Source organism: Legionella bozemanae (assembly GCF_900450575.1).
Lineage (GTDB): Bacteria > Pseudomonadota > Gammaproteobacteria > Legionellales > Legionellaceae > Legionella > Legionella bozemanae.
Window position 1 is genome coordinate 463014 of the sequence record NZ_UGGY01000001.1, and the last position, 57671, is coordinate 520684.

Consider the following 57671-nt stretch of genomic DNA (forward strand, 5'->3'; position numbering starts at 1 on the left):
CATCCGTTTTCTTTTAAAAATTTAATTTGCTCTAGCGTTTCTACACCTTCTGCCAGACAATCAATATTCATCCGATGTGCCAAGGCAATGGTGTTACTTACGATATTTCTGCTATCAATACTGACTTCAATATCTTGAATAAACGTTCTATCAATTTTTATTTTATTGATTTTAAATAATTTTAGGTTACCAAACTCTGAATAACCAGTACCAAAATCATCTATGGCGAGTGCAATACCCATCTCTGTAAATTTATTAATAATTGGAATGGCTTCATTGTGAAATGCATTAGATTCTGTCAGTTCCAACTCGAGGTACTTGGGAGATAATTTTACTTTATTTAAAATGTTCCTAATGCGCTCAACGAGATCGTGCTGTACCAATTGCTTTGCTGATAAATTAACTGATATGGTTAATTTAAATCCTATGCCCCGCCATTTCTTCAATTGTTTGCAGGCAGTGCTTAATACCCATTCTCCAATAGGAAGAATCATTCCATTTGCTTCTGCCAAAGGAATAAATTCCATTGGCGAAACTAATCCAAACACTGGACTTTGCCAGCGTATTAAAGCTTCTGCACCACAAACGGTTCCAGTTCTTAAATCAATGAAGGGTTGGTAATTTAAGATTAGTTCATTATTTTCAATCGCTCGATAGAGTTGATTTTCAATATTTAATTGTCTGGAAGCATCTGCAGTAATTACGGTATTAAAAATGCGTACACTATTCCCACCGCGCTCGGTCGCAAGTGTCCGCGCAGCCTCTGCATGCGTAATCAATGTATCCACATCCCTGCCATCAGTCGGAAATACACTGATACCAATGCTTGCGGTTAAATTCAATTCTTGTTGGGAAACATAGACGGGATTTTCTAATACCATAAATAAATCTTCGGTACAGTCTTCTATTTCCGACATATTACTAATGGGATCAATTAAAATAACAAATACATCTTTGCGTAATAATGAAACGAAATATTTTTTATTTTTTACTGCAAGTTGTGCAAAACGTTGCGCAATACGATGGATAACCGTAGCGGATGCTTGATGACCGATACTGTCATTAATTTTCATCATATTGTTTAATGAAAAACAGGCAATGGCGAACTTTTGATGACTTTTAATAGCTCGTTCAGTTACATTATGAATGTGATCATAAAGAAAACGTTCATTAGGTAAATCAGTTAATAAATCATGGGTTGCCTGATAGGTCACCAATTTCAATGATTTTTCTAATTCTTCCGTGCGTTCTTTGACTCGTCGTTCCAAAGAAGCATTCATATGTTTCAGTTTATGGCTAAGTAACGCATTTTCATATCCCAAACGAAATACTTTTAAAATGATTCTGTTTCCAACAAAGCAAGCAAAAAGCATAAATAGGCCGAGCACCAAAAATGAGGCAGCAATGGATATACTGAGATAGCTGACCTCAGAACCAATTGAATCAATGATTAAATATAGATGATACAAAAGTGTAGGGGTGAGTAAACAAACAATACTCGCAATTCCCATCGTTAAATCAATTGCAGTTGAGAAGGAAAAACAAATTAACACAGCAGATAAAAAGATGATGGTAGTCATTTGTTGATTAACCCCATCGTTCATAAATAAAATGCCAATACTGCTCCATATCAAACAGATTAAAATGACAATATAGAGAAAGCCTTTTCGGCATTTAAATATTTCTGCGCGGGTTATACGTCTATATTCAAAACGCAGTGCCCATACGAGATTGAGCAAATTTGCAAGCACCAAGAGGATATACCAGGAAATGATTAATATTGGGCGTGTCGACCTATAGATCGCAAGAACATACAGAAAAGCGCCAAGTATATTGGCAAAAGCACCAAGTTTTACCATGCTATGAAATGACTTGGCTGTTTCAAACTCAATCTTGTGATCAATCTCATGTTGTTCGCTGGAGGTAAGCTGCGGTTCTTCGATAAACTTATGTCCATTGCCGGGCTTTGACATATAAGCTCCTTGCCCTATCGTAGCGCGATAGAGTCATTCCCACTTTTTATATTATAGTATAAGTAGCGTTTGCTTTAGTAATTATAAAGACTCATTTTGTTAAAATATAAATCATTGCCTCCAGAACACGTCCATTTTGTATGCGTGCTGGAATTTTTTCTTGCTTTACTATCTTAAATTGATTTTGTTCTGCTAATTTTTGGATGTAATCCGGATGATGGCTGAAACGAGCACTTGTTTCAAGCGACCAGAAGGTTGTTGCACTGATTTCAATGGTAAAAATAAAATAGCCTCCAAGCTTTAGATGTTGATGAATGGTGTAAAATAACGTATCAAGCTCGCCAAAATAGGGAAAAACATCGGCGGCAATGATCAGGTCATAAGAGGCTTTATTTTGCTGAAGAAATTGATTGATTTCAGCTTCTACCAAATTATCATAAATTCCTTTTTCTTTGGCTTGGGCCAGCATTTTTCCTGAAATGTCTACTCCGATTAAACGGTTACTTCGCTCCCGAAGGACAATACCCGTGAGACCGGTTCCACATCCTAAATCTAAAGTATGAGTATTTGTTGGCAATTCCAATTGGTGGATTACACGCGCTACATGCTGGGGAATAGAATACTGCAGCGTGCTCTTCATATGTTGGTCATAATAAAGTGCATAGTTATTAAATAAATTATGTGCGTATTCTGGAGTGGTTGTTGCCTGTTCATCCCCAGTAAGAGCACGGAGCATATGCGCGCTAATCGTATCTTGGGGATTAATATCCAGAGCACGTTTTAAGTATTCCTTAGCTTTGTCCCTTTGTTCTAACTTAAGATAAATTGCCGCCAAATTATTTAAAGAGGATGTATGAGCGCTCTCGAGCTCAAGGATATGATCAAAAAGAATAATGGCTTCATTCAAATGACCTAAAGCCATTTGGGCTACGCCGGAATTGTATAAATATTCAATATTATCAGGTTCTTTTTGAAGTAATACGTCATAATGCATGAGCGCATTCTCAAAGCGATCATGATGCATGAATGTAGCTGCCAAGTTATTACGCGCTTCGATATTTTCATTATCCAAGGCTAATGCCTTGCTGAAATAATCGATTGCCAATTGGTTTTGTTGTCTTTTTAAAGCAATGACGCCCAGATTGGAAAGCGCTTCTATTTGCTTGCTGTCTTGTTCCAAAACATTTTGAAATGCTTTTTCTGCTTCAACAAGAGCGTTTTTTTCCAGATGCAATACACCGAGATAGAAAAGGGCTTCAGTATGAAATGGATTTAAGGATACTACGTTATTAAATTGGATTTTGGCGGCTTCCAATTGATTATTTTGCAGCAATAATAAGCCTAAATTAAAATGTGCCGCACTAAAATCAGGTTCAGCATGAACTGCTCGCGTATAATGTAACAGTGCTTGGGCATAGTTATTTTGCAATGCATAGACCGTTGCCAGGTTATTATGAGCCTGGGCATAATTCGGTTGCAGTTTAATGGCTTGCTGGTAATATTCAATTGCCTTATCCAGTTGATGTGACTTTTTATAGGCATTTGCAAGGTTATTCAGCAGACCCGCATTATCAGGGCTTAAAGAGAGTGCTTGTAATAAATAGAGAATTGCATTATCCATATCACCTAATTGAGCATAAGTGAGTCCTAAAAAGTGCAACGTGTTCAGATGCTTGGGCTCTTGAGACAAGATTTGTTCATAGAGGCTAATGGCTTGTGGCAACTGACCTTCATACTGGAATTTATATGCTTGCGCAAAGAGTGCATCTGTATCCATCATCAATTCTTAATTAGAGCGCGCAGTTGCTTTAATGCTTGTGCGCGGTGACTGATATTATTTTTAATTTTAGCAGGTAATTGTGCTACCGTGCATTGAAAGTTAGGGATATAAAATATGGGATCATAACCAAATCCACCTTCGCCAACAGGGAGGTTATGAATTATCCCTTTGCATCTACCTGTTGCAATAATTGGCATAGGATCTTTTGCATGGTGTACCAAGGCAATCGCGCAATAAAACCAAGCTTCTCGTTGAGGTGAGGGTACATGGGCCATTTTTTCTAATAATAAATGGATGTTTTCTGCATCGGTTGCATTGTTACCCGCATAACGAGCAGAATAAATACCCGGCTCGCCATTTAAAGCAGGTACTACTAAACCTGAATCATCGGCTAATGCGGGTTTTCCTGCATGTAAACTGGCGTGGCGTGCTTTGATGAGTGCATTTTCAATGAAACTTAAACCATCTTCTATTGCATCTGAAATTCCTAAACTGGTTTGTGGAATGCATTCAATTGGAGATAACAAATCACGCAACTCTTTGATTTTACTGGAATTGCTGGTAGCAAGAATAATTTCTTTCATAATTTAGGCCACAAAAAAATAGATAAAATGTAACGTGCAGCGCAGCGGTATTGCCACCATTAAATTAAGAATTATGTCATTCCCGCGAAGGCGAGAATCCATTCATCAATTGGTACCTCACCTTGTTTGGTGGATGGATCCCTGCCTTCGCAGGGATAACAATTTATCTCGACTTAATGGGAGGGCAGTGTAGCGAAACCCAGGATATTAGTGCTGCACTATTGCACTTCCAACAGATTTTTTTAACTATGTTATTAAAAGAATCCAGTTTAACGTGAGCGCTTAAAAATAGAAATTAAATTTTGTTGTGACATAGCATTACCTACTAAACGTTATACTGCGTTACAGACTCTCTCGGCTGCAGTCATGTATTATAGATACACTCCATCGCTTATCACTTGCGCCTTATCTAAAGTTTTGTAGGTAACGCTATATATTTAAAAATCTTAATAGAGAACAAAATTTACTTTTTTTGAACACTTTATTGTCCAAAAAATAAACCAAATAAATAGCGTTATTACAGTACTTGGGCTAAAATATGGTTTTTGGCCGGAGCATGATGATGCCCATTACACATCTTTTATTAGCTCTTTTAGTTGTTGTGATTTGGGGGATAAATTTTCTTTTTGTTTCCTTCGGACTGGAAGAAATTTCGCCTTTGTTACTCTGCGCCTTACGTTTTTTACTGGCAAGCATTCCAGCCATTTTTTTTATTAAACTTCCTCAATCTTCATTCAGAGCGATTGTCCTCTATGGTTTTGTAATGTTTGCATTGCAATTTGCTTTTCTTTTTATTGGCATGAATGTTGGTATGCCTGCTGGAATGGCTTCGTTGCTCATGCAAACACAAGTATTTTTCAGTATGTTTTTTGCGGTGGTTTTCTTGGGTGAGCAGCCTAATACGGGGCAGATTCTTGGTGCACTCGTCGCTTTTGCTGGCATTGGGTTGGTTGCTATGCATTTTGATAGTGATATCTCTTTAGCGGGTTTTGTCTTCATTCTTGCTGCTGCAGCAACTTGGGGACTGGGGAATTTGATCACCAAGAGAATTAAAGGAAGTAATACCAACATGATGGCAATGATTGCATGGGGAAGTTTTGTTGCATGTATCCCGATGTTCCTTCTTTCTTTAATGTTTGAAGGCCCTTCGAGTTTTGTTTATACCTATGAGCATATAAGTTGGCGTGGGACATTATCGTTGTTTTATATTGTTTTTGCTTCAACTTGGATAGGTTATGGGGTTTGGAACTGGCTCATTGCCCGATATCCAGTAGGCGTAGTTGCCCCATTTACTTTATTGGTTCCCATTGTTGCTATCCTGAGTTCTGTTTTAGTTTTGGGTGAGCCCTTTCAACAATGGAAGCTTGCTGCAGGATTATTAGTAATTGGTGGTTTGTGTATCAATGTATTGGGTGCGCGTTTTTTTGCAGTGAAAGAGCAGTCAGAAGTTGCCCTAAATGAATAAAGCCTGGGTGAAGCGTCGTAGCGGAACCCCGGATCTCCTATTTGATATATTGAATTTCCCGGGTTCCGCTACGCTTCACCCAAGCTACGTTTTTATAGCAAAAATGAGATATCATATGCCATTGTTACTATAATACTGGCGCTTAATTGTGAGTAACTCAAAAACCATAATATTATGTGCAGATGATTTTGGCTTGAATTCCGGAATTTCAGAAGGGATTTTAAAATTAGCGCGTATGGGACGTTTGTCCGCTGTGAGTTGTATGGTGAATATGCCCGGTTTTATTCCTTATGCCAAAGAACTACTCATCTTAAAAAAAAATAAACCAATCAAAATTGGGTTACACTTTAATCTTACAGAAGGTAATTTAGTATCTATTCCAGAAAAATCGTGTTTTTCTTTACATGAATTGCTGATTAAAACGCATATGCGCTCGATAAAATTATCTTTCATTGGAAAAGAGTTTTTGGCACAACTGGACCTGTTTACGGACATCATGGAACAACTTCCCGATTTTATTGATGGCCACCAGCATGTCCATCAATTTCCTATAATACGGAATGTCATTTTGGATCTCTATGCACAAAGATTGAAAAGTCATGGAACTTCTATTCGTTCCACTTGGCCTTCCATTGATTTGCCTCAATCTCGGTTGAAAGCAAAAATATTGAGTCTTACAGGAGGTAAAGCTTTACTGAAGCAACTCATCAAATTGGGCATCCCTCACAATCGTTACTTCTCAGGTATTTATGATTTTGCCCCAGCAGCAAACTATAGAGAATTATTCAGGAAATGGATGAGTGTAACCAGGGAGAATACTCTAATTATGTGTCATCCGGGGACAAGTTCCAATAGTACAGATCCTATCGCACATGCGCGTCTTAAGGAATTTAATTATTTTTTAAGTGACGAATTTTTAAAGGATTGCGATGAGTTTCATGTTCATTTAGAGCAGCATGAGAATTTATTATAAGACAATTTCAGGTTAAATTTACCTGCTTGTTTTTTTTATGTATTATCTTTCTAGGGTTATCAGACCCTGGGGCAATGGTATTTGAATAAAAAGGAAAAAGCCTTGAAAGACTTTTTTTGGATCTCTTTTGGTGCGATCTTTGGCGCAAATTTGCGTTATCTCGTGAGCCGTTTTTTCGCTAAGTATTTATCGGCAGATATTCCTTTTGGGACATTCATTGTTAATGTGACCGGAAGCTTTATTATGGGGTTTTTTCTTGCCTGGACTTTAGAGCGAGTGGAGGTTGATCCACGATGGCGCTTGTTTATTGCCGTTGGGTTTTGCGGAGCTTACACAACATTTTCAACGTACAGTTACGAAACTTACATGCTTTTGGAACAAAGTGATTATGGGCTTGCTGCACTAAATTTTATTTGTAATAATCTTTTTTCACTATTGGCAGTTATTGCGGGTATCGTACTCGCTCGGGCAATTTGATATGAATCATGTAAAAGTTTCTATCTATATTAATGAATCGGACAAATGGCAGCATCGTCCCTTGCACATTGAGCTATTAGATATGCTTGATAAAAATGAAATTGCAGGGGGCACTGTCTTGCGTGCTGTTGCTGGATTTACATTTAAAAGCCCTGTTGTATCTGCCTCATTGGTGGATATAGGTAGTAAGCTTCCCTTAGTTGTGCAATTCATTGATACAGCAGAAAAGATAGATTCTATATTACCGAAAGTGAAGGAAATGGTCGGAAAGCGCCTTATTATTCGTGAGCCTGTAGAAGTAGTTAGTGGGATTTATCCTGACTCTTATTAACATCTATTTTCTAGCATGACCCAACATTTGTATGTCAATGCAGAAAGATATGCCTGTGCGTGTATGAAATTCAGCTCTAATTTTTAGCTGAAACTCCCAGATTGATTTATTTCTTGTCAAAATTTGTTGTAAAAATCTATTTATACACTATAATAATCTATAAATAGAGGATTTTACCATGAATCATTTGCATTTGGCATCTTTAACATCTCAAGATTTAAGTGAAGACGTTCTAAAACGTAACACCCAGAATGTAATTGCACTTTTAAAGCATTGGCAATTAAAAAATGAAGAAGAGTGTGAGCTTTTAGGTGGAATAAGCCCTGCACAACTTGCCAAATTTAAAAGAGGAACCGCACATATATCTGGCAGAGATACGATCGAACGGGTAGGTAATCTTTTAGGGATTCATAAAAATCTGAGAATTCTCTATCCGTACAATCGAGAAATAGTCTATCAATGGATAAAAGGGAGAAATCAAAAACTCCATAATCTTCGTCCATTAGATATTATGTTGGAGCAAGGTTATATTGGAATTGCTCAAATAAGGCGACTTACTGATTTTATGCGAGGTCAGTAAACGTGTCATTATTTGATGCTGTCAGAGAATATTCACAAGATATTTTTAGAAATATAAGAGGCATTAAGGTATCCCAGGATTTATTCGATGATCTCAGTGATGATCCGGTAAATTGGGAAGCGGCCAATATCATAGAAAGCCATACTCATCCTGTACTAACCAATCAATCGTTAATTCAACGGGCATTTGATTACAGCAAAAATGATTTTATTGATTATCCATTTGAAAAGATAACGAGCTCACGTTACAGCGATGGTGCAATTGCTTGCTGGTATGGATCAGAAACGTTGAAAACGACAATTTATGAAACAAGATATCACTTTATTCAGGAAATCAAAGATTCCTGGGAGATTTTTCAAACCCAAGATACAGTCATTATCGATAGACGGGTTGCGAAAGTTTATTGCCAAGGATTAGGGCTTGATTTGACAGGAAAAAAAGAAGAGTTTCCCTGGCTCGTTGATCCGGATAATTATACGCAATGCCAAGAAACAGGAAGAAGAGTAGCCCATGAAGGGCATCCCTTATTGATTGTTCCATCTGCTCGCGATCCAGAGGGAATTAATCTCGTTGTTTTTAATCCCGCATTACTTTCTAATCCCAGGGAGCATTGCAAGTTACAATATATCTTCGACATAAAAAAGAAGAAAATTCAATGTCTTAGAGGGAAGGAAATCATCCTGGAACAAAGTGACATGAATATTTAAAGAGAAATCCTGAATTTTGTTTGAACGGCTTTATTTGGCGCATCTTGAACGAAAAATCCTCTGGAAAATACTCACATAGCCATCTATGCTCCATTGTCCAAGAGAGTTTTTTATTCAATTCGCACTCAAATCAGACCATTTTCTCATGAGAGGTTAAGCATTATTTTAACGACATGCCCAAAATCTTGATATGATGAAGCTATAAACTGAAACAAACCCCAAAACAAGAAATAAAGCAAATAAATAATTTAGATTAGTGTAACGTAAAAGCACGAAATAAAGCATTTCGTTAATGATTCCTGCGGAAGCTGCTACCAGGAAAAAATGAGGGAAGCTCAAATTTTTTTCATCATGCAGTTGCGAAAAGGTTAAATATTTATGTCCTAAAAAACTGACATTAAAGGCAATTAAAAAGGCAAAAACATTCGCTACGAGTGCCTGGACATGCATAAATTTCACTAAATTAAACACAGTAAAAAGATGAATGAATGCGGCAGCGCCACCAATACCCACAAAATAAATCAGTCTATGCCTTAATTTAAGTTGTGCTGTCATCAAAACTGGCTTCCTCATCAATAACGTAATGAGGCCTGTGTTTCACCTCATCAAAGACCCGCCCTATATATTCCCCCACTACGCCCAAGGCGAAGAGTTGCAAACCGCCAAAAAAGGTAATCGTGGTGACTATGGTTGCCCAACCGGGTGTTTCGATACCGAAAATCAAGGTACTTATTATAATCCAAATACCGTAAAGGATCGCCAGGGTTGCAACACCAATTCCACCAATAGCAATCATACGTAATGGAAATGCGGTAAAAGAGGTAATCCCGGTAATTGCTAAATCCAAAAGTGAGTAAAAATTCCATTGTGAAGTACCTGTTTTACGAGGTTGGACTTCAAAAGGAACAGCAATTTGTTTAAATCCAACCCAGCTATATAAGCCCTTCATGAAACGATTCCTTTCGGGCAATTTTTGGAGTGCTTGCACAATCTTGCGATCTAAAAGCCTAAAATCCCCTGCATTTGCAGGGATATTAATGCGATTTATTCGCGAAGTAAGTTGATAAAATGCTTTGGCACAAGTCCTTTTTAACCAGGATTCATCAGAACGGTTTTGTCGAACTGCATAAACCATATCATATCCCTCTTCCCATTTGGCCATAAATTGGTTCAAGAGTTCTAGGGGGTGTTGGAAGTCGGCATCCAGAAGAATCACTGCATCACCTTGGGCATGGTCAAGTCCAGCACTTATGGCATTTTCCTTGCCAAAATTTCGACTAAAACGAATGCAACGAAGGGCAAATTGAGTTCTCAATTGCTGAATAATTACCGGTGTATTATCCTGGCTGCCATCATCTACAATAAGTATTTCATATGCATAGCCAAGATTTTTTATTGTATCAATCAATGCAGCAATAAATTCGGCAATTCCTGCTTCTTCATTATAAACTGGGACAACGTAGGAAACACGTTTTGTATGATTTACTGGTTTGGACATATCTGGTTTAATAATTTTGGTATTATGGCTACTGTAAATAAATGCTTATATATTAACTTGAATCGTAAGTTCTCGTAAGTAGATTTAATTTTTTTCTTTTTAGGGAATTATTAAGCTGATACTATGTACCCTATTTTTGCTTCCAGCTCTACGGACAAAGCATGAGGTATATTGATTTTGAAGTATTATGGAAAAATCAGAAGGGATCGATTTTTCTGGATGAAAAAATTGCTAAATTTTTATTTAAGCAAAAAGAAGGGGTGAATTTCTTATCCTCATTGCCTAGTGGTTCTGTTTCAGGAAAATCATCCAAATTAAGTATCTTTAACAGCTCTCCTCAATTTATCTTTAGCCATCAATTAGTCCTATCAGGTAAAAATCAGTGGCATATTATTGATAATGCCCACAAAGGCAAAGGTGGCTTTGGTGCGGTTAACGAATCAAAATATAAAATAGTCGTGACTCGTGAGGCAAAAAATAAACCTTATCAAGCCCGATTAATCCCTGTGAACGATGTAGTCAAAATACAAAAAACTTCCAAGGATACGCCATATCCTGAATTATTGAAGCGGACGGCAAAAGAAGCGTTAAGACAAAAAAAACACGGGGTAAATGTTGTTGGCGTAGTTGGAACCGGAGATATGGTTATTACTATCCTTGAGGATTGTGGTACCAGCCTTGATAAGCTATTACCTTTTACACCCAGCTGCAATTATTCGTTTCAGTTCCGCTTGCAAGTCGCAGCACGCATAGCGAGTGAGATGCTTTTGTTACAACAAAAGGGAGTGGTACATCGGGATCTTAAGCCGGCAAATATTTGTTATAAAAAGCTAAGCAATGGGCAATTTCTTATAATTTTTATTGATTTTGGTTTGGCTGAAGATATTGATTCAAAAAATAATCTAAAAGCTTCAGGAACACTGGCTTATATGGCTCCGGAAGTCATTTTGGGGAAAGGCAGCACTTATCAATCGGATATGTATGCATTAGCAGCAATATTTGGTGAAATCTTTGGTGCACGGCATCTTCTAAAATATAAGGAATTAGCAGTAAACCTAGCTGATTTAGCTCAGGCCTCCTATTGTTTTGATGGTTTATTTACAGGTTATGATGTATCTCACATCGATCCTTATCTTTTAGAAGATATAAAGATTTTGCTCAATTGTTTACAAAGTGAAAACCCTGAAAAACGTCCAACGATTGATCAAATCAATAAATTTCTTATAACTTTGCCCTCCAGGATGGATGCATATAAAAATTTTAATGAGCAATGGGCGGTTATGGCTAAGAAATTTGCAGAATTTGAAGCCTATCATCAACAAATGAAATTATTAAAATCAAAACATGATTTATTCCCATTTAGAAACAAACTGTTACATGTTCCTAATCCAGTAAGCCATGTATTTAATGGAAGGATGCTCCACAAAAGAGAGGAAATTTATAAAGAAATTTCAACGTTTGCTTTACCTTTATCTCATTACGAATTATCAAAACGATTAATTCAAGAAAATCGTAGGGCAGATTTTGAAAATGAAGACAATCCTTATCCGAATTTGGAAAAAGTAATTCGAATGCTAGAGCAGGAAAATTTGCAATTTAAAAACGCAATACACAGTTTTAACGAATACGTCAATGTGATTATAGATGGCAAACAGTTAACAAAAAAATTTATTACTACAAACAGCACTGGGATGAGAAAAATTGCCGGTATTTTAAGTTCTACACTATCTCCCTTGGAACAGTTGGAACAATTACAGCAAATTGGTCAAGCAAAGACAACAGCGGGATTTTTTTACTTTTTCAGCCACTCCAAGTTTTTTGGTAGAGGTCGACATGAGAATATGGAGAAACTTTATCAGAAACTCGCTCGGCTTGATCCCCAAAAAGAGCAAACGGAATATTTGGCGAAAACTCAAATGGATGAGATCACCCAGTTTATTCAGAACACAACGAAGTTTACGCATTAAAACCTGGATATCGTGGCGAAACCCGGTTTCGTTTCGCTGCACTAAGGCTGCATTATTTATATCCATAAGGGTTTTCGTTTTTCGCAAATCGCTTTTGAGGGAGCTATGTTTGGCAGCGAGAGATAATCACCATGGTCCAAACTACAAGTGCATTAATAATCGTAATAAAAACGGCAGCTGAGCCGAGATCTTTTGCTTTTCTAGTCAGAGGATTCCAGTCGCGGCTTATCCGATTCAATGTGGTTTCTATCGCTGAATTCAATAATTCAGCAATTAAGACTATGAATAATGTGCTAATTAATAAAGCGCGCTCAACATAAGTTTTCCCTATAAAAAAAGCAAGAGGCAATGCAATGATGCCGGCCAATAACTCAAGACGAAAAGCAAATTCGTCTTGAAAGGCCGCTTTTAATCCATAAAGAGAATAACGAGTGGCTTCTTTTAATTTAAGAATTGTTTTAACTATGAATTTAGGCATTTGAGTAATCCTACAACTTATTTTGCTAAGGTCTGTTTCCATTTCTACTAGCTCGGCCAGAACATTTGGTGCAAGCTAGCGAAATGTAAAATAGACCCTAGTTTGTCTGAGATTGCTGTACTTTTCAAATAGATATTCCATAATAGACTTCTTCGAAACTCGCTGCATCGGCAAATTGCTTCGCCGATACAGTGCTCGAATCCTCATGTGACTGCGTGTACACTCAGATTCTGCGCTTCATTTCTCCTTGCACTTAGCTCACTGCAGCGAGTTTCGAAAGAAGTCTAATCAAATCGAACAGGAACGTACTGATGTCAGTTTTCTATGAGGTTCAGTGTCATTATCTTAGATTTAGGGGTTGGGTATGGAGGAACATTTTTACACAAGTTTAGTCGACTTACTGGAAAAAAAGGCAGAGAAAAATCCGGATTTCCCACTCTATACCTTCATAAATAAAAAAATACAGGAAAGTAAGAGTCTGACTTATCGTGAGTTGGCAGACCAAGCAAAGAAAATAGCAAGTGTTCTTTGCGACGTAACACAGCCTGGCGATCGGGTATTAATTATTTATCCTCCTGGCCTTGATTTTATTGCGGCCTTTTTTGGTTGTTTGTATGCAGGGGTTATTGCTGTACCTTCATATTCTCCTACTACTACCGATTGGGCAAAAAAATTCCAACATATTATTAAAAATTCAGATGCATGTGTTGTTCTGACCACAAAAGAGCTTGCACAACAAATCAAAAAATACAAAGAGTATGAACAGTTAAGATGCATCATCACAGAAGATTGGGTCAATGCAATTGAGACATGGAGCCATTTTGCGTTTAAGGAAGATCATATTGCTTTGTTACAATACACCTCTGGTTCAACTGGAAAACCCAAAGGAGTGATGATTAGCCATGGTAATTTGTTGCATAATTTATTTGTAATAGGAAAAGCAAACAGCCTTACTGCCGAAGACATTAGTGTTTCTTGGTTGCCTCATTATCATGATATGGGACTTATTGGTGGGATATTACAACCTGTTTTCAGTACGATTCCTGTAAAGTTGATGTCACCATTAACCTTTTTGCAGCGCCCGGCAATTTGGTTGGAAACAATGACATATTATCGAGCTACAGCAACGGTTGCTCCTAATTTTGCTTATGATTTATGTGCCAGTAAAGTCACTGAAGAAGAAAAAAGCCGATTGGATTTAAGCAGCTTGCAATGTGCAATGAGCGGGTCAGAACCTATTCGCAAAGCAACCATTGAGCGTTTTCTTCAACGTTTTGCAAGCTGCGGTTTTTCACCTGAGGCTTTTTATCCTTGTTATGGACTTGCTGAATCGACATTAATGGTTACAGGAGGACGTCGCAAACAAGGAATAGACAGTCAATGGGTAGATAAGAAAACACTGAATCAGAACAAAGTCCTTTATTGTGATGAAACGCATCCTGATGCCCACAGTTTGATTAATTGCGGACAGCCCGTTGATGGTTGTTTTCTTGCCATTGTGAATCCGCAGACGTTGCAGGAGTGTCCAGAACGGGTGGTTGGCGAAATATGGGTAGCAAGTAAAAGTGTTGCCCAGGGTTATTGGCAATTACCCAAGGACTCAAAGCATTATTTCGATGCACGCATCGCCCATAAAGAACATTCTTTTTTACGCACCGGGGACATGGGGTATCTGGATCAAGGGGCGCTTTATGTCACGGGACGTCTCAAAGATCTGATTATTATTCGTGGATGTAATTATTACCCACACGATTTGGAAGATACCATCCATACATGCCATCCCTACTTGCGTGAGCATGGTTGTGCCATTTTTTCAGTAGAAGAAAATGACTCGGAATTATTAGTTATTGTGCAAGAAATTAAAAAGCAAGTTCAGGGGCTGAACTTAGAAGAAATCATCAGAACCCTACGGGGCAATTTGCGGCAAATGCATGGGATTGAGGCAGATGTTGTGGTACTTGTTGAGCCTAAATCAGTTCCTAAAACAAGCAGCGGAAAAACACAGCGCTTATTATGTAAGAAAAAATATCTGGAAGGTGGCCTAGGTATTATCTGTATCGATAAGCTCGTAAAAAAGGAGGCAGAGGAACCTGTAAAAACCCTGAATTCCGAATCTTCAAATATTGCCCAGATGCTCAAGCCCATTTTTAATGAAGATCTTGCGGTTTTAGATAAAGAAAAAAAGTTAAGCGAAGTGGGTTTAAATTCAGTGCAGCTGGGGGAATTACACTATGTGCTGTCGACATGCGCTGACAAAGATATATCGATTGAATTTCTGCTCAGGGATCCAAGCCTAGGCGAAATTATGGATTTATTTTCAGGAAAATCGGAGCAACAAAAACAGTGTGATCATTTCCTGATTGATTTGGTTGCTGAGTTTAATCAATATAAAAATATGACACCTTATATTACCTCTTTGCCCAAAGCGATGCCAGAACATGTATTATTGACTGGAGCTACAGGCTTTTTAGGAGCTTATTTACTGCGTGAGCTTTTAATTAATACGAGCTGGTATATTACATGTCTTGTTCAGGCCAGTTCACCCGCGGCAGGACGAAGCAGAGTGATGCAAAATATGGAGCACTATGGTGTGTGGAATCCGGTTTTTCATGATCGCATTAAAATCGTTTTAGGCAATTTGGAAAAAAACAATTTAGGTCTCGCTAAACAAGACTGGTACTATTTGGCAGATACTGTTGATCTTATTTTTCATGGAGCTGCCGTCCTTAATTTTATTTATCCTTATCAAAAACTGGCAGCAAGCAATGTGTTTGGTACGAAACAACTCATCGAGTTAGCCGGGTACAGGCGGCTGAAAGCGCTGCATTATATTTCAACGGTAGGCTATTTTATGTCTGCTGATTTAGCAGATGATGCAGTAATCAGTGAACAAACTGAGCTTACACCCGAAGACGGGATTTATGGTGGTTATAATCAAACAAAATGGTTGGCTGAACGATTGGTATTTCATGCGCGCACCTATAATATTCCAACAGTGATTTACAGGCCGAGCTTGATTACAGGGGAAAGTCAAACTGGATATTGGAACCAGGAAGATGTGGTATGCCGTGTCCTCAAAGGATGTGTTGAACTGGGCGCCCGCCCATTATTGAATGTAGATTTTAATTTTGTTCCAGTGGATTATGTCGCCAAGGCAATCGCCCGATTTGCTTTGGAAAGACCCTATCAGTCCGATACGTATCATTTAATAAATCCGCAGGAAGTCGATGTCGATAAATTATTTGGATACGTTAAGGCCAAAGGTTTTAAGATAGAAGATGTCCCCTATCCTGATTGGGAAAAAATGATTAAGGAGAAAAGTCAATTTGATCTGAATCATCCATTTTCTCCATTACGGCCTTTCTTTACGGAAAAGGTCTTACATAAGGACCGTTCATTATTTGATTTATATCTTCACAACAATCAGGCGAAAATTGATTGCACCTATACAAAAACCCAGTTAGGCAATCATGAAATTTATTGTGAAAAAATAGATGAAACGGTATTCAATAAATACCTTAATTATCTGATTCAATGTGGATATTTAACCCAAGCCACTGAAGACACAACGAGTTAAGAAGTTCTGTGTGCTATATTTTTACAGGAGGAGGTTAATTAGGAAAAAATATGCCACGCATTCAACACATTACATCATTGCCTAATGATAAGGGGATGGATGTGTGTAAACTTGTAAAAGAACATCACTTTGGTTTGTATGAAACCATAGGTTTGCGCCCGAGCCAAGAGGATGCGGCCTTTGCATGTTGGTATGCACGCGATCATTTTAAATACCTTACCCCTCAAGAAATTGGTCGTCGTTTGTGGACGAGTTATCACCTGATTAATATTTTAGGACGCAATGTGATGTATGGAGGTACTACCGCATCAACGACTGTATATGATGGCCATGGCGCGTTGATCACTGCAACTTTAGCAGACTCCATTTCTTTTGCAGTGATTTTCGACACGCAGGGGGAGATAGCAGGTGTAATGCGTTTAAATAATATTATTCATCATCCCAATGTAGAGCTAGAGCGTATTCAAAGAGCTGGAGGGGTAGTTTTTTTTGATCGCATCGATGGTCAATTGGCGGTATCCAGGGCAATAGGAGATTTTGATTATAATGCCGAGGTAGTTTGTGCTGATGCAAGTATCGATATCAATTACCTTGATGAAATTTATGAACATATAGGTATCTCCAAAGAAAACGTAGGAAAAGTGCAATTGATTACGACATGTGATGGTTTTACCGAGCCTTTAGCGTTTCAGACTAAAAAAGAGCATGAGCAATGGCTTTTAAATTGTTTAAGGGAAATACCCTCAGCAAGAACGCTAGAGGAACAGCTATTAGCAAAAATGCTTGCTAATAAAGCGCTTGAATGGGGATCTCGAGACAATATTTCAATTGCCGTACAAACACTTTCTCTGTCTTTACCTTTTTTGATAGGGATTTATGATGGTCATGGAGGAAAAGAAGCTTCACGCTACACTGCGGAGAATATAGGCGCTGTTTTTGACTATCAGTGCTCCTTAACTCAAGAGGCCTATGCACAGCAATCGTTGAGCGCAGAGAAAAACTTCACGATATATTATCGCGATAATAAGGATCGAGAATGGTATGAACCTTTAGCTGATGCCGCTAAAAAAGAAAGAGAGTCTGAGCTTTCCAAATCTGGAGGTGTGCGCTCACAATTGCAATTATTGATGGAGCAAGCGGAAGAATATCTCACTTCAGCGAAAGGAAAAGGAATGGATAAGAACGCTGCTGCAAATTTAGAAACAGCTGTACACCATTTTTATGGTGTGATGAACGCGCTATGTAACTTCTATACTGATTTGACTCTAAGCAAAGAAGAGTTTGGTGAATGTGTAAACTACATCCTCCGCTCCGATGCAACGTATCAATTCGTCCCTGTGCGGTATTCATTTTTGTCATTAAATTTCGAAGAATGTAAGGAACATGCAGAAATAATTAAAAAGAATAATTTGTTAATGCAAATAATAATGGACTTAACCGTGTAGTTGGCTCCATTCTGGAGCAGTGAACCAATCCAGAGCCCCTAGTAAGTTAAAGCGAAAATGTCCGGAGGCATATTACTTACACACCCAAATATCTTTTTGAGTGATTTATGTAAGTTCAATATAAAAAATAAGATGATACTATAAAAGGCCTATATGCTCATTGCCTTGCAGTGGTTCTGGTTTTTTCTCTTGTTGCTCCGAGCGCAGAATAGCAAAAAGCGTGACACAGGCACAAATCAATAGGTAAAGAGCCGGTGCTTCAGATAATTTCAATGCCTGGATGAGTTGTGTAAAAGCAAGTGGTGCCGCACCACCAAATAAAGCAATACCAAGACTATAGCTAAATCCAACTCCACAATAACGTAAATGGGCTGGAAATGATTCACTGATAAGAACCACATAGCTGCCATTGATCATTGCTCCAAATAAAGCAAAACATAAGGTGAAAACCCAGACAAAAGATTCGCCAAAATGGTTCAGCCCATAAAAAAGCGGGTAACACGATAAAATCAAAAGTGTGGCACCGAAGATAAGTAATTTTTTACGGTTACACCGATCAGACAAGCTGCCAAAGACTGCAGTGAGTACTGCAAAGCTTAAAAAGCTTACTAAATTAATTAAATAAGTATGCGTTACCTTAAGCTTCACTATAGAGGTAAGATAGGCAGGCAAATACAAAAAAAGTGAAATAATGCTGGACGAAACGGCAGTAAATAAAAAAGCATGGAATAATTTTTCCCATGATAAGGTCCACAGTCCCCAAAATGGCTGATGATGCAATTTTTCTTCTTTTACCATAGTTAGGAAAACAGGAGTTTCAATCGACTGCTTGCGAATTATATAGCTAATAATCCCTAAGCCAAATCCAATTATAAAAGGAATACGCCAACCCCAAGCCATCATTTGCTCTTGGTCCAAGAGCGATGTAAGAATAAATCCTACTAATGCTCCTAGGCTATTGCCAAGGGTAATGCACATGAATACAAGACCAATAGCAAACCCGCGCTTTTCTCGGGGAACGTGTTCTATCGTAAATACGGCAGCTCCAGGAATTTCTCCGCCAACAGAGAATCCTTGCATCAATCGTAGCAAAATTAGGACGACGGGGGCAGTCATCCCAATGGATTGATAACCAGGTAAACATCCCATAAGCAAAGTTGCGGTTGCCATCATAAAAACGGCAAGTGAAAAGGCGGATTTTCGGCCAAATTTATCGCCTAAGTGGCCAAAAAATACACCACCTATAGGCCGTGCTAAATACCCAAGCGCAAAGACTGCAAAAGTATTAATTAACCCAATAAGCGCATTGGTGTTTGCGAAAAAATTTTGACTAATGTAAGGTGCAAAGAGGGCGTAAATCGTAAAGTCATAAAATTCTAATGCACCGCCTAAGGCAGTAAGTGTCACAATTTTATATTGCTCTTTATTCATGATTTATTCTTTTCGCAAGTAACTCTGTCATCCTTCGTAGGCGGGGAGCCACTTTTAAATTGGCAATGTGGTCCATCATGAATGGATTCCTGCTTTCGCAGGAATGACAACATCCGCTTTTCTGTTCTCTTGATAGCCATTGGGCTATTATGTTGCATTGATTTTGACCTATAGGAATTTTTTTTACAAGAGAGCGTTATAAATTAACACCATAAATTTTTTTTGAACCCAGGTGCTACTAAATGAGTAAAGATTTACGATGGGGTGTGGATTTCCGGGACTTGAATGGCCCGGAATTGATGGTTATCGTATTTGCAGGGATTTAGTGTCGACTACTGACTCATCAGTACGCTCTGTAAAGGATTGAAATATACTTAATCGATGTGATTTACCAAAAGAAATTGGTGGTAAAATCTGATTTTTCTGGCTTTCAACTAAGGTCATGGCATTTTGGACGAGCAGTTTAAACCCTTCACCACAATCATCTTTATTCAATTCTGAGGCATAATTATCAATAAAAAATTGAGCTATTATGCTTGCGGAGTCGCCTTTTAGGCCTAAGATACCGTTTTCAATGAGTTCTGAGGTAGCACATTTATTTAAAATGGACCGTAAATGATCGAAATTAATATTCACATGGTGGTTTAAACTTGCAAATGTCTCTATTTCAATCTGGTTGAGAAACTTAATTGTCAATCCTCCTCGCCCAACACCTAAAAATGGTTCAATTTTTCCTAATTTAGGAATGAAATCTACATTCCAGACAGCGCGTTCATTACTGGACTTAATATAGAGCAGAGTGAGCCCCAATATATGTCTGGAGAATTCAGTTAGAGGGACTGAGCCAGGCTCTTTATTCTCAAATCTTAAAAAAGATTTCTCAATAAGACCGAGAAAGAACTCTATTTCAGGATTGTTTACTACTTGCGTCACAGATAAAAAAAGCTCATTTAAAAAAATTTCTCCATCTTTTCTATTTATTGCCGGAAGTGTTTGTAATAATTCACGCATTACTTTTAAATGCCACATAATTAGCCACCATAAGATTAGTTTGCGCAAAAAATAACAAAAATAGATTAAGAGAATATTAATTGAGCCTGTTAAAATTGGATAATTGAAATATACAATGTGCAACACGAACATTACATTCTGCAGGAGAGATATTTTTTTTGCAATAATGACTTTCATTTAAGCATCTGGAGTTTTTTTGAACTAATATGATACTAAGCGAGTACTGATTTACGGTGCTTCATCATGGACATAAAGGATCATTGGGACCACAATGCGCGAATGCCGTTACTTTTCATAGGTCATGGTTGCCCTATGAATGCAATTCAAACCAATAAATTTACATTGAGCTTGCAGGCATTAGGTAACAAAATTCCGCAACCCAAAGCGATCGTATGCATTTCAGCACACTGGCTAACGACAGGCACTTGGGTTACTCATATGCTAAGTCCCAGAACTATTCACGATTTTTATTGCTTTCCCAAAAAATTGTTTAAGGTAGTATATCCAGCCCCAGGATCTCCTGAAACGGCAGAGCTGATTAAAACCCTTGTTACTGAGACCTCAATCAATCTGGATGATGAGCAATGGGGATTAGATCATGGAACTTGGTCTGTGATGCGCCATATATATCCTCGGGCGAATATCCCTATTGTTCAGCTCAGTATTGATATAGAAAAACCCGAAGAGTTCCATTATCAAATGGGACAGCAGTTATACTTGCTGCGAGAACGAGATATTCTCATTGTCAGTAGCGGTAATTTAGTACATAACCTTTCCAAGGTTAGTTGGGAATGCAAATCAAAACCCTATGATTGGGCAATTGAATTCGACGAATGGATCAAAGAAAAACTAATACGTAGAGATTTTGTCGCATTGATTAACCATTATGGCAATACTCTTGCAGGAAAACTGAGTGTTCCTACTTGTGATCATTATTATCCCTTGCTTTATATTTTAGGTGCTGCACGAAGTGAAGACGAACTTGTTTTTATTTATGAAGGGATTGAGAATAGTTCTGTTTCAATGCGCACATTTTTTTTGGGTATGAATTTAAATAAACAATAATACTTAACTTTTTGATCTAATTAGCAAATAATCCTGGAAAAAGCAGTTGAAAGCATGGCGAGCAAACTAAAGGTGCTGAGAGATGTTGGATTTTTAAATTTTTTTGTGAAAACAGCAGTCGCTGCTACGTGAGCGAAAAAATTTAAAAAATCCGGCAGATTCAGTATCTTTAGCTTGCGCAGTAGGTTTTCCCCGCTTTTTCTAGGATAATAAAATAAACCGAATTAAAAGGAATTGTAAATGCAATCTCAAATGGATAAACCTCATATTCAATTAGCCATCATGTCACGCTGGTATGTCGTTTCACGAGCATTACATGCCGTAGCTAAATTAGGCGTAGCAAATCATCTGTCCTCTGGGCCTAAAAGGATTGATGAATTGGCGAAGGTTACAGAAAGTAAGCCGGAATTACTGGATAGAATATTAAAGTTTCTCAGTAGTTATGACTTATTTAATTACAACAATGGTTTTTATTCGTTGACTGAATTATCCAAGCCGCTGTGTGACGATGACCCTCATTCCATGCGCGATGTGTTATGTATGGTTGATGATGCTTGGTGGCAAGCTTTTTCCCAGCTGGATGTGAGTCTTAATACCGGAACGCCTGCATTTGAAATACAACATGGCGATGATTTTTTTAGTTTTCTAAGTAAAAATGAAGAGAAACAGCAGAATTTTGATAGAGGAATGGCCAAGCTATCTTCTTATGATGACGCGGCGATTAGCAATGCATTCAACTTCTCTGAATTTTCCAGTTTCGTTGATATGGGCGGGGGACGCGGAGGATTGGCGACAGCAATTACTAAGCAATATCCCGGATTAAAAGCTATTCTTTTTGATACCCCGGCAGTTATTGGTCAATTGGATCCTAATAAGTTCTCCAATAAAGTCACTCTTCAAGAAGGAGATTTTTTTGCGACAATCCCATCAGCAGATGCCTACATTTTTAAAGGCGTTTTGCACGATTTTAATGATGAAATGATGCATAAAATATTAAAGAACTGTGCCCAGCAAATGTCTAAAAATACAACTTTATTTATTGCCGAACAAGTAATGCCAGATGATGATAAACCACATCCCAATAAAACGATGGATATTGTGATGATGGTTTTATTAGGAGGCAGACAACGCACCTTATCTGAATGGCAAAAATCAATTGAACCTGCAGGATTTACTTTTAAAAACAGTTATCCAACAAATAGCTTATTTACTTTAATGGAATTTCAACCTAAGAAATAAGGTGGAGTAGGGCAGTGAAACTCCATTTATGAACGGGTAATCCTGTTTGGAAGATGGTAATTTATCGCGTTAAACTGAACTTTAGGTTTTTTTACAGAGGATTTTATGACCACTATTTTAATCTACTCATGCTATTCCTCGCTTTGCTCGTGAGGTATTGTTAGTTTTTTTTGAGTCATTATTCAATAAATAGTGCACTACGTCCCGCGGACAAGCCCTAAGAGAACCACGTAAAATTTGAATGTCATTTATGTTTTTTAATGAAATATACTCAACGCGATACGTAGGGGGTTAAATTTCGCGTGGATCGCTCAAGGACAAGCCGCGGGACTCAAGTTTCCCTGGGCTGCGTCAAGCTATGCTAATCATGATGTAACACAGAGCAAAAAATATTTTGCGGATCATAGAGTTCTTTTAGTTTCAGCCAATCCGTATAGCGTTCTTCGAAATGATTTTGCCAAAATTTTATATCCGACGAGTCTCCCAGATATCCAGAAAGATAACGCTTGCCACCTTGAGGTAAAAAAAGTGCATCCAGCTGTTTAATTGTTTCTAAACAACTTGGAATTAATGCTTTGGGCAAACCTGGATTCAGGATCATGAAAGCAAAAATATCTTTATCTTTAGGAAGTTGTAAAAAACCAACAGGAGTATGAGACGCGATCCGGGCAAGATGTACTACTGTAGCATAGTGTAAAGGCAAAGTAGCTAATAATTCTTCCAGATTATTTAATTGTGAAGCGGGTATAAAGCATTCATACCATGGATGTTGCAATTCCCATTGCCCCGTCATTTTCATTGCATCAAAACGCGAATCATGACGATGTAAATAAGAGTGGATTGATTCATCCTGGGTATGCAGTAAACGCCAGGGCTTTAATCCCAAATCGTGAAAATCAGGCGGCAGATTATCATACTCTAGAGCTATATGAAGGGAATAAAACCATTGCGCAAAAGGCAAACGTCCTTTTTTCGATAATTTCGCGCCTTGCAGTGCTGGTGTGCAAAATGATTCCACATAATCTGCCTTTGTTTGGCATAAAAGCAAATCATGAAGCCATGCGTCTTTATCCAAATAGAGCAAAAAGAAGGTCCTGACATTTTTTAAACAAGGTCTTAAGGCAATGCAGGCTTTAGTAATCAAGCCAAAACGCCCTTGTCCACCCAAACACGCGTGCATTAAAGAAGAGTGCTCTTCTGTCTTAACCAATTCTCCATCAGCCTTTAATACTTCCAAGGCTTTGATATGGGCAATCACACTTCCGTATTTGAATGATGAGGCCCCCATCCCTCCTGCAGAAAGTACGCCACCCACTGATAAATTACAATTATGGGGTACTACATAGGGAACGAGGGACTGTTTTAACGAATTATCCAATAAAGAAGCCCAGGTAGTATTTGCTTCTACCCAAATGGAGTCTGAATCAGCTTCCAGTGGATGATCAAAGTGTTTCATGTTGAGGATTACCCCACCAGGAACGGCAAGCGATTGGCCGCTTTGGCTCATTCCATTGCCGCGAAGTGTTATAGGTAAGTGGTTTTCATGTGCATAGTGTATGAATGATTGTGCATTCTCAGTAGTCTCAGGTTCAAAAACGGCTACTGGAGCAGAGTGAATCAATTTGCCAAAATCTTCGTGAAAAAAAACAAGCGAATGCTCATCACTGAGCATCGCTTGTCCAAACTTTTTCTTACACTGCTTTATGTGAGATAAGTTCCACTGGTTCTTTGTTTGCAGCATCTTGTTGATTCCTTTGTTTTGCCAATTCAAGTCTTCGATTACAAGCAATAATCAAGCCATCGAACATTTTGTTAAACGCATCATAGCAACGGTCAACCAATTTTAATGCTTCACGTCGAGTATGGACTGGTATTTGTCTTGAAAACAAAGAGCGTTCCATTTCTTCTTCAAACAAGGCATGAGCCATTTCTACTTCCAAATGTGATGTGGAGAAATATTTGAGGTTTTTATCTTCCCCAGTTTTTTTCACTTGTTTTGAAACTTTTTCAAAGAAAACGTGTCCGGATGATTCAATAGTTAGGAGGAGAACAATATTTAGAATTTCATCATTTGCTTTATACACTTCAGCTAAAATGGCATAAGCAGCATCACGAGTTAATTGGGTTTCTTTGCTGTAGAGCCAACTTACATCATTCGTATCATTTACTGAATCGATATTCACTGCCCCCATATATTTTTTATCATGTAGAAACCATTTTTCATGGCCTGCGTCTTCGAGTCTGTGATGACGGGCAACTTTTCTTAAGTAGGGATCAGTCACTCGTTCTTCATTTATTCTTAAAATATCTTGGAAGGTCATAGCCCAAAAAGTGAGTTCAGGAACAAAGTAGCTCAATTCTTTTAAACTTTTCAATTGTTCAAGTATTTCAAAAAAAGGATGATTCATGAATTCTTGTTGTTTGGAATCAATATAATCTTGTATGATTTTCATAGCCATCTCCATGAGAATTTGTTGGACACTTTCAACAATGCATAGTGCATACCAACTTTTTTCTCTTTTTTCCTCGCAAAAACTATGAAAAAAGGATATTTTTGCTTTTTTTCATAAAAAAAGAGCACGAACTGCCAATAAAAATGAACGCAAAATAATCACTGTGTCAAATTTTTGACAAAGCAATCCCTTGAATTTTTTACTGATTTTAAAATTCAAATCAATTTTGCCAATTTTTTGTCATATTGTTTAAGTTCTTTCTCTACTTTAGTCCAATCTATCTCTTCAATTCGCTCCACTTGGTCAGATATTTTATTTAAAAATTTCGCTTGTAACTCCCCGTGCGCTTGTGCTTCAGCATAAGGAGTATTAGTAAACATGACTAAAACATGCTTTGAAACATAGTCTTCTGGATATCGATGCATTAATTCGAGTTCTAGTTGTTTTTTTAAGTTGAATCGTGTGTCTCTAATGTCGATTTGAATTTCATGGAAGTTATCCATAGACATTTGTGCCACGGCATCAGTATTTATTTTTCTTGATTGATAGAAGGCAGGCATTACCTTTTTCCAATCATCATGATATTTATCTAAAAGCTCATTTAAAATACGGCAATCTTCAAACGCACTATTCATCCCTTGGCCAAAAAAGGGTACAACGCCATGTGCTGCATCTCCGATTAACAAGCATTGATCCTGGTAATACCATGGGTCACATTTTATAGTACTCATATTACCTGTAGGATGTTGTGTAAACTCTTCAATTAAATTGGGCATTTCAGCATATGCATCTGGGAATGCTTCTTGAAAAAAAGTTTTGATTTTCAACTCATTATCCAATTCTGCAAAACTGTTTTTTCCATCATAGGGCAAAAATAAGGAGCCGGTAATTGATTGATTAAGGTTGGGATTGCCTAACAATAAAAAGGCATCCCTTGGCCAGAGGTGTAGATGTTCATGAATCAGATGATTTTGAGCAGGCTCGCCAATAGAGAGTTCTTTATATCCATAAGGTAAGTAAGTACGTGATGCATGCACTAAGTGCTTGGCATGAAGTTGTTCACGAACTGCTGAGCCCGCCCCATCAGCACCAATTAGAAGTTCATAGTTTCGTTTTAAAATGGTGCCATCGGGTAGTTTAAACAGGACACTTTTTTTATCGACATCCAAATCAATGAGTTTCGTATTAAAATTGAGTTTAACTTTAGGATATTTTTCCGCTTCATTAAGTAATAACTTATTAAGATCATTACGTTGAATTGCATTAATGTGTTCGTTTGGATGTCGGCCAAAAGATTGAAATTTAATCTGCCCCTGCATTTCATGAATTGCGCGAGCACGCATGGGAACCATGAGTTTTTTTACTTGCGGCATGATGCCTACGCCTGCCATGCCGGTAATACCGCGACATGACAAAGCCAGGTTAATTGAACGCCCATCCTCTGCATGCATGGTTCTTAGATCAGGCCGTGCATCAAATAATTCAAGTTTATATCCTCTTTTTGCCAAATAGAGGGCGAGTAAACTCCCAGCCAAACCCGAACCAACAATGGTTACCTCTTTCATTCCAGTCTCCTTAGAACGATCGTAGCCTGCATGAAGGTATGGTTTAATCCGAGTTTGAGTTATAAAACGCTCGAGACAAACTATATTGCCTTCACTTCAGGTAACAATTACTACGACTACTGAGCTCTATTTAATCAATCAATTTAAAACATAAAAATACTCTAAATACATCGCACATAATTTTTTATAGCAAAAATCATACCGACTAAAAGAATTCGAAAAAATGGTAGGAAAAGTTAACCTAGAAAATCCGGCAGATTCAGTATCTTGAGTTTGCCAGTCATTTCAACTGTTTTTTCTAGGTTTAAGTATGACGAATAATAAAATCTTTTAATTCTTCTGCTTTTTGAGGCATTGCAAAATAATAGCCCTGGGCATAATCACAGCCATGCTGCATAATAAACTCGCGTTGTAATTCTGTTTCTACTCCTTCAGCTAATACTTCCAAATTTAAGCTATGAGCTAAATTGATAATTGCTTTTGTGATCGCAGCATCATTTTCCCGATTGACTAATTCACTGATAAAAGAACGATCAATTTTTAATTTATCAACAGGAAATTGCTTGAGGTAAGATAAACTGGAATAGCCAGTACCAAAATCATCAATCACTAATTTTGTACCCATGTCTTTTAACTCATACATTGTTTCAACAGCATGTTTTACATTATCAATAAGTAGGCTTTCTGTAAGTTCCAACTCCAAGAATTTGGCAGGTAAGCCTGTTTCAAGAAGAGTTTTTTCAACTATTTCGGGTAAATGAGCCTGACGGAATTGGCGGCCAGAGATATTTACAGCGATAGTGAGTTGGTCATAACCTTGATGATGCCAGCGTACCAGTTGGCGGCATGCTTCTTGCAAAACCCACGTGCCAATATCAAGAATTAAGCCATTCTCCTCAGCCATACCTATAAAATCATTGGGAGGAACATCTCCTAAAATATGGCTGTGCCAACGCAACAATGCCTCGAAGCCAATAATTTTATTGGTAGTTAAATTTATAAATGGTTGATATACCAGATGAAATTCATTTCTCTTTAGCGAATCACGTAATGCATTGTCAAGTTGCATGCGATTAATGACGCGCATGTTCATTTCTTTATCATAAGTGCGATAGGTATTGCGGCCATTATCTTTGGCATGATACATCGACAAGTCAGCACTTTTCATTAAAGATTCATAATCGTCGCCATCTTTGGGGAAGTAGCTGATTCCTATACTGCCTGTGATTTTTAAATTATGTTGATCAATCTGAAAGGGTTTGGCTAGAGAAGTAAGTATTTCTTCTGCTTTTTGTTGTGCTTGCATCTCGGTGGCAACATCCTGTAACAAAACAACAAACTCATCGCCACCTAAGCGACAAACGGTATCAAAATCATCAGTGGCAAGAAGCAAACGGTTGGAGACTGCCTGCAGCAGCCTATCTCCAATGCTATGTCCCAAAGTATCGTTTGTCATTTTGAAATGATCCAGATCAAGGAATAAAAAACCTAACATGGCTCCTTTCTTCTTGGCTTGTAAAATTGCTTGATCTACACGGTCGATTAATAAAACGCGATTGGGCAATTCTGTGAGTGAGTCATGAGTTGCTTGTTGAATTAACTGCTGCTCCATCTCACGCCGCTGAGTGACATCATTAAGAATACAGACATAATGTCTCACGTTATCAAATGAATCTCTGACCGGAGCAACACTTAATTCGCCCCAAAAAACTTCGCCGCTGCGTCGGTAACTTTCTAGCTCTACCGTTTCTTCACGGAATTCTTTAATTGCCAGATTTATCCGTTTTTGGTTCACATTTTCCAGCTTGCTTCCATGCAAAAGTGCCAGATTTTGTCCTAATATTTGCCTTTCACTATATCCTGTAATGCGTTCAAACGCTTTATTAACATAAATAATAGGCAAATCGGGTTTGGAAATATCAAGAATCGCAACACCATGAGTGCTTGCTTCAATGGCGCGCTCTCTAATACGAAGTTCATCTTCTTCCATCAATTTCTGGGTTATATCCCTGAAACTGTATACCCTTCCAACAATTTCGGAGCCTATTCGCTGTGGCTGGGTGAATCGCTCAAAAATTCGTCCGTCTTTAAAATGCAAAACAGGTAATTCTCCTTGCCACTCTGGATTTTCATAAAGATATTTCACGTCAGCAATTACTGCTTCAGGATTGCTTAGTTGCTGTAAAATATATTCAAAACCAATGCTTTCGGTACCTGATTCCAGCATATGAGAAGGAATACGCCACATTTCCACAAATTTTTGATTCCAATCAACTACTTGCCCCTTTCCGTTTACCATCATGATACCATCTGCGGTTGACTCAAGCGTAGCACGTAACAGGGATAAGGATTTTTCCAACTCTATATTTTTTTCAAGAATATCATGGGTTTTTACGTTAATATTTTCTGAAAGGGGCGCTTTAATAGAACGCTGGAATTCGGGTTGGGTGTGATACCATTTTTCAAGAAGGAGAGACAAGTTAGGGGTGGGGGTAATTATTCCTAACTCTTCACATACATTTGTAAGCGATGGTTCGCGGCCTTGCTTTTTAACATGTTCGGCGGCCTGTGCTACTTTCTGGTAATCTATTTTACGTCTCGCCATGTTCCCTCACCCATTCCCCTCTAGACTTGTAAATGAATCTCTGTTGTTCTAAGTCAGGTTAATTTAAATTATATACCTTTAATGCATTTTTTGCTTAAACAGAGCTGATACAGAAATTGCCTTCCTGTTCAACCGGAAACTTTCGTCAGAAAATTTAAAGTCTGTTTTACGATTCAGAGAGAGCGAGAAGAGATAAAATTCGTTTAACGCATAGACGATTCCCGCTTTCGCGGGAATAATATGTGACCTGATTTATTTTGGTTTTCCTGGAGCAGCCGGAACGGGTACTTGTTGCATCCCTTGTTTACTTGCTAATTGCTGAACTTGTGAGTTTACAGTTTGTATTTGGGTCTGTAATTGGCTTTGTACTGTTTTTATCTGATTTTGCAGTTGAGTATTTACTGATTGTATTTGTTGTTGCAGATCAGATTGTACTTTCTGAATTTGCGCCTGGAGTTGGGTGTTCATTTGTTGTGTTTGCTCTTGTTGTTGTGACTGTAATTGTTTTAGCTGGCTTTGTATTTGTGAATTAAATTGTGATATATCATCAGCCAAAGCAATATTGGCCAGAAAGACAGTACAAAAAAGTGATCTTGCTAAAATTTTCATTACCATTCCCTTACGTAAAAAATAAACCGGACCTAATACTTTAACCTAATAATCTATAAATTGACTAGATTCTGTTTTCATTTCTACTCTCATGGTCCAAAGACCTGAGGTGGTCGTCTACTGAGGTTGAAGGCGGGAAAGACTTGGAGCATCTGACACATTGTGCACTTGACCTTGCCTATGAATCATTCTATTACGATGACTATAAGGTATATAAGGTACTAGCGCTGCTGGCTCATTATGATCAGATTATCGACAAAGTGGAAAATCATAACGAATTGACGAGATGAAGTATAGAAAAGAATGGAGAGTCTATTGATGTCGTTATGGGCTAAGTATTTAACGTTTAAAGCCTAAGTAACAAAGGATTATCCCAAGAATCAACTCAAACCCCGCTGCGCTGTATGCAATATTTGCATTTTGCATAAAAACAAGAGTCGCTCTGTCAATATAATGTGGATAAAAAATCATGCTTGTCCCTTTCAGGAGTATAATCCAGCCAATAATGGTAATTAAGAGCCGCCAGCTCCACTGCCAAACATTATGGCTTACAACCATAAGTAATCCAATAATAAGAGTCCAAAAGCCGGTGACAAGCACTAATGGGGCATCCTTAAGTAACTCTTGAACATAAATTGTAAATTGCTGCAAGTTGGCAAACATAGCTAAGCTGACAATGATCAAATAAATCCCAAGAACTTTGCTTAAAAATTTCGATATGTCCATTTGAGCTCCCTCACTTTTTACACTACTTATAACTCAAGTGTAGTCGCGGATTAGAAGAAGTTCCTGCAGCAACGCCCAGGAACAAAATCTGATGATTCCCGGAGCTACGCTACATTTAACCCTTTATTATTTAGGGAGACGGCTGCTTGCAGCTGTCTCTTGATCACATCATCACATCTCTGCCTACACCCCGCGACTTGTTCGCGGGGCCCAGTGTTTTAGGGCAGAACGCCCGGATCCCGCGGACAAGCCGCGGGACGTCGGAATAGTGCCTGGACTGGTTTTCCAGCGATGTGTATAAGATTCAGCTGATTGCAGCCAGGAATTATATTATTTTTAATACGCCAAAATTTCCTGTCTGTTTTGCTCTTCCTCGGCTATTTTCATCACATTTCGTGGATTCGGGGGCGGGAATAAGCTTTGACTTTGTGCATAAGTACGTGCTGAAAAATACTCTTCAGTCACTGTTTTCGCGCTTTCTACAAGTAATTGAAATTTTTCTGTGAGGATTTTAATCAATTCATCGAAGTTATAATGGCTTAATTCGACAAACGTAAGCCGATTTTCTAGAGCTTTAGATAAAGGCTGCCTCCCGTGAAATGTAGTTGGGTTCTGGGTGCCAATAATACAAAAACCTGGTTTTTGGGGAGGATTTCCTTCAAGGTCATACCCTGAAAGCAAGGCATTAAGCAGTTGCTCATGAACCTGGGTATTAAACTCTTCAATGCAAACGACTTGACCCTTATGAAATGCATCTAAGAGCTTTGCTTGTACTTCTTTAGGATTGATGGGAGAAATGGTCATGAACTCAATTCCCTTGGCTTTAAGTAGTGCTTGCACCAATTGACTTTTGCCTAAACCCGGTTCTGCTTCGAGAATGATCCCATTGATGCCAAGCTCCTGATCCCATTCACCTTTTATTTTCTTTTCGCGGATACGCATCAGCATTTCGATGCTCAATGCTATTTTTTTGCGTGAGTCAGTCCAAATGAATTTTTTATCGGTAGTTTTGGGCTGGAATTGTTGCAAGACCTCTTTGAGCTCTTTTTGCTCTTCTTTCCAAGTAGTTCCTTTTTTTATATCGTAGCGAATGTGCTGGCTTAGCTTTTTATCCAGACTTATGGTTTTGATTTCACTTAAAATAGCATAGCGCATTAGGAAATCATCAGTCATCAACTTGGTTTGCGAACTTTCTTTTAAGATAAAGAAGCGCAAACACATCATTTGCGCGTTACGAGGAGTAATATTGAGCCCTGCATCTTGTGCTTTGACATAGTAGGTTTCAATAAGTTTCAATAAACTCGTTGCATCATCACAGTGTACAAGCAGAGGGCTTAATATTTTATCCAGCCGTTGCCCTTCGAAAGGAAAGTAATTGGGGAAGCGTTTAAATAAATCGGGTTCGAAGCGTCCTTCGTAATGAGTAGGGTTTCCAGCAAAGATGATTTTATGATTTTTGAGGGGGTAGCATGTTCCTTCATACCAAAATTCTTTCTCGCCTCGCGCAAGTGCTTCAAATAATGCATAATGTTCCAGACTTATATTGGCTTCATCAAGAAATAATACAGGTTGACTCTCACCTTTATGCGCCAGCCAATTTTTTACTCCAGCCAGTTCATGATATAGGGTGATCGGTTTATGATGTTCCTTTCCATATTTAGGCAGGATTTTCTGGACAAAATAGCTCTTTCCAGCACCTGTTTTACTGGTAAGAAATACAAATGAATGTTTGTCCAGGTAGTCCATCACCATTTCAGGAGTTGTGGGTTCTGCAATGTCGGGAAGAATTCCTGCGCGCCATTCCAGGCGCTGAGTTAAATTATCCAGCCATTGGATATGAAGTGTTGGGTCATGGGGTAAATCAATGAAATGGCTATGGCATGGTGTTAGCTTGAGCTTTTGATAAGTTTTTTTTAATTGTTCTGCCAAATCAGAACTTAATCGAGCAAAGTCTTCCTCAGGTCTATATACATGGAGTGTTTTATGGACGGCTTTAAAAGGAGCCGCATTGTCACTGATTAACGTGATATTTTTGGCTACAACCGCTTCCCCATTGACCCAAAGAGTGGGCGGATCAATAAAGAGCGTTTGTAATTGTTGGGCAAAAGTTGTTGAAAATTGCCCTTTAAGAATGACGGGGTTCCCTTTTTTTATAGCCTTTAATAATTCAGTTTCTTCACCTTGAAACTGTCTATTTTTTAACGATACGTGGAAGAATAAACTATTAAAATTGGTTTTCGGATCAATATTGATGGTGATGGCATCTGCTGGTTTATAATGTTCTTCGGCATCATCTAAATCATTGGAAATAATAAGTCGATTACTTTCTCCTAATGTTTCGATGGGAATGACCAATTGTTTCAATGGTTCTGGTACAAATACGTTAGGAGTCGTCTTAATTGTTGGCGCGCATTGAGCTTTTTTCGCGTCCCTTAAAAGGCTGTACCATTGAATTTCCGTCAAATTATCCGTCACCAGCAATTCGATTGCAGGGGCTGCAGCAAAAAATCCGGGAAGGGGCTTCAGCGTGCCGTTTTCGCTAATTTTGTATTGATTGGAAAATAAAGGGAAGGTCGTTTGATTGACAATTCGTTTTTTCCCGGGAGTTACCTTAGGCGTTATCACCTCTGGATAAGTACTTAAATCAGGTTGGGTAAATTCCAGACGAAAATCTTTGGGCAAATCATGCCATTCACCATTAAAGAAAAAGCGTTTTTTTGCCATTAGTTCAGTGATTAAGAAACGAAATTTAGGATCGTCAAACGGAGCATTATGCAAAATTAACGTTGAGGTTTTGTTTTGAGATGCTTTTAAGAGGGCGCCGGGAAGAATATCTAAAGCGCCTTCATCAAAAGTATGCCTGCCTAAAAAAATGGATTCCCAATTTAAAGCAGAGGGAAAAAGAACATCATCATCGCCTATAGGTTGATTTGGTTTAATCTCCGGTAATCCCAGAGGAGGGATATCGGGTGCTTGGCTTATAGCGTCAAAACGTGAGTAAAAATCATCACCCATTTTAAATGCAGAGCGTTCATCCATTCCCACAACAATATGTACGTTAGGTGGGATAGGTAGACCTCCGAGATTACGGTCTTCAGTATCAATAACGCTGTTTAAGCTGACATGGCGTGCCTTGGGATCGGACCAGTTAATAAACCAAGTGAATGATTCATTAGGATTTAAAGCAGCGTTTTTTAAAAATTGACTTATAGGACTATCTACATAGTGGTCTTTATTCCGCACAACGTGTAAGTTGCGGAGAATCAGCGAATCTAAATCACATGAGAAAAAAGTGTTGTTGCATGCCGAAGATGCTTGGTGTAAGGCCTCTATCCCCTGGTTGTCTTTAAAAATAAGCCATTGCCTTGTGGGGGAGTCTTGGGAAGTAAGTTTTTTTACAAGTTCATCGGCATTTGATGCTTGAATAGGGAAGTTATTCCAGGTTTGAAAACGGTTACCTGGCTTTAAGGGAGGGATTGTTTTTTTTGTACTTGCTGCTGACGCTTCATTTGTTTTTTTATCCTGTTCTTTTTTTAGAGGTGGCATAGGCAAGTCAACAATATGTGCTATACCGCCACCTAAATCCACAGTAAAATGCGTGTCTTTGTGTTGTACTACTATAAATTGGTGGACGTCGTTATCGATTAGCTTGGCGTTGATTTGTAATGTGTTTGCTAAAGCGATAAAGAGTTGAGCCCGGTGTCTGCAAACTCCTGCCCTTTGTTTAATTAAAGCATTTAAGATATCAACGGAGTTGCCTTTTATATCCGCTGCAGCGGATTCTTTTTCAAAACGACAATATTCGGCCAGAGCTTGGATGCGTTGCTCCTCATCAAGGTTCAATAGTTTTTGATATTCCTCGCAATTCACTAATTCTTCTGATAGAGCAAAAGATAATTTGGATATCCACTCCAGGTGTTCTTGAGGTGCCTTTTTTTTAAGGGTGAAATCGAAGTTACTTCCTGGCTCAAGAATGTAATTCACAAGACAAGATTCAACTTTTTTCTTAAACTTGATGAAATAATAACCTGAATACGTACACCTTTTTATTTCAAAATCTGGGTGCTCTGCTGCGTAGTTGATCAGCTTATCGTGCGTGCTTAAAGCGGGTAATTGGAGCCATTCACCCACTTGAGGTTTTTCAAAAGTTATTTGACCATAAACCAGTTTTTTGGATGTTTCCGGATGGTTAAATTGTTCTTCTATCTGTTGTGGAGCGCGTTTTAAGAGTTCAGAGACAGGCTCCAAATCGTCATATATGGGGCTGTAACGACTAAAGTTCCTACTTAATGATAGCCAAGAAAATGTATTCAGGTGATAACTGGAAACGGGAGGATTTGAACCGTCTTTCGCTTTGAAAATTGTTCGTGCGGGTAACGTTGGAATGGTATCCGAATGGCCTATCTTTCCATCTAAAGATAGAGAACCATCAGTGTATCTAACAGATTCTTTGGAGTAACTGTCTAATAACTTGATTTCAATCTGGGGGTAGCTGTGTTTGAACCATTGTGTTGCAAGTAACTCGCTTCGCTCCTTTGGAGCGGGGAATGATATTGATTTTAAATTAGGAGCTATTTTAATTAATTGATTTAATTCTGCAAAAGATAATGTATTTGTATAACATCTAATGTGATTTAGAGATGGAAGGGAACCAGGTTGCAGACTATTAAGAAAATCAGAAAAATTGTCAGGAGTGTTTATAGTTATGTCATTTAAATGAGGTGCTGCGGCTATAAGATTGAGTAGTTGTTGGGAAGTAAGGTCCGTTCCTAGTGCATACAAGGTTTTTAAATTGGGAAGGGAGTTCGGTGCACAATTGATAGTGCCTTGTTTGATAAAGAAATAGGATAAGCTAAGTTCAGTTAAATTGGGGGCTGATTTGAGGAGACTATGAAACTGCTCTGAGGTCATTATCACATTCTGGATAATAATTTTTTTTAGTGCTTTCAATTTATGCTCGAGTTGAAAGAGGAAATCAGGAGATTGTGTCAAATCAAACCTATAAATTTCTAAAGTTTCGAGATTAGGGGCAGCATTAACGAGCTTATATAGTTCATCGAAAGTCAAGCTGGCATTGATACAAAGCTTTTTTAAGTGGACAAGAGGGGAGTTAATTTCAAGAAAGTGGTTCCTTTCTCGCAAAAGACTGCGTAGTGTCAGTTCACTTAAATTAGGCGTTGCATTAATTAAAGCCCCTATATGGTTAATTGATGTCCTTATTTGGTGTAGAGAAATCGTTTTTAAATTAGCGGTCTTTTTAGGTTGAAGTTTGAGTTGTGCTTCACCCCAAATTTCTCCTCCAGTAAGATGAAGCGACATCAAATTCGGTGAATTGTTTAGTAATGTTGTGAAACGTTGTACCGAAAACACTACATCTCCTTCCGTCTCTAAATGTCTTAATGAAGTAGTTAATAGTGGTTCTTCGTTGTTTTCGTCCTCATTTTTATCTAAGGACTCCACCTCACAATTTCTTAGGGCAAGAGAAAGCAGCCCTTCTCGTTTATTGAGAAAAGGAAATAGAGATACTCTGCTGTTTGCTAAAGAAATATGAGTAAGTTTTTTTAATATGTCAGGACGATGTTGCACTAAATAAGAGAAATAAAGTTTATCGTATTCTGGTGTTGTTTGAGCAGAAAGAGGGGTAGTTTGCAAGAATTGAGGCGTCGGCTTTTTTTCTTCTTTGGCTTTAGAAAGTGCTATATTCAAATTTGTATATTTTTCCTGCCAATCCCTATCCATATTGGGGTGGGGATCAAATGACCATTCAACGGCACTGCTCAATCCTCGATGGAGCATTTCAGAATAATCCAGTTCACTGAACAGCTCCTGCGGCTCCAGGGTAATGCAATTGATAAAATTAAAAAACGCATCAGGGGAACTTAAAATTTTTGTACAAAGATCAGCGAATGCAAACGAGTCCAAAAAAACAACCCGATCGGGGATGAGATTTAATTTTTTTAATTCAGCGGCTTCTTGTGCTGGTTCCAGTTCACTATATGGACCAGGGGGGGAAATATATGGTTCTGCAACTTCTATTTTTCTTAAGCCTTCTTTAGTAGGAACGTATACAGAAAAATTAGCACCAATTAATTTTTTAATAACCTGTTGTTTCAGATAAAAATTCTCTGCCGTTTTATCCAGGTCGCATTTAAGAATAATGGTTTTTTTTTCAAGTTGAGAAGAACCTATAGCTATAGTATCCCAGCATTCTGGGTTATCAACCAGCACTTTATCAAGATTTAGAACCCCGCCATTGGGTTCAACAGAAGACTCAATCGTTGGTAATTGAGTCTTTTCATACAATAAGCCTAGGCTGTCGAGGATTTCCGTTTGGGTTTTCATTTAATTCCTGAGGTGATTTTCTGTGTCTTTCGTATTTTTAATTAATAAGGTGGGTAATTATATATCTTTAAGTGAATTTTGTGGACATTTGTTTTGCCACAGAAAGATTTGTGCGCAACATTCCAGGTAGACTTTTATATTTATCAAAGGCGTATTGTCAAATATTTATCAATTATTTTTCGTGAAAGACTAATGGGCTTGGGTAATTGAGGCAGTTTTTTTATTGAGAACCATTGGGCATCTTCAATTTCAGTCGCATCGATTTGAATTTCGCCGCTGTCGTATTCCGCAATAAATCCTAACATTAAATTACTTTGGAATGGCCAGGGTTGGGACGCAAAATAGTGTAAGTTTTTTATGTTCAAACTTACTTCTTCTTTTACTTCGCGCATCACTGTTTGCTCCAGCATTTCTCCTGGTTCTACAAAACCTGCCAAAAGACTATAGACTCCAGGTAAAAAATGAGGAGAACGTGCCAGCAAGATCTCATCATCTCGCCAGATTAACACCAACATAGCAGGCGAAATTTGCGGAAAAATTAATGAATTACAGCCCGGACATACTTTGGCTCGCTCTTTAGTACTGTATTGAGTTTGATGACCACAATACCCACAAAAGCGGCTACTTCTATCCCAATGCAATAGTTGTTTTGCCTTGGAAACAAGCAAAAACAAATCTTCATCTCGCAAAAGTTCATGGGCCTGACGAATATGCTGAAAAGCCATATTGGGAGGCAATGTACATGGTTGAGTGCTGATCTGCCCCGCAAAACACGGCGTATTGCCGTATGTTCCTAAATAAAGTTGGTGCTTGATAGACAGATTGAGGATGCTGATATTGAGCAACTGAGGTATGGTATGGTCCTGTAAAAGAATGTCTTCGCCGTAGAAAATAAACCAGAATGGAGGTTCAGCAAATGCTATGGGAGGATGAATTTGTGAAATAAATGGTTTTGACATGACGAAAATCCATAAGTGCTACACATTAAGTGTATCTAATGGTTTTATAAGTGGTCAAATTCCATAATTTTATTATGTGTTCACCCTCTCCTATGATGCGCATGGCCGTCAAGCTAAGGAGAAAGCGGATGTTGTCCATTCCTGCGAAGGCAGGAATCTATCCATGATGGAGCACATTGCCAATATAAAAATGGATCCCCGTCTGCGCGGGGATAACAGAGTTACTTGCGCATTGAGTAAAATTAAACATTAAATACTCTTAACTTGACGGCCATGCCTATTACAGGAGAAGATGTTTGCTAGGGCAGCTGTGAAGCGATTCCTAAAACATGCCATTACTGTTAGCTGACTCAGCAGGAATGGGCTGAATCACATCCCAATGCTCGTAAATTTTATTGTTTTCCAGACGAAAAATATCCACAATGGCTCGCCCTTGAGTACCTGGTTCTAAAACTGAATGGACATGCACAATGACATAATCTCCCTCGGCAAAAATACGTTTAATTTCGCTATGTGATTGCGGGTACGTGCTTTTCAGATAATTAATGTAATTTTTTAAACCTTCAACCCCATCTTGAGCCATAGGATTATGTTGAATATACCAGGCACCCAGGTAATTTTGTGCTGCATCAAAGTTCTTTTCATTCAATGCTTTTTGATAAAATTGCGTGACGACGTCTTTATTGGTTTCCTGAAGTGATCCTGCAATTCCAGAAACTGAGTGAATCAATAAACCACTAGTAATTAGTGATAACAGTATTTTGTTCATTAGCGCTCCTTATTAATCAAACAAATTGATTATAAATGGCTATTTAAATTAAAAAAGCGCATAATTTTGACCAAATATATCTAATTTTTAGATGAATTTAGGTCGGAGAAATAATGACTAAAGTCACTCTGGAACAATGGCGCGTCTTGCAAACGGTAATTGATGAAGGAAGCTTTGCTAAAGCAGCGATAAAACTGCATAAAAGCCAATCGAATATCAGTTATACGATAACAAAACTACAAGATATGTTAGGTTTGCAATTACTGCAACTTGAAGGGCGTAAAGCAGTGCTGACCGAACACGGTGTGGAACTATTAAAGTTATCACGGCAAATTACCCGGGCGGCAAAAAATGTAGAAAATGCGGCACTTAATTTAAAATCAAGCCATGAAAAATCATTGCGGCTTGCTATTGATGAGCTCTTCCCATCTCCTCTATTGATGGCTGTACTGCAAGAGTTTGGCCAAAAAAATAAACACACCAAACTGATTATCAATCAAGGGCTATTATCGGGTCCAAGCGATCAATTAATTCATGGCGAGGCCGAGTTGGCTCTTATTTCAAAAATTCCCGAAGGCTATACGGGGAATAAGTTAATGGATGTTCATTTTCTTCCTTATGCTCACAAAGACAGCTCTTTACATCAAAAACAGGTTACCCTCGAAGATCTTTATGATGAGCGTTATCTCATCGCCCAGGATTCTGGACGCAATAAAAAACGCAATGAAGGTTGGTTAGGCTCTGAATTTCATTGGAAAGTAAGCACCTTAGAAATGAAGATTCAATGTGTTGTGTATGGGATTGGTTTTGGTTGGTTACCGCAGCAAATCGTTGAAGCGCGAAATTTACCCATTCTTCCATTGAACATGGAAGAAAATAATATAAGAACCTATCCGGTTTATTTAGTGCATCACCAACCTCAAGAAGTGGGGCCGTCAGCAAAACTTTTAATTGATCTCTTTAAAAAATATACTTACAACGAGTAGAACAGAGTATTTGATGAGCAAAAAATGAAGATTGATTTCGTGTAAGGACATCAACGAAAATGATAGTAAATGCTCAACCGATGACGTCAACTTCAGGGAAATATTTTGGCACCCAAAACTTAGGCTAGGCTGAAAGCCCAGCCTTGTGTCTTGAATTTCTTTAAGTTGATATCATTAAAAATAAAGAAACCCATTAACAAAGAGAAAATTATGAAAACGTCAAAAGTGTACCTCATACTCAGCGGTTTGATGATTATGTTTTCCGTTACAGCACATAGTATAACTGAAAATGTGTCGCAATCTGAATCAGATACCGCCCGAATTTCCATGTTGGAGAAGGCACTGGCTCCGCAAAAGCTGGACGAAGTTGCAACCATATTTGCAAAAGCCAATAAAGAGCGTAATGGAGCTGTCCAATTTATGTTGTTTTCAGACCAGCTTAAAAACAAATTTAAAGACAGCTGGCCTTCTTGGGTTTCTGGAGTTTCCAGTCCATGGATTACTTCTTATGAAATTAAAAAAACCGCACAAGGCAAGAATTCCTGGAAATTTAAAATAACGTATCAATGGGCAACAGCTTCTGGACCCTTTAATCCTCCTTTAGTGCAAACGATTGTAGTAACGCCTGTTCCCAAAAATATAAACTCGTCGCAAAAATTTTGGATCACTTCGTTTAATGAACAGTAGTTAGTGGGAATAGGAGAAATTCTTATCGACGCGGGCATTATTGGCTGCGATGAATCGGAAGAAGAAAAATATTAATTTAAAATGTTCATATTACTTCCTGATACTATAATTACTTCAGGTATCAGTTTAAGGAATAAACAAATGCATAACGGAGAGGATGTAATAATAAAAGATTTTCAAAATATTTTACTAAGGAATGGGTTTTCTGCTCATGAATTTAAAATAACGATAGAAAATGGCTCAAGTTATGATCCCAAGCAAATAGTAAGTGCACAAGTGTGGATAACAATTGAAAAAAATTCCATAAAAAAACGATATGGTTTATACCGGACTAATTGGCCAAGCGATTTTGAAACAGACTTAAAAAAGGGTTATTTTAACACCTAGCTCATGGAATAGCCTGGGTAAGTTTTCCCAGGCGTACCAAATCAGTTGGATCTTAAAAACCAGCATCTTCATGCAAATCTTTTCTATTTTCTTGATGCAACGATTCCTATTGTTGCAACTACTGCTAAAGCAGCCACGCCAATAGTCATTGGAGAGAAAAAGCTATAGCGATTTGCTTCTTTTTCCCCATCTTTTGAACCACGCTGTGGGGGATAAGAAATTTCAGTATCTTGTGAGCTACTTTGCATAGGAGATACAATTTTACTACTTGGTATTGGTGTTATTTTGGAAGAGGATTGTTCTCTTAAAAGCTTACGTTGTTCTATTTCTTCTTTAGAAGCATAAAAAATTGGGTCAGTAAATATAAATTTGGGTATTTCTTGCCCGCGTTCGTATGATGACCCTACTTGCATGGATGATTTCCCTAGTAGAGCTGCTGCTTCAATTTCTGTATAACCTTGATTGACTAATTTTTTGAGCTCTTTATTTATTTTTTCTTTTTTAAGAGAACCCGCAGTTCCTTCTTTAACAAAATCTTTTTCTATTTGACCCTCAGTTTTTCCATCATTCCACGAAACCTTTTTTTTCTCTTTCTTTGCTGCACCCATTGTTGTGGATTCGTATTTTTTTTTCATGAAAAAACCCCATTACTGTTAGCTAAAATTGAAACAATTTTAACAATAAATAATTAAGGGAATATGAAATCGAAATAAAAAGATCTTCTTTTGATCAATATGGAATAAAAATAAATTATTTATAGGTATTTCTATCTCTTTATATATATAATGCGCAAAGCGAAATCTAGAGCTCCTTATCCTACACTTACATCTAGGGTTTCTTAGACTAAATCAGGATATACCGCAAATACCCATCCTGATTGCTTAATTCAACTATAATTAGGAAGTAAAATTTTTTTATGCGATTTGTGACATTCCATTCAAGCTTATATGAAGATGAGTCGAAGCCAAATAGGGAGGACATGTATGCGTGTCGATAGGGAAGCCTATGCAGCAAATGTCTCGGTTCGCTCACCGCTTTGGCGAGTTTACGGTATTCCTCTAATTCTATCGCTAATCTGTATTTTAGCGGAGTATAAAACCAACCTTCTTGTTTTTCATACGCTTACTGAGTTTTTTTCGGTTGTTATTGGGTTAACTGCAATGACTGTAGCAGCTACAACCACTCATTTTACAAAAAATCAATTTGTGATTTTTATTTCCTTAGCTGCCGGTTGGTGGTCCTTCATCGATATCGCTCATATTTTAGCTTATAAAAAAAACTTATTGCCTCATGGTGGAGGTGATTTAAGTACTCAACTTTGGATTTCTGCCCGATTTTTTCAGGCTGCAGTTTTTCTTTTTTCCATTTATTTTTTCAGACATACGTTGAGAACTTGGGTTGTTAATCTTGGCTTTTTTTTAATAACCCTAATTATTTTTACCGCCATTTTTTCAGGTCATTTTCCTACGACGTATATTGAGCATTATGGAGTAACTTGGTTCAAACTTTATTGTGAATGGGGCGTTATCCTAATTTTAATCATCGCGTTAATCTTGTTTTGGTATGAGAGGGCAATGATACCGAAAGAGTTATTGTTTTATGTGAGCCTAAGTATGATTGCAATGATATTGTCCGATTTGGCATTGTCCGATTATAAACGTTTATTTGGTTTAGAACATGTAACGGGTCAAATATTTAAAATATTCTCAATTTGGTTTATCTATGTTGCTTTAGTCGAACAAACTTTGCGTCGACCTTTTGCGATGCTGACACGTGCTGCGACTACATATGATAATATCCCAGATCCCACTTTTATTGTTAATGGAGAGGGCATAATTCACCAAGCTAACAAAGCTGCAGGAGCATTCACCCATTTAAAACCTGAAGAATTAGTCGGTTTATCTTCCCATGCACTTTTTCATAATAAGGCTACAGAGCAGCAAGAATGTCCAGTGTGTTCTTATTTACCGCGCTCAAGAGATAAATTTATTAAGGAAATTAAGACTGGAAAAAGTGGGTGGGTAGAATGTAGTTTGTCCCCTATGGATTCTTCTTCATTTCCTAATTCTTGGATACAAACAATAAGAAATATTACCTCGAGGAAGAGGGTTGAAAAAGAGCGAAAACAATTGACCTATGATTTAGGCGAACGCGTTAAAGAACTTCAATGTCTTTATCAGCTTTCAAATTTAATCGCACTTAGAGATTTAGATATTGAAGAGCTACTTACAAAAACAGCTAATCTATTGCCAGCCGCATTTCAATTTCCAGAGTGTATGGTGGCAAAAATAGAAAGCATTTGGGGTGAGTTTTATTCAGACCCAAAAGCAAAAAAATTGCCTTATCAATTGGAAAAAGAATTTAAAATTGAGAATGGATCTCTAGTAAAAATAAGTGTCTATTATTGTGTTCAGCCGCCAGTACAAAAAGGTATTTTTTTAGCTGAGGAATCAGTTCTTTTAGACTCGATAGCCACTCTGTTAAAGGACGCTTTACCTCGGCTTTAATATGAGACAAATCTTCGGAATATCAGTATAGTAAAAGCTATATACTTTAATCCGCTGGTGTGTATTATGTTTCGAAAAACGGCTCCTTGTTTTTTTGCAGTAGTCATTGATGCTCTAGGTTTTGGACTTGTTTATCCAGTAATGACGGCAATATTTACAGCAGATCATAGCCCTGTATTGAATGCTGATGCCAGTGTGGCAGCGAAACATTTTTATTTGGGATTAAGTTATATGCTCTATCCCTTATGCATGTTTTTTGGTACCTCATTCATGGGTGATTTATCCGATGTTTGGGGGCGCAAAAAAGTGCTGCTGTTGTGTATGTTAGGAATAACCATTAGTTTTCTGTTGATGGGAATAGGGGTTGCCTTTTCTTCCTTAAGTTTATTACTTATCGGGCGGGCACTTTCCGGTTTAATGGCTGGTAGCCAACCTATAGCCCAAGCTTCTATTGCTGATTTAAGCACTCCTGAAACCAAAGCATTAAATATGAGCTTGATTTCCCTGAGCTTTAGTTTTGGCTCGGTTCTCGGTCCTTTACTTGGTGGAGTCATGTCGGATCAACAATTGCTACCCTGGTTCACTTTTACTACCCCATTTTTGATGGCAGCACTCCTCGCATTTATTGCTTGGATCTGGATAGAGTTTAGATATCAAGATACGGTGTTAACTTTGTCGCATAAAAAAATATCTATTCTCCGTCCAGTACAGATTTTTATTGAAGCATTTCAGCATCGATCCGTGCGTATCCTGGCTTTGGTATTTTTATTAATGCAAATGGGATTTAGCCTTTATTTTCAATTCATCATTGTGCATATGAAAATGGTTTACTATTACACCAACTGGCAATTGGGTGCCGTACAAGGCATGATCGGTTTGGGTTTTGCTATCGGTATCCTTATTGGAATGCCTTTGTGTGTCAATCGATATAAAGTACACCACATTGCTTTATTTACCCTTATTCTCACAGGCTTGGGACAATTGGCAGTTTATGTTATTTCCAATCCTGTAGCGCAATGGCCTTTAGCGGTAGCAATTGCAACTTTTGATATTATGGCATTTGCCTGCTTGCTCACTTTATTCTCCAATGCTGTCGATGCGCAATCGCAAGGATGGGTAATGGGAATATCCGGCGCAGTGATGGCATTTGCTTGGATGGTCACGGGTTTTGGTTCTAATTTATTATCTATTATGTCCAGTGCTGGCCTGATCGCCATTGGTGGAATGTTATTGATTGCTTCGGCGTTACTTTTACTAAAAAATAAAACCACGAAAGAGGGATGATGTTATTTGTTTATAAAGTTGGAGCATCATGATTATTTTCCAATAGCTATTGAGCGAGCCATCCAGTTTTATCAACACTTTGTTGCAAATAAATCATTGGCATCCCGTATCGACGTATTTTATGGGATAACGTTCGTTTCGCGGCATAAAAAAGGCCATTGCATATCCTGTATGCCGCTCTTACGTTAATTTAGGTACCGTGGATACATTATCTAAATGTTTTGTGGGTTTACGCGAAAAAAAAGCGCCTAAATAACTTGTGAGGGAGCGATGAGTACCTGCTTCAGCATCCTCTTCAACTTCTGTTATTTCGGGTTCTGGTTGAGGATACAAACTGTCTCGAACCATTCCAAAACCTGAAAAAACACTCTTTAGAACCAGAGGTAATAAGCTCAACATAATCAGCATACTGGTTAAATTGGTTGACTCGTCAAACAGCGCATAATTGGCCAAGGATTGCAAGACTGCGATGATTAAAGAAATTCCTATGGTATTTGAAATCAGTCTTGAAGCATTGATATTTCGATTATCCATGGGTAAATCAGCACTTTGATTGATTTCATAAAACGCAATCCATAGCCACAACAAGTCAAAGGCAACGCTATACCAATGTTGCTGATTCATTTCGCTCACATCTGCCCCTACTGCTTTAGCCAATTCAAAAGTCATTTTCCCGCTTTTAAGTGCTAAGGCCATGCTGGGTTTTTCTTGTGAATTTGCCAGAGGAGCAAACTGTTGTATAAACAAACTCTTAGGGAGATTAATATCAAAAAGTTCATAAAAAGTTTTCTCGGACCCAAATAATCGTCGCAGTTGCGCTTCACTGATATTTGATAAAGCATCTACTCCGGGAGCAAAAGTACCATCATCTGAATGGTGAGCAATGACCACATTTGAATTTTTCATCATCATGACATCATTCGTACCATCCCCATTGGCAACGATAAAATACTGATGGTCTTTAAGATAATTAGCAAGGATACCTTTTCCTTCAGTACTCATTTCTGCAAAAATAATGACAGGGCGTTTTGTTTTATTTCTCTCCATTAATTTTTGAAAATAGGTCAGTATTGTTTCATTGACACCAGCAAATATCACTGTGGAATCAGGAGGACAATTTGCTTCATTTAAAAGCTCAAAATCATTGTCTTCAGTTTCATCTGCACGAATGGTCATGATGTTTTTTGCATTTTCCGGACATAACACTTTGGCAATATTTACCGCTGCTTTCGTGGTATCGCCGGTCGCTACAAATACCGGCACTGATATTTCTCGACATCGAGCGATAAATTGTTCCGCGCCTTTTTTTACCGGATTATCAATAATAAAAGTCCCGTAATATTCTAATCTTTTAAGTAATTTTGTATTTTTTATAAGAAAATTCTCAATTTCCTTTTTATCATCCTTATCAAATAACTCTCTTAAAGTTGCAAACTCAAACTCATTAACCTTAGTGTGTGCAAGACACCAATCGCGTGATAAGACTTTTGTACGACTTTGCATCCTGCTGTAGGCTTGCAATAAAGGTGTTTCTTGCAATGCATCCGCTTTAGGCACTCCGCAAAAGACAAGAGAAGATTCTTCACCATTCTGAACCAGGGTAAAGCGGCCACCAAACGTACGGTATAAACCCAGATGAAACGTCTCGATCTCCTGTTTCGCTTCTTTGATGGCAATTATCTTTTTAAAATGATTGTTCCCCAGGGTGGTAATTTCCAAACACTGCGGATTAGTCAATAAAGACTTGAATAATTCCAAAATAGCATGCTCTTCTGGTTCTAATTCTTTTTTATTATTGGTAAAGGCATAACAAAATACCTCAAAAGCTTTAAGCCATTGTGCCTCTTCGGGTAGCAGCAAACTTCCTTTTTTTTCTTTGAGTACGTGCTGTACCTTGGAAGGCATAGCAGTAGTCCACAGGCCAAGTACATCCATCCGCGTTGTAGTAAGGGTTCCGGTTTTATCGGAAATAATTGCAACCCCATTGGGAAATTTGTCCCGATAATATCCTCCCAATGCATTACACAAATCCACGAGACGAAGCGCGTCGATTGTTTCAAAAGGCTGATCTCCCAAATTGCTATTCAGTGTCTTCATCAAACGACTGTTCACTGTTTCGCGTAAAAAAGCTTCGGAAAAGGGGATCATTGTTTGAAAAAGCGTAAACATGAGCCTGAGTGTTTCCGCAGGCATTAGGGTAATGTCTCTTTGTAAAAAAGCTGCCATAATAATGGAGCCTAAAATAGAATATAAAACATTTTTTTGTTTGCGTTTGGCGATAATTTCATTGATGTATGCTGTCTTCTCGTAATTACTATTTAATAAAAGCTCTTTCTCAGGTTTAATCTGGATAAAAATGTTGTCATGACCGTATATATTTAACTTGTCACCCACTAATACTCCTGCCTGTTTACCATCCCTTATGGCATATAAGTCCACTTTTTTGTAATTGGAAGTAAAATTCGGTTTGGTATGGTGCTCTATCCATACGTCTTCACCATTTTGTGCTTTAAGATTGACGCTAAATTTTTTTCGTTCCAGCGTTTGGGTGAAATCCCCATCTATATTGCGTTGTAGCGCAATTAACTCTCCAGAGATTGGCACACAATCCAAATTGATGCGTTCATCACAAAGAACCAAATCCCCAGTACGGAGCTGATATCGGGGAACAAGAACAAACAGTGGACCCGTCGTGGTAAATCTTAAAACCTGATGTAACTTATGATTGTATTCATAATCATGGTCCAGTTTTTCTTGTTGTATGCGCATTTTTTTTATGGTTGATGGAGCTAAATCAGCCAATAATGCAGGGAGGTTCCGAAACTTCTGTACTATTCTGTCGGCATAACGAATATTGTGTGCAATCAATCCTAATTGAAAGGCGCGCGAACTGACCATCAGCTCACTGGCGATAAAATGATTGATTTGAAAATACAGATTGGATAATGGAGTTAGTCCACTGGAGATCACTGCCGTGTCTGAGCGCTGTGCTCCTCGGCTGTATTGGAAGCGAACCAGCAACTCTTGCATTTTTTGCGTGAGGTAAGAAATTCCACTCGGAACAACCAATGCACTGGCCCCTAATCCAGCAATTAATGAATATTCATCAGGAATTTGCTCATTGAGTAAAAAATTAGTCCCTTTAAAAACAGAACGGTACATATAAATTATGGCGGTAACTTCACTGGCTACTGCAACAGACAACGCTGCTCCAGAATCAAATTTTTTATCCGTAATTCGGTTTAACGCACAATATCCTAATATTGCTGCGCCAAAAAGAAATTGGACAAAAAAATCATATTCAGTGCTTCCTGTTAGGAGTGCGCTGAGATATGGAGTGAGATAATTCCCAGCAAGCAATGCAGCTCCAGAAGAGATGGTAGGCCAAATGTATTTTTTAAATGTACTCCAATCCATAGGGTCCAAAGAAAAGGTCCAGGCCAGAGTGTTATACAGTTCTTTGATGCGCAGCGAAAAAAAACTACTTATTTCTGTGGCAGTGCTTCTTAAATAGTACATTCGATCTGCTTCGGCATGTTGCACCAATTGAAGCGGTAAGGCTCTGCTGTCTTTAGGATTTGGATTTTTTTCTTTTTTTTGTGTGGGTAGTTTTGTCTTCATGTCGTAAATCCTTTTGCGCACCAATAAACTCCATTGGATATTTAGGGTTCATCTTGATAATTAACTTATCTCTACGAAAGGTGCAAGAGGATTAGAGAAAAATATTACAAACAGCATTATTGTGAGTGGATTTAAAAAGATATATTTTATTCATTTTGTTCTATAATCAAACCATGGGCATTTATTTTATGGATGTATTATGAAACGTGGTTCAGAAGTCCAAATGGATATTATTGAGCGAGTAAAAGAAGTAAAAGATGAAATAAGGCGTCATGTGAGTGAAATAAGTAGTGCTCTTGAAGAGCGAGATAATGAAAAAGCCACCAAAGCGCTTATTAATTTTGGTGCATTTCTTCAAGACCGATATCCTGGTCTACTCTTGGATGATCTGCAAAAGCAAATGATAGAGTTAATGGGGGAAGAGCTATTTAATCAAAAAATGCCTCCGCTCGATTTTATTGAATATTTTGTAGCTGCGCGACAAGAGGTATACGAGGCTGTACTCGAAGATGATGCCCCACGTGGAGTGCAGGCAAATCGTATAGCTAAAATGGATGCTGCAACCAAGGGGGTAAATATTTTATCGGTTTTATTAGGAGGGGAGCGATGGGAAAAGGGATTACATGCAGTAAAAGACAAGTTTGACGAGTCTAAGCTCCCTTCAGTCAAAAAATGGATCTTAGAAGCTCCTTATCAAGTTAGTGAAAACCTTTCTGAAGCAGCGCGGCAAAAACGTCTTGCTTTAAGTTTTGTTTCAGAAATCCGTGACAATCTCGAGAAGACAATTAAGAGTTTAACGCAATAGATAAACGAAGAAGTTCAAAAAAATCGTGATTTATATAAATCATATTTTAAAGGTGACAGTCAAGAAATTGATATTGATGCATTAGTCAAAAATCTTAAGGAGAATCCGTCTGATGCACATTCTACTGAAATTAAAATGGCCGCTGCAAGTTACGATGCACTGCGAGCGCTTACTGCTACCCTAGATGACGCGGGTAAGGGAAATCCTACGCCTCAAGATAAACTTAGACGCTTTCAAGATCACTTAAATCAAGAGGAGATAAGAAACGCATTGGATACAAATCCGGATGATGGTGTGACTCAATTTTTAAAAACAGTACTCTATATACTAAAGTGTGCTGTGACCTTTACCGCATACCATTGGGTTACAGAGGGTGAATCCTTAAGATCAACACAGCAACAATCTCTTAAAGAAGCGCTAACAACGTTAAAAAAGGCTGACGAGGAGGGCGTTATAGATCAGCCGAAGAATACTATGTAATTTAATTACTAACTTATTGTTTTCGTTCGATGATAATCTCATGGATTGATTTAATGCAGTATGAATTTGGAATTGCTTTGAGAAGTAAAAGCACTGGCATAAGTTTGAGCTTTGGGCTTGCTTGACCCACTCCTTATTAATATGGAGGGAAATCGTATGCCTCACCATCCGCATGAATAGTTTTTATGATGGCTGTATTTTACAGCTGGACTCTTGGGAATATTAAATTTATTAATCTTATAGGTTTGTTTTTATACTATTTGCAGAACCAAATACACGCTCTGATCCTTTAATTAGGTGTGAAGTATCTATGTACCGTGTTGATATATTGAAATTGATTATCAAGAAAAACGAGCCATAATAATTAAAGGAATAATAGGGATGTAAGTTAAAATGAATACTTTTGATACCATCGCAATTGAATTTGATTTAACCCATCGCAGCATCAAGCACGTTGCTCTTGAAGACTTGCGGGTCCATGTTCAAGAGAAAAACAAAATTTATTGGATCCATAGTAACTTAAAGCAAGCGGATGCTTTTAAGCAATTAGTAAGAAAACTGAGATTACCTGCAGACGTAATTCAATTATGTTCTGAAGAAAATAATTTATCCAATCTTATTGATAATGACAATGCATTAACATTGCAAATTAAGTGTTTGGCTTCACTTGAGTTGAATGAGAAGAATGAACTAAATTTGGATAATCTTTTAATTCACCTTACACCGCATTACTGTTTTACTGCTGCCGATAAGCCTTTACCTGTTTTATTTGAGTTTTTTAATAATTGCTCAAAATCAGTGCATTATGCTAAAACGCCTTGCTTCATCTTATTTTTATTCCTTGAGGGGATTATTAATGATTATGCTAATGTTCTTTTTCATTATGAAGAAATCGCCGAGCAGTTTGAATCTGTAATACAAAAAAAGCATGAGAATATTTATAAAGATGTAGCGGAGGTAAAGCACCAAACGTTGCAAATTAAACGTGATATGATTGCAATAAGAGAAATTTTAATGCGGATCACCAGTCGAAATATCTTGGTTATCTCTGAAAAATGCCGCTCTTCTTTATATAATTTATCAAATCATAGCCATCTCATCATCAATGAAGTGGATTCGATTCGCGAGTTATTAAATAGCTTATTAGGACAGATCGATAATGAACTGATGCAAAAAATGAGTGAAACCATGGCCGTGCTTGCCGCATTTGCGGCTATTTTTTTGCCATTAAATTTAATTACTGGAATTTACGGAATGAATTTTGAGTGGATTCCTGAGTTGCATTGGAAATATGGATATTTTGGTGCCCTTGGTTTAATTGTCCTTTGCGCCATATTTCTATATCTTCTTTTTAAAAAGAAGAAATGGTTGTAATCTTAGTTTCATTAAATGCAGGATAAAGATGAATTCGCCGCGATTTTTAAAAAGGAATAGTAGTTATTTAATGCTGATTAAAAGATGAGTGCTCTTGCTCGTCCAGAGTTTCTTCTTGGTTTTCTCTAATCTTCTTAAATTGCAGCATGATAGTTTTTGCCGCTTTTTGGAATATATTTACTTTGGCGCCAGTATATTTATCCCAATCTCGCTCAAATTCTTCTATTCTGAAATTATTTGAAACACTATACGTGCTATAAACTGGATGAGGTTTGGATGAGTCGTTTTGGAAAAAAGATCGAACATCATCTTTTACCATTTGTAATAATTGAGGTTCATGTTCTAATTCTTTAGTGATGCCTCTTAGAACAGCAGAATAACCGATGCTGAAACCCGTCTTGGAATATTCTTTGTCCCAACATTCGAGATAAATATCGACTAGGGCTTGTTTATATTCTTCCAATGACTTATAGGTCGTGTGTTCCTTTTGGAACGTATGAACTGATTTTGCACTTGTTTTTGTAATTCCATAATTGTACTAAGCCGTGTTTTAAAACTACTGCTTATCTCAATGGGGAATTGGTGCCAAGATTTTAAAGAAGCATGCGCATTCTTTTTTTTATCTAAAGATAATTCATCTTCTGGATCAACATTTTGTTTCCCCCAATTGCGTAAAGTAGTTTCGAAATGAGGATTTGGTTTTACATCGGGTGAAGAAGTTATTTCTTTTCTTTCGATTAATTGCATTGAGGCCGGATGAAGTTTTTCATTTTGATCATAATACCGAAATGTTTTGATTTTAACATTCCCGGGAATCAATTCTTTATTATTCTCAAAAAAACACTCAACGGCTTCGAGAATATCTTCCCGATCATCAAAAAAAGAGAATTCAATTTGATCCTCTGGATGTTCTAGAGCTAATTTTTGAATTTGCGCATAGATAAGAGAAATTTTATTCTCATCATTTATCCATTTTGATATGCTTAGCCCCGTATTAGGTATTAAGCTCGTTTCGTATTGATGCCGTTGTTTAAGTAGTTTTTCAGCTCCTTGTAGTGTATGTCCATGAGCTTTTTCTGAATAAATATCCCCCATTAAAAAACCATCAAACTTGGCCCCAACCTCTTGGCTAAGTGCTTTGAATAGAGGAAAACAAGATCCTGGGCCATCTGCTTTATGATTTTTAGCATTAGAAATATCCATATACACATCTTGGCGATTAGAACCTACTATAACTTTATCAATCTGCATTTCCTGTAATTTCTGAATGAGAACTGGATTGCTGTTAATACATGCTTGGACTCTATCACCGCTATGCATCATTTGGTTTATGTAATCCTGATGACTCAAACATCCATCAAAATCAATGGAGGCGACACGAATAACTTTACCCATACATCCTGCTTTTTACACATCTACTCCCTTTAAATATAGATTAAAAATTGATTTTCCACTGCTTTTATCCCTAATTTTTCAATATATGAAATCAAGTAAATGTATGGTTGTGCCCAAGCTTTGGTATCTTATTTTTTCTTTCCATCATTGTTTCGTGAATATATGGACAAAGCGAGGATTGCTGATTATTGCTAAGATAGCCTTGGACGGGGCTGGGAACGGATAATTTTGTGGGATTTGGGTTTATTTTAAATACTCATCTTCACGATGAAGTGCAAAGATGAGATTGATTTATATCGGCGAGGGAGTTGGCTCCTATCAACGTCATGACAATCCCCATCTCGTTTCGAATAAGTTCGAGCATATGTTCAACGCCTGCTTGTCCTCGTGCGGCTAACGCATAAACGGTGGGTCTCCCTAAGAGCACCGCTCGCGCTCCTAGAGCGAGCATGCGTATGACATCAAGTCCTGAACGAATTCCTGAATCGACAAGAATCGTGAGCTCAGAACTTACTTTATCCACAATTTTGGGTAACGCTTTGGCCGTGGATAAAACACCATCAAGTTGTCTTCCTCCATGGTTGGAGACAATAACTCCATCCGCACCAAACAGCACTGCATCTTTTGCATCTTCTGGATCAAGTATTCCTTTAATGAGCAAGGGGCCTTTCCAAAAATTACGTATCCATTCCAGGTCTGACCAACTGATTGAGGGATCAAAGTTCTTGGTTAACCAGCCAATATAATCTTCTAAGCCTATGACTTGGTGAAGATAGGTGGAGATATTTCCCAAATCATGTGGGCGACCCATAATACCAGTATTATAAGTCCATGAGGGTTTCATCATGGCCTGTAAGAAACGACGCGTGCGGGTAAACGGACCACACATGCCAGAGTGTGCGTCTCGATAGCGTGCGCTTGGCGTAGACATGTCTGCAGTGAACACAAGATGAGTAATGCCACAGGCTTGGGCTCGTTCCAGCACGTTTTGCATAAAACCACGATCTTTGAGCACATAAAGCTGAAACCAGAGGGGCTGAGCACTTTGAGTGGATACTTCTTCCAAAGAACATATGGAAACCGTCGATAAGGTAAAAGGTATACCTTTTTTGGCGGCTGCTTTGGCAACTTGTACCTCACCGCGTCGAGCATACATTCCTGTAAGTCCTATAGGGCTTAAGATGACCGGCATCGCCAGTTTCTGTCCTAAAAGTTCTGTTTCAAAATTAAGATGCCCTACATTTTTTAAAATACGTTGTCGCAGTGTTACTTTGGCGAGATCGGAAGTATTTTCTCTTAGTGTTTGTTCTGTAAAAGCACCACCATCAATGTAATCAAACAGAAATCGCGGCAGTTTACGTCGAGCGGCTTCGCGATAGTCAGCAATAGAAGAAATGATCATATTCAAGTCCAATGTGTCACTAAATCTCTGTTTTGGGATGGGAGTTCGCTTTTTTGTTATGTCAGCATAACAAAAAGGAAAGCATCTCCCAAGTAACGAATTCAAAATATCGCTATAGGGGAAGTGGTTTATTAACCGCACACACCATTAAAGTAATCCTATTCTCGATATGAGAGTCTAGTGGAATACGGGAAAACCCGGGTTCAGCCTTGGAGGCTTATACTCAGACTACATTTTTAGATTTTTGATAAGAAACCTTGATGTATTTGAGTCATTTTCAATAAATATTCCGGTTGCTTATTATGTCCCCCCAACTTGTTCACAGGGGGTTGAGGCCTCAAATTTTTTCACCTACGTACCGCACATAAAGCGTAGTACGTAGAGAGATTAAATGAAAAACTGGCGATCTCTCAGGAGTAATTACTTAATTGCATTTTTACAAGACTGGTAATTGCATCCATCATTTTGTGGCATGATTCAGGACTTTCTGGAAATTGTTTGTAGATGATATTGGCCAAAAATGCAGATAAAGCTTGAGATATAACATTACTGCTACGTAAATTAGGCGGCAGCTTTTCTACGGATTGAACTAATGATGACAATAAATTTTGTCCTATAAAATTCATCGCCTTGGAATAATCTTCATTGGTTAAGGTGTCTGCTGTTTTGGTATTTTCATCTATGTTCATGTTTTGTTCCTGTAATTTTTGCTTAAGCGAAATTATAGAGTTTGCCCCCAATCACTTCAATGCCTGAAGAGAAATACGAGATTTTCCTATCATTATTTTAGGAGTAATGCGATAAGCTGCAGGCTTTTTCTTTTGAGATTCAGTAGACCTTTTTTGAGCGCTACTGCAAAGAAGACCCGCTTCGTCGATACTGTGCTCGAATTCTCATGTCCTTATGTGTACACTCCAGTTCTGCGTCTGTGTCTTCTCGCATTTCTCTCATTGCAGCGAGTTTCGAAAGAGGTCTAGGATATGGAGAGGAACCCCTATTAGTTAATGACGGATTGGGATTTACAATTTACTCATAATAAATTGATGTGTGTAAGGGGAATCCTCATTCAGAATTGCATCTGAAATTTGTTTTTCAATCGTTGTATTTAATTCTAAATCCTTTAAATTATTAACCGGAGAATAATCTCCGTGTCCTGCTCTTGGCAGTTTGGATTCAATACCTTCATTTAATTGCCCTAAAGGATCTAGTACGATTAAATCACCTTTTCCTGTTAAGTTAAAAGCGACACTACTGCCAAATAATGGATTTGGTTTAGCTCCTTCTTGAGTTAATATTTTAAATGTTTGCTTATAGCACAAACTGGGTTCATCGGTGCTGCTTCCAGGGCCTACTACAGTGACTTGTTCCGCTAAGTCTGACCATGTAAGTTTTCTGCATGTAAGTCTTTGCACGTCGGCAAGAATTCGATCGAGCTCTACCTTTACTGTTGCATAAGTTTCATGTTCGCCGAATATATGGCCTACATAATAACAAGGTGTTTCTTGCTCATCCTCTGTAGTAACCAAAACGCCAGTACATTGTAAGAGACCCTCAGTTCCCAAAACGTCCAAATCGCCTTCTTTAAATCCTGCACCTGCATCAACCCCTACGCGATAACAACTTAAATTCTTCATGCTCAGCAGATGTTCTGAATTGGGCATATAAAATAATGAAAAATCATTGCACTGATTTAAGAGAGAATTGATTTCTTGTTCTTCATCATTGGCTTTTTTCTTTATTAGATTTTTAAGGAGTATTGCTGCCCGCCAATACTCTTTTTCATTAAGCCCCGATAGTAATTTTAAAGCTTCATCAAGCTTTTTGTAGTGTAAGAGGTTTTTATAATAGGTAGACATTTCGCTTAACCTGATGTTTTCTGTATCCAGTAGAACTAGTTCATCATCACCGTCAGTTACAATTATTTTTGTCATGATATTGCCTTTCTTACATATTGGCCTAATATTATACATGTGAGTTGTCAATTACAATTCCATTGATTATGATTTGCATCAATTAAGTGAATTACATAGTTCTTATAAACTAAATAATGGCCTAAATTCAGTGGATGCTTCGATACTTTATACCTTTAGACGCTGCCCTTATGCAATTAGAGCACGAATGGTGCTCGCATATTCCAAGATTAAAGTAGAACAACGTGAGGTTGAGCTTAAAAACAAACCGCAGGAAATGCTGCTTGCCTCTCCAAAAGGCACTGTTCCAGTATTAATTTTAGAAAATGGTCGTGTGATTGATGAAAGCATTGATATTATGATTTGGGCCTTAACACAATTTGATCCTGATGGCTGGCTCTCTGTTGGAGAAAAAGATAAGTGGCATGAATTAATTCGCTTAAATGATATAAAATTTAAACCTATTTTGGATCATTATAAGTACCCACAAAAATCAGAGAAAAAAGATCCACTTTATTATAGAGAGGAAGCCCAAGAATACCTCTATAAATTAAATTCGCTATTAATAAAAAATCACTTTCTTTTAGCAAACCGTATCAATATAGCCGATATTGCTTTGTTTCCCTTCATAAGGCAATTTTATATGGTTGATCCACAGTGGTTTGCACAAAGTGACTATAAATCCCTACATTCATGGTTACAATTTTTTTTGAATTCAGAGTTGTTTCTTACTGTGATGAAAAAACCTATATCAGGATGAACGCTTTGTATAATTGCAGCCATTGCTTGTATGATGACACGGTTTATTTTCAAACTGCAGTGTGGTGTGATAAACTGAAAATTTGGTGGCAAGCATTTCTTGAAGCAAGGGTAATAACTCTTCTGAGTGATTATATGAACTATCATAAACCACATGCGCAGTAAGGCTGGATTTACCGCTAGTAAGTGCCCATAGATGAAAATCATGTACACTCAAAATCCCGGAAATCCGGCATATTTCAGATTTTATTTCTTCAACATCCATACCTTCCGGAACCCCTTCAAGAAGAATATTAATTGTTTCTTTTAACAGGATCCAGGTTCGAGGCAACACCCATAAACCAATTGCAATGGCAATGATAGAGTCTACCCACTCATAACCAGTCCAGCGGATAATTAGTGCACCAATTAATACACCAATGGAACCGAGCATATCGCTCCATACTTCAAGATAAGCACTTTTAACATTGAGGTTTTTGTCTTTTCCACTTGCAAGCAATTTCATGCTGATCAAATTAATCACCAACCCAATTGCTGCAATAACAAACATGCCTACCGTCTGGATGCTCGCAGGTTCATAGAGACGTTGATACGCTTCATATAAAATATAAATGGCAACAAAAAAAAGTAACATTGCATTAAAAGCAGCTGCAAGAATTTCGAAACGATGATAGCCAAATGTTTTCCGTATATTGGCAGGGCGGTCAGAAAGATAGACTGCTGTCAGCGAGATGGCTAATGCGCTGGAGTCGGTCAACATGTGTGCTGCATCGGAAAGAAGCGCTAAGCTGTCAGTAATAAGTCCTCCAATTACTTCAACAATTAAATAGGTGGTTGTGAGAATAAATGCCATCCAAAGATATTTTTTATTCTGATTCGTTGGAATTGCATGACTATGGTCGTGAGACATCCACTTGCTCCTGTTAAAACGCTCTTTTTCTTATTAATAGCATAGATGAACTATCGTATTTGATAATCTGAACTGGAAATTGTAACACATCTGAATCATTGCTATTCGTGCATGCACTATTAAATATTTATAAACCAATAATTATTTCCTTGACAACAGTTTCCTAGGAAACTAAAATGTAAACCTGTGGAGGCATTCATGCTAAAAGTTAAAAAAAGAAAAGAAGTAAGTCAATTGACGGATCATATCGGTTATTGGCTGCGCTTGATTTCTAATGAGGTGTCGCATGCATTTGCAAGGAAACTTGCGCAAACAGGGGTTACAGTTGCCGAATGGGTTGTACTCAGAAAAATGTATGATTGCAATAACATCATATCGCCCAGTACCGTTGCCCATGTTACGGGTCTCACTCGTGGCGCAGTTTCCAAACTGATTACAAGACTCCTTGAAAAAGGCCTGGTAAATCGTAAGGAATCTGCTGATGATCGCCGTTATCAAGACATAGAGCTTACCTCAACAGCTGTAGTGCTCGTGCCTAAACTGGCTGCTCTGGCA

46 protein-coding genes (2 of these 46 cut by a window edge) are annotated in these 57671 nt (G+C 38.0%); 21 read left to right on the forward strand and 25 right to left on the reverse strand.

The features are described 5' to 3' along the window. The 3 genes from DY223_RS02075 to rdgB form a co-directional block, all read right to left on the reverse strand. Positions 1–1973, reverse strand: partial view of a putative bifunctional diguanylate cyclase/phosphodiesterase gene (locus DY223_RS02075; RefSeq protein ID WP_058457817.1) — the 5' portion only. 109 nt of this gene lie to the left of the window's left edge; 1973 of the gene's 2082 nt are visible here — the first part of the coding sequence; it begins with the start codon at positions 1971–1973; its stop codon lies beyond the left edge, outside the window. A gap of 91 nt (positions 1974–2064) precedes the next feature. Next, positions 2065–3750 (reverse strand): tetratricopeptide repeat protein, encoded by a 1686-nt coding sequence (locus DY223_RS02080; RefSeq protein ID WP_058457818.1) that lies wholly within the window; start codon positions 3748–3750, stop codon positions 2065–2067. Between the two features lie 2 nt (positions 3751–3752). Further along, positions 3753–4337 carry an RdgB/HAM1 family non-canonical purine NTP pyrophosphatase gene (gene rdgB / locus DY223_RS02085; RefSeq protein WP_058457819.1) on the reverse strand — a complete coding sequence of 195 codons (585 nt, stop codon included), beginning with the start codon at positions 4335–4337 and terminating at the stop codon, positions 3753–3755. 562 nt (positions 4338–4899) lie between these two features. Here rdgB and DY223_RS02090 point away from each other — a divergent pair. The 6 genes from DY223_RS02090 (at position 4900) to DY223_RS02115 (ending at position 8870) form a co-directional block, all read left to right on the forward strand. Continuing rightward, positions 4900–5802 carry an EamA family transporter gene (locus tag DY223_RS02090; RefSeq protein WP_058457820.1) on the forward strand — a complete coding sequence of 301 codons (903 nt, stop codon included), beginning with the start codon at positions 4900–4902 and terminating at the stop codon, positions 5800–5802. Positions 5803–5950: 148 nt separating this feature from the next. Then, positions 5951–6775, forward strand: a complete 825-nt coding sequence (locus DY223_RS02095; protein ID WP_058457821.1) for a ChbG/HpnK family deacetylase — start codon at positions 5951–5953, stop codon at positions 6773–6775. A gap of 102 nt (positions 6776–6877) precedes the next feature. Then, on the forward strand, positions 6878–7252 hold the full coding sequence (gene crcB / locus DY223_RS02100; RefSeq protein WP_058458089.1) for a fluoride efflux transporter CrcB: 375 nt from the start codon (positions 6878–6880) through the stop codon (positions 7250–7252). Position 7253: 1 nt separating this feature from the next. Continuing rightward, positions 7254–7583, forward strand: a complete 330-nt coding sequence (locus tag DY223_RS02105) for a DUF190 domain-containing protein (RefSeq protein WP_058457822.1) — start codon at positions 7254–7256, stop codon at positions 7581–7583. 178 nt (positions 7584–7761) lie between these two features. Further along, a complete protein-coding gene (locus DY223_RS02110; RefSeq protein ID WP_058457823.1) occupies positions 7762–8163 on the forward strand; it encodes a hypothetical protein in 402 nt (133 codons plus the stop codon). Between the two features lie 2 nt (positions 8164–8165). Continuing rightward, entirely contained in the window at positions 8166–8870 is a 705-nt protein-coding gene (locus DY223_RS02115) for an RES family NAD+ phosphorylase (protein WP_058457824.1), read from the forward strand. A gap of 165 nt (positions 8871–9035) precedes the next feature. Here DY223_RS02115 and DY223_RS02120 read toward each other — a convergent pair whose 3' ends face one another. Both DY223_RS02120 and DY223_RS02125 read right to left on the reverse strand, forming a co-directional pair. Then, the gene (locus DY223_RS02120; RefSeq protein WP_058457825.1) at positions 9036–9425 is read right to left on the reverse strand and encodes a GtrA family protein; all 390 of its coding nucleotides are present in this window, start codon (positions 9423–9425) and stop codon (positions 9036–9038) included. Then, positions 9409–10368: a glycosyltransferase family 2 protein gene (locus DY223_RS02125; RefSeq protein ID WP_058457826.1), complete on the reverse strand. Its 960-nt coding sequence runs from the start codon at positions 10366–10368 to the stop codon at positions 9409–9411. The genes DY223_RS02120 and DY223_RS02125 overlap by 17 nt, the downstream gene beginning before the upstream one ends. A gap of 161 nt (positions 10369–10529) precedes the next feature. Between DY223_RS02125 and DY223_RS02130 the strand changes: the two genes are divergently transcribed. Then, positions 10530–12335: a protein kinase domain-containing protein gene (locus tag DY223_RS02130; protein ID WP_058457827.1), complete on the forward strand. Its 1806-nt coding sequence runs from the start codon at positions 10530–10532 to the stop codon at positions 12333–12335. 103 nt (positions 12336–12438) lie between these two features. Here DY223_RS02130 and DY223_RS02135 read toward each other — a convergent pair whose 3' ends face one another. After that, positions 12439–12813 carry a diacylglycerol kinase gene (locus DY223_RS02135; RefSeq protein WP_058457828.1) on the reverse strand — a complete coding sequence of 125 codons (375 nt, stop codon included), beginning with the start codon at positions 12811–12813 and terminating at the stop codon, positions 12439–12441. Between the two features lie 364 nt (positions 12814–13177). On the opposite strand from DY223_RS02135, the gene DY223_RS02140 reads away from it, so the two are divergent. Then, entirely contained in the window at positions 13178–16390 is a 3213-nt protein-coding gene (locus tag DY223_RS02140) for a thioester reductase domain-containing protein (RefSeq protein WP_058457829.1), read from the forward strand. Between the two features lie 50 nt (positions 16391–16440). Continuing rightward, positions 16441–17835 carry a PP2C family serine/threonine-protein phosphatase gene (locus DY223_RS02145; protein ID WP_082642382.1) on the forward strand — a complete coding sequence of 465 codons (1395 nt, stop codon included), beginning with the start codon at positions 16441–16443 and terminating at the stop codon, positions 17833–17835. Between the two features lie 138 nt (positions 17836–17973). On the opposite strand, the gene DY223_RS02150 is transcribed toward DY223_RS02145, so the two are convergent. Beyond that, complete coding sequence (locus DY223_RS02150; RefSeq protein WP_058457830.1) at positions 17974–19266, reverse strand: MFS transporter; 1293 nt, start codon at positions 19264–19266, stop codon at positions 17974–17976. Positions 19267–19569: 303 nt separating this feature from the next. Continuing rightward, positions 19570–20295, reverse strand: a complete 726-nt coding sequence (locus DY223_RS02155) for a hypothetical protein (RefSeq protein WP_064115059.1) — start codon at positions 20293–20295, stop codon at positions 19570–19572. Positions 20296–20520: 225 nt separating this feature from the next. On the opposite strand from DY223_RS02155, the gene ygiD reads away from it, so the two are divergent. Both ygiD and DY223_RS02165 read left to right on the forward strand, forming a co-directional pair. Next, a complete protein-coding gene (gene ygiD / locus DY223_RS02160; RefSeq protein WP_058457832.1) occupies positions 20521–21342 on the forward strand; it encodes a 4,5-DOPA-extradiol-dioxygenase in 822 nt (273 codons plus the stop codon). A gap of 240 nt (positions 21343–21582) precedes the next feature. Beyond that, entirely contained in the window at positions 21583–22581 is a 999-nt protein-coding gene (locus DY223_RS02165) for a methyltransferase (RefSeq protein ID WP_058457833.1), read from the forward strand. Positions 22582–22942: 361 nt separating this feature from the next. On the opposite strand, the gene DY223_RS02170 is transcribed toward DY223_RS02165, so the two are convergent. The 9 genes from DY223_RS02170 to DY223_RS02210 form a co-directional block, all read right to left on the reverse strand. Then, the gene (locus tag DY223_RS02170; protein WP_058457834.1) at positions 22943–24322 is read right to left on the reverse strand and encodes an FAD-binding protein; all 1380 of its coding nucleotides are present in this window, start codon (positions 24320–24322) and stop codon (positions 22943–22945) included. Further along, complete coding sequence (locus DY223_RS02175) at positions 24273–25034, reverse strand: hypothetical protein (RefSeq protein WP_058457835.1); 762 nt, start codon at positions 25032–25034, stop codon at positions 24273–24275. Before DY223_RS02175 ends, DY223_RS02170 begins: the two co-directional genes overlap by 50 nt. A gap of 215 nt (positions 25035–25249) precedes the next feature. Next, complete coding sequence (locus tag DY223_RS02180) at positions 25250–26599, reverse strand: FAD-dependent oxidoreductase (protein WP_058457836.1); 1350 nt, start codon at positions 26597–26599, stop codon at positions 25250–25252. 304 nt (positions 26600–26903) lie between these two features. Then, positions 26904–29204: a sensor domain-containing protein gene (locus tag DY223_RS02185; RefSeq protein WP_058457837.1), complete on the reverse strand. Its 2301-nt coding sequence runs from the start codon at positions 29202–29204 to the stop codon at positions 26904–26906. 252 nt (positions 29205–29456) lie between these two features. Next, positions 29457–29813 carry a hypothetical protein gene (locus DY223_RS02190; RefSeq protein ID WP_058457838.1) on the reverse strand — a complete coding sequence of 119 codons (357 nt, stop codon included), beginning with the start codon at positions 29811–29813 and terminating at the stop codon, positions 29457–29459. A gap of 339 nt (positions 29814–30152) precedes the next feature. Further along, positions 30153–30539: a hypothetical protein gene (locus DY223_RS02195; protein ID WP_058457839.1), complete on the reverse strand. Its 387-nt coding sequence runs from the start codon at positions 30537–30539 to the stop codon at positions 30153–30155. 336 nt (positions 30540–30875) lie between these two features. Continuing rightward, a complete protein-coding gene (locus tag DY223_RS02200; protein WP_058457840.1) occupies positions 30876–36881 on the reverse strand; it encodes a hypothetical protein in 6006 nt (2001 codons plus the stop codon). A 143-nt stretch (positions 36882–37024) separates the two neighbouring features. Further along, positions 37025–37840, reverse strand: coding sequence for an NAD(+) diphosphatase (gene nudC / locus DY223_RS02205; RefSeq protein WP_058457841.1), 816 nt, complete (start codon positions 37838–37840; stop codon positions 37025–37027). Between the two features lie 322 nt (positions 37841–38162). Then, positions 38163–38609: a nuclear transport factor 2 family protein gene (locus DY223_RS02210; RefSeq protein WP_058457842.1), complete on the reverse strand. Its 447-nt coding sequence runs from the start codon at positions 38607–38609 to the stop codon at positions 38163–38165. 113 nt (positions 38610–38722) lie between these two features. Between DY223_RS02210 and DY223_RS02215 the strand changes: the two genes are divergently transcribed. The 3 genes from DY223_RS02215 to DY223_RS02225 all read left to right on the forward strand — a co-directional run bounded on the left by DY223_RS02215 (position 38723) and on the right by DY223_RS02225 (position 40669). Next, a complete protein-coding gene (locus DY223_RS02215) occupies positions 38723–39595 on the forward strand; it encodes a LysR family transcriptional regulator (RefSeq protein WP_058457843.1) in 873 nt (290 codons plus the stop codon). Positions 39596–39805: 210 nt separating this feature from the next. After that, positions 39806–40282: a hypothetical protein gene (locus DY223_RS02220; protein ID WP_058457844.1), complete on the forward strand. Its 477-nt coding sequence runs from the start codon at positions 39806–39808 to the stop codon at positions 40280–40282. Positions 40283–40423: 141 nt separating this feature from the next. Further along, positions 40424–40669, forward strand: a complete 246-nt coding sequence (locus tag DY223_RS02225; RefSeq protein WP_058457845.1) for a hypothetical protein — start codon at positions 40424–40426, stop codon at positions 40667–40669. A gap of 83 nt (positions 40670–40752) precedes the next feature. Here the strand turns inward: DY223_RS02225 and DY223_RS02230 are convergent, their stop codons facing one another. Then, positions 40753–41304 (reverse strand): hypothetical protein, encoded by a 552-nt coding sequence (locus DY223_RS02230; protein WP_058457846.1) that lies wholly within the window; start codon positions 41302–41304, stop codon positions 40753–40755. Between the two features lie 348 nt (positions 41305–41652). Between DY223_RS02230 and DY223_RS02235 the strand changes: the two genes are divergently transcribed. Continuing rightward, positions 41653–43176: an MASE3 domain-containing protein gene (locus DY223_RS02235; protein ID WP_058457847.1), complete on the forward strand. Its 1524-nt coding sequence runs from the start codon at positions 41653–41655 to the stop codon at positions 43174–43176. Between the two features lie 66 nt (positions 43177–43242). Next, positions 43243–44460: an MFS transporter gene (locus tag DY223_RS02240; RefSeq protein ID WP_058457848.1), complete on the forward strand. Its 1218-nt coding sequence runs from the start codon at positions 43243–43245 to the stop codon at positions 44458–44460. A gap of 180 nt (positions 44461–44640) precedes the next feature. Here the strand turns inward: DY223_RS02240 and DY223_RS02245 are convergent, their stop codons facing one another. Next, entirely contained in the window at positions 44641–48081 is a 3441-nt protein-coding gene (locus DY223_RS02245) for an HAD family hydrolase (RefSeq protein WP_058457849.1), read from the reverse strand. Between the two features lie 199 nt (positions 48082–48280). Between DY223_RS02245 and DY223_RS02250 the strand changes: the two genes are divergently transcribed. The 3 genes from DY223_RS02250 to DY223_RS02260 all read left to right on the forward strand — a co-directional run bounded on the left by DY223_RS02250 (position 48281) and on the right by DY223_RS02260 (position 50740). Continuing rightward, complete coding sequence (locus DY223_RS02250) at positions 48281–48886, forward strand: hypothetical protein (RefSeq protein WP_058457850.1); 606 nt, start codon at positions 48281–48283, stop codon at positions 48884–48886. 135 nt (positions 48887–49021) lie between these two features. Beyond that, positions 49022–49366, forward strand: coding sequence for a hypothetical protein (locus tag DY223_RS02255; protein ID WP_058457851.1), 345 nt, complete (start codon positions 49022–49024; stop codon positions 49364–49366). Positions 49367–49759: 393 nt separating this feature from the next. Then, positions 49760–50740, forward strand: a complete 981-nt coding sequence (locus DY223_RS02260) for a magnesium transporter CorA family protein (RefSeq protein WP_058457852.1) — start codon at positions 49760–49762, stop codon at positions 50738–50740. 67 nt (positions 50741–50807) lie between these two features. Here the strand turns inward: DY223_RS02260 and DY223_RS02265 are convergent, their stop codons facing one another. The 5 genes from DY223_RS02265 to DY223_RS02285 all read right to left on the reverse strand — a co-directional run bounded on the left by DY223_RS02265 (position 50808) and on the right by DY223_RS02285 (position 55468). Further along, positions 50808–51203: a hypothetical protein gene (locus DY223_RS02265; protein ID WP_058457853.1), complete on the reverse strand. Its 396-nt coding sequence runs from the start codon at positions 51201–51203 to the stop codon at positions 50808–50810. After that, complete coding sequence (locus DY223_RS02270; RefSeq protein ID WP_058457854.1) at positions 51179–52135, reverse strand: hypothetical protein; 957 nt, start codon at positions 52133–52135, stop codon at positions 51179–51181. Before DY223_RS02270 ends, DY223_RS02265 begins: the two co-directional genes overlap by 25 nt. Positions 52136–52397: 262 nt before the next feature. Further along, positions 52398–53537: an FMN-dependent L-lactate dehydrogenase LldD gene (gene lldD / locus DY223_RS02275; RefSeq protein WP_058457855.1), complete on the reverse strand. Its 1140-nt coding sequence runs from the start codon at positions 53535–53537 to the stop codon at positions 52398–52400. 410 nt (positions 53538–53947) lie between these two features. After that, positions 53948–54226, reverse strand: a complete 279-nt coding sequence (locus DY223_RS02280; RefSeq protein ID WP_058457856.1) for a hypothetical protein — start codon at positions 54224–54226, stop codon at positions 53948–53950. Between the two features lie 330 nt (positions 54227–54556). Further along, positions 54557–55468 carry a hypothetical protein gene (locus tag DY223_RS02285; RefSeq protein WP_058457857.1) on the reverse strand — a complete coding sequence of 304 codons (912 nt, stop codon included), beginning with the start codon at positions 55466–55468 and terminating at the stop codon, positions 54557–54559. A 73-nt stretch (positions 55469–55541) separates the two neighbouring features. Here DY223_RS02285 and DY223_RS02290 point away from each other — a divergent pair, with 73 nt between their 5' ends. Further along, the gene (locus DY223_RS02290) at positions 55542–56207 is read left to right on the forward strand and encodes a glutathione S-transferase (RefSeq protein WP_202972286.1); all 666 of its coding nucleotides are present in this window, start codon (positions 55542–55544) and stop codon (positions 56205–56207) included. Here DY223_RS02290 and DY223_RS02295 read toward each other — a convergent pair. Beyond that, positions 56199–57116 carry a cation diffusion facilitator family transporter gene (locus tag DY223_RS02295; RefSeq protein WP_058457858.1) on the reverse strand — a complete coding sequence of 306 codons (918 nt, stop codon included), beginning with the start codon at positions 57114–57116 and terminating at the stop codon, positions 56199–56201. The genes DY223_RS02290 and DY223_RS02295 overlap by 9 nt on opposite strands. A 198-nt stretch (positions 57117–57314) precedes the next feature. Here DY223_RS02295 and DY223_RS02300 point away from each other — a divergent pair, with 198 nt between their 5' ends. Further along, positions 57315–57671, forward strand: partial view of a MarR family winged helix-turn-helix transcriptional regulator gene (locus DY223_RS02300; RefSeq protein ID WP_058457859.1) — the 5' portion only. It continues 117 nt past the right edge of the window; the window shows 357 of its 474 coding nt (coding positions 1–357); its start codon is at positions 57315–57317; the stop codon falls past the right edge of the window.

Excerpts from the sequence above, each read along its gene's own strand:
- DY223_RS02080 (WP_058457818.1), bottom strand. The coding sequence starts at position 3,750 with ATGGATACAGATGCACTCTTTGCGCAAGCATATAAATTCCAGTATGAA.
- rdgB (WP_058457819.1), bottom strand. The coding sequence starts at position 4,337 with ATGAAAGAAATTATTCTTGCTACCAGCAATTCCAGTAAAATCAAAGAG.
- DY223_RS02090 (WP_058457820.1), top strand. The coding sequence starts at position 4,900 with ATGCCCATTACACATCTTTTATTAGCTCTTTTAGTTGTTGTGATTTGG.
- DY223_RS02105 (WP_058457822.1), top strand. The coding sequence starts at position 7,254 with ATGAATCATGTAAAAGTTTCTATCTATATTAATGAATCGGACAAATGG.
- DY223_RS02110 (WP_058457823.1), top strand. The coding sequence starts at position 7,762 with ATGAATCATTTGCATTTGGCATCTTTAACATCTCAAGATTTAAGTGAA.
- DY223_RS02120 (WP_058457825.1), bottom strand. The coding sequence starts at position 9,425 with ATGACAGCACAACTTAAATTAAGGCATAGACTGATTTATTTTGTGGGT.
- DY223_RS02125 (WP_058457826.1), bottom strand. The coding sequence starts at position 10,368 with ATGTCCAAACCAGTAAATCATACAAAACGTGTTTCCTACGTTGTCCCA.
- DY223_RS02130 (WP_058457827.1), top strand. The coding sequence starts at position 10,530 with ATGAGGTATATTGATTTTGAAGTATTATGGAAAAATCAGAAGGGATCG.
- DY223_RS02135 (WP_058457828.1), bottom strand. The coding sequence starts at position 12,813 with ATGCCTAAATTCATAGTTAAAACAATTCTTAAATTAAAAGAAGCCACT.
- DY223_RS02140 (WP_058457829.1), top strand. The coding sequence starts at position 13,178 with ATGGAGGAACATTTTTACACAAGTTTAGTCGACTTACTGGAAAAAAAG.
- DY223_RS02145 (WP_082642382.1), top strand. The coding sequence starts at position 16,441 with ATGCCACGCATTCAACACATTACATCATTGCCTAATGATAAGGGGATG.
- DY223_RS02150 (WP_058457830.1), bottom strand. The coding sequence starts at position 19,266 with ATGAATAAAGAGCAATATAAAATTGTGACACTTACTGCCTTAGGCGGT.
- DY223_RS02155 (WP_064115059.1), bottom strand. The coding sequence starts at position 20,295 with ATGTGGCATTTAAAAGTAATGCGTGAATTATTACAAACACTTCCGGCA.
- ygiD (WP_058457832.1), top strand. The coding sequence starts at position 20,521 with ATGGACATAAAGGATCATTGGGACCACAATGCGCGAATGCCGTTACTT.
- DY223_RS02165 (WP_058457833.1), top strand. The coding sequence starts at position 21,583 with ATGCAATCTCAAATGGATAAACCTCATATTCAATTAGCCATCATGTCA.
- DY223_RS02170 (WP_058457834.1), bottom strand. The coding sequence starts at position 24,322 with ATGCTGCAAACAAAGAACCAGTGGAACTTATCTCACATAAAGCAGTGT.
- DY223_RS02175 (WP_058457835.1), bottom strand. The coding sequence starts at position 25,034 with ATGAAAATCATACAAGATTATATTGATTCCAAACAACAAGAATTCATG.
- DY223_RS02180 (WP_058457836.1), bottom strand. The coding sequence starts at position 26,599 with ATGAAAGAGGTAACCATTGTTGGTTCGGGTTTGGCTGGGAGTTTACTC.
- DY223_RS02185 (WP_058457837.1), bottom strand. The coding sequence starts at position 29,204 with ATGGCGAGACGTAAAATAGATTACCAGAAAGTAGCACAGGCCGCCGAA.
- DY223_RS02190 (WP_058457838.1), bottom strand. The coding sequence starts at position 29,813 with ATGAAAATTTTAGCAAGATCACTTTTTTGTACTGTCTTTCTGGCCAAT.
- DY223_RS02195 (WP_058457839.1), bottom strand. The coding sequence starts at position 30,539 with ATGGACATATCGAAATTTTTAAGCAAAGTTCTTGGGATTTATTTGATC.
- DY223_RS02200 (WP_058457840.1), bottom strand. The coding sequence starts at position 36,881 with ATGAAAACCCAAACGGAAATCCTCGACAGCCTAGGCTTATTGTATGAA.
- nudC (WP_058457841.1), bottom strand. The coding sequence starts at position 37,840 with ATGTCAAAACCATTTATTTCACAAATTCATCCTCCCATAGCATTTGCT.
- DY223_RS02210 (WP_058457842.1), bottom strand. The coding sequence starts at position 38,609 with ATGAACAAAATACTGTTATCACTAATTACTAGTGGTTTATTGATTCAC.
- DY223_RS02215 (WP_058457843.1), top strand. The coding sequence starts at position 38,723 with ATGACTAAAGTCACTCTGGAACAATGGCGCGTCTTGCAAACGGTAATT.
- DY223_RS02220 (WP_058457844.1), top strand. The coding sequence starts at position 39,806 with ATGAAAACGTCAAAAGTGTACCTCATACTCAGCGGTTTGATGATTATG.
- DY223_RS02225 (WP_058457845.1), top strand. The coding sequence starts at position 40,424 with ATGCATAACGGAGAGGATGTAATAATAAAAGATTTTCAAAATATTTTA.
- DY223_RS02230 (WP_058457846.1), bottom strand. The coding sequence starts at position 41,304 with ATGAAAAAAAAATACGAATCCACAACAATGGGTGCAGCAAAGAAAGAG.
- DY223_RS02235 (WP_058457847.1), top strand. The coding sequence starts at position 41,653 with ATGCGTGTCGATAGGGAAGCCTATGCAGCAAATGTCTCGGTTCGCTCA.
- DY223_RS02240 (WP_058457848.1), top strand. The coding sequence starts at position 43,243 with ATGTTTCGAAAAACGGCTCCTTGTTTTTTTGCAGTAGTCATTGATGCT.
- DY223_RS02245 (WP_058457849.1), bottom strand. The coding sequence starts at position 48,081 with ATGAAGACAAAACTACCCACACAAAAAAAAGAAAAAAATCCAAATCCT.
- DY223_RS02250 (WP_058457850.1), top strand. The coding sequence starts at position 48,281 with ATGAAACGTGGTTCAGAAGTCCAAATGGATATTATTGAGCGAGTAAAA.
- DY223_RS02255 (WP_058457851.1), top strand. The coding sequence starts at position 49,022 with ATGGCCGCTGCAAGTTACGATGCACTGCGAGCGCTTACTGCTACCCTA.
- DY223_RS02260 (WP_058457852.1), top strand. The coding sequence starts at position 49,760 with ATGAATACTTTTGATACCATCGCAATTGAATTTGATTTAACCCATCGC.
- DY223_RS02270 (WP_058457854.1), bottom strand. The coding sequence starts at position 52,135 with ATGGGTAAAGTTATTCGTGTCGCCTCCATTGATTTTGATGGATGTTTG.
- lldD (WP_058457855.1), bottom strand. The coding sequence starts at position 53,537 with ATGATCATTTCTTCTATTGCTGACTATCGCGAAGCCGCTCGACGTAAA.
- DY223_RS02280 (WP_058457856.1), bottom strand. The coding sequence starts at position 54,226 with ATGAACATAGATGAAAATACCAAAACAGCAGACACCTTAACCAATGAA.
- DY223_RS02285 (WP_058457857.1), bottom strand. The coding sequence starts at position 55,468 with ATGACAAAAATAATTGTAACTGACGGTGATGATGAACTAGTTCTACTG.
- DY223_RS02295 (WP_058457858.1), bottom strand. The coding sequence starts at position 57,116 with ATGTCTCACGACCATAGTCATGCAATTCCAACGAATCAGAATAAAAAA.